The sequence below is a fragment of the Enterobacter sp. MGH119 genome, from assembly GCF_001037675.1.
Classification (GTDB): domain Bacteria; phylum Pseudomonadota; class Gammaproteobacteria; order Enterobacterales; family Enterobacteriaceae; genus Enterobacter; species Enterobacter hormaechei_C.
The window spans coordinates 1-52,969 of the sequence record NZ_KQ089936.1; the positions used below are offsets into that span (position 1 = coordinate 1).

70 protein-coding genes and 4 pseudogenes (1 of these 74 cut by a window edge) are annotated in these 52,969 nt (G+C 53.7%); 63 read left to right on the top strand and 11 right to left on the bottom strand.

All coding sequences use genetic code 11. The annotated features are described in order from the left end of the window. Positions 1-93: 93 nt before the first annotated feature. Positions 94-234, bottom strand: a pseudogene (locus SK53_RS24095) (DUF6710 family protein); the annotation flags it as partial. Between the two features lie 266 nt (positions 235-500). On the opposite strand from SK53_RS24095, the pseudogene SK53_RS21205 reads away from it, so the two are divergent. From SK53_RS21205 to ppl, 6 genes and pseudogenes are all read left to right on the top strand, one after another. Continuing rightward, positions 501-680 (top strand): annotated as a pseudogene (locus tag SK53_RS21205) (ArsR/SmtB family transcription factor); the annotation flags it as partial. 64 nt (positions 681-744) lie between these two features. Beyond that, complete coding sequence (locus tag SK53_RS21210) at positions 745-1,449, top strand: IS6-like element IS26 family transposase (protein ID WP_031995997.1); 705 nt, start codon at positions 745-747, stop codon at positions 1,447-1,449. Positions 1,450-1,495: 46 nt separating this feature from the next. After that, positions 1,496-1,795 (top strand): annotated as a pseudogene (locus SK53_RS23070) (hypothetical protein); the annotation flags it as partial. A gap of 40 nt (positions 1,796-1,835) precedes the next feature. Then, positions 1,836-2,816, top strand: a complete 981-nt coding sequence (locus SK53_RS21220; RefSeq protein WP_048209970.1) for an IS5-like element ISKpn26 family transposase — start codon at positions 1,836-1,838, stop codon at positions 2,814-2,816. Positions 2,817-3,070: 254 nt separating this feature from the next. Next, on the top strand, positions 3,071-3,244 hold the full coding sequence (locus tag SK53_RS23965) for a hypothetical protein (protein ID WP_230683677.1): 174 nt from the start codon (positions 3,071-3,073) through the stop codon (positions 3,242-3,244). Positions 3,245-3,591: 347 nt separating this feature from the next. Next, positions 3,592-6,273 (top strand): anti-phage protein Ppl, encoded by a 2,682-nt coding sequence (gene ppl, locus SK53_RS21225; protein ID WP_032622986.1) that lies wholly within the window; start codon positions 3,592-3,594, stop codon positions 6,271-6,273. Positions 6,274-6,480: 207 nt separating this feature from the next. Here the strand turns inward: ppl and SK53_RS21230 are convergent, their stop codons facing one another. After that, positions 6,481-8,310 (bottom strand): hypothetical protein, encoded by a 1,830-nt coding sequence (locus SK53_RS21230; RefSeq protein WP_008502202.1) that lies wholly within the window; start codon positions 8,308-8,310, stop codon positions 6,481-6,483. Between the two features lie 259 nt (positions 8,311-8,569). Then, positions 8,570-9,556, bottom strand: a complete 987-nt coding sequence (locus SK53_RS23970) for a hypothetical protein (RefSeq protein WP_255349779.1) — start codon at positions 9,554-9,556, stop codon at positions 8,570-8,572. A 540-nt stretch (positions 9,557-10,096) separates the two neighbouring features. Here SK53_RS23970 and SK53_RS21240 point away from each other — a divergent pair. Genes SK53_RS21240 through SK53_RS21255 form a run of 4 tightly spaced genes read left to right on the top strand, consistent with a single transcriptional unit; the run spans position 10,097 to position 12,418 of the window. After that, entirely contained in the window at positions 10,097-10,399 is a 303-nt protein-coding gene (locus tag SK53_RS21240) for a hypothetical protein (RefSeq protein WP_008502204.1), read from the top strand. 49 nt (positions 10,400-10,448) lie between these two features. Next, positions 10,449-10,778, top strand: coding sequence for a hypothetical protein (locus SK53_RS21245; RefSeq protein WP_008502205.1), 330 nt, complete (start codon positions 10,449-10,451; stop codon positions 10,776-10,778). 48 nt (positions 10,779-10,826) lie between these two features. Then, positions 10,827-11,645 (top strand): hypothetical protein, encoded by an 819-nt coding sequence (locus SK53_RS21250; RefSeq protein ID WP_048209971.1) that lies wholly within the window; start codon positions 10,827-10,829, stop codon positions 11,643-11,645. Further along, entirely contained in the window at positions 11,645-12,418 is a 774-nt protein-coding gene (locus SK53_RS21255; RefSeq protein WP_008502207.1) for a site-specific integrase, read from the top strand. The genes SK53_RS21250 and SK53_RS21255 overlap by 1 nt, the downstream gene beginning before the upstream one ends. 60 nt (positions 12,419-12,478) lie before the next feature. Here SK53_RS21255 and SK53_RS23080 read toward each other — a convergent pair whose 3' ends face one another. After that, a complete protein-coding gene (locus SK53_RS23080) occupies positions 12,479-12,784 on the bottom strand; it encodes a hypothetical protein (RefSeq protein WP_071530977.1) in 306 nt (101 codons plus the stop codon). Further along, a complete protein-coding gene (locus SK53_RS21260) occupies positions 12,781-13,407 on the bottom strand; it encodes a ParA family plasmid-partitioning AAA ATPase (RefSeq protein WP_008502208.1) in 627 nt (208 codons plus the stop codon). Before SK53_RS21260 ends, SK53_RS23080 begins: the two co-directional genes overlap by 4 nt. A gap of 232 nt (positions 13,408-13,639) precedes the next feature. Between SK53_RS21260 and SK53_RS21265 the strand changes: the two genes are divergently transcribed. After that, positions 13,640-14,998, top strand: a complete 1,359-nt coding sequence (locus tag SK53_RS21265; protein WP_008502209.1) for a hypothetical protein — start codon at positions 13,640-13,642, stop codon at positions 14,996-14,998. Positions 14,999-15,297: 299 nt separating this feature from the next. Here the strand turns inward: SK53_RS21265 and repE are convergent, their stop codons facing one another. From repE to umuD, 3 genes are all read right to left on the bottom strand, one after another. Then, positions 15,298-16,053, bottom strand: a complete 756-nt coding sequence (gene repE / locus SK53_RS21270) for a replication initiation protein RepE (RefSeq protein WP_008502210.1) — start codon at positions 16,051-16,053, stop codon at positions 15,298-15,300. Between the two features lie 443 nt (positions 16,054-16,496). Then, positions 16,497-17,768 (bottom strand): Y-family DNA polymerase, encoded by a 1,272-nt coding sequence (locus tag SK53_RS21275; RefSeq protein WP_048209972.1) that lies wholly within the window; start codon positions 17,766-17,768, stop codon positions 16,497-16,499. Then, complete coding sequence (gene umuD / locus SK53_RS21280) at positions 17,768-18,199, bottom strand: translesion error-prone DNA polymerase V autoproteolytic subunit (RefSeq protein ID WP_048209973.1); 432 nt, start codon at positions 18,197-18,199, stop codon at positions 17,768-17,770. Before umuD ends, SK53_RS21275 begins: the two co-directional genes overlap by 1 nt. A gap of 232 nt (positions 18,200-18,431) precedes the next feature. Between umuD and parM the strand changes: the two genes are divergently transcribed. From parM to SK53_RS21425, 28 genes and pseudogenes are all read left to right on the top strand, one after another. Further along, positions 18,432-19,403 carry a plasmid segregation protein ParM domain-containing protein gene (gene parM, locus SK53_RS21285; protein ID WP_080336844.1) on the top strand — a complete coding sequence of 324 codons (972 nt, stop codon included), beginning with the start codon at positions 18,432-18,434 and terminating at the stop codon, positions 19,401-19,403. A gap of 2 nt (positions 19,404-19,405) precedes the next feature. Beyond that, entirely contained in the window at positions 19,406-20,068 is a 663-nt protein-coding gene (locus SK53_RS21290; protein WP_048209974.1) for a plasmid partitioning/stability family protein, read from the top strand. A gap of 3 nt (positions 20,069-20,071) precedes the next feature. Next, positions 20,072-20,335, top strand: a complete 264-nt coding sequence (locus SK53_RS21295) for a hypothetical protein (RefSeq protein ID WP_048209975.1) — start codon at positions 20,072-20,074, stop codon at positions 20,333-20,335. 144 nt (positions 20,336-20,479) lie between these two features. Further along, positions 20,480-20,860, top strand: coding sequence for a hypothetical protein (locus SK53_RS21300; protein ID WP_048209976.1), 381 nt, complete (start codon positions 20,480-20,482; stop codon positions 20,858-20,860). 448 nt (positions 20,861-21,308) lie between these two features. Next, positions 21,309-21,776 carry a hypothetical protein gene (locus tag SK53_RS23090; RefSeq protein ID WP_048209977.1) on the top strand — a complete coding sequence of 156 codons (468 nt, stop codon included), beginning with the start codon at positions 21,309-21,311 and terminating at the stop codon, positions 21,774-21,776. Positions 21,777-22,298: 522 nt separating this feature from the next. Continuing rightward, on the top strand, positions 22,299-22,991 hold the full coding sequence (locus SK53_RS21310; protein WP_008502212.1) for a DNA methylase: 693 nt from the start codon (positions 22,299-22,301) through the stop codon (positions 22,989-22,991). After that, the gene (locus SK53_RS21315; RefSeq protein ID WP_008502213.1) at positions 22,988-23,209 is read left to right on the top strand and encodes a hypothetical protein; all 222 of its coding nucleotides are present in this window, start codon (positions 22,988-22,990) and stop codon (positions 23,207-23,209) included. The genes SK53_RS21310 and SK53_RS21315 overlap by 4 nt, the downstream gene beginning before the upstream one ends. A gap of 55 nt (positions 23,210-23,264) precedes the next feature. Then, the gene (locus SK53_RS21320; RefSeq protein WP_008502214.1) at positions 23,265-23,687 is read left to right on the top strand and encodes a DUF1380 family protein; all 423 of its coding nucleotides are present in this window, start codon (positions 23,265-23,267) and stop codon (positions 23,685-23,687) included. Positions 23,688-24,043: 356 nt separating this feature from the next. Next, a complete protein-coding gene (locus SK53_RS21325; RefSeq protein WP_008502215.1) occupies positions 24,044-24,472 on the top strand; it encodes an antirestriction protein in 429 nt (142 codons plus the stop codon). Between the two features lie 42 nt (positions 24,473-24,514). Beyond that, complete coding sequence (locus tag SK53_RS21330) at positions 24,515-24,925, top strand: DUF1380 family protein (RefSeq protein ID WP_048209978.1); 411 nt, start codon at positions 24,515-24,517, stop codon at positions 24,923-24,925. A gap of 49 nt (positions 24,926-24,974) precedes the next feature. Then, the gene (locus tag SK53_RS21335) at positions 24,975-25,172 is read left to right on the top strand and encodes a hypothetical protein (protein WP_048209979.1); all 198 of its coding nucleotides are present in this window, start codon (positions 24,975-24,977) and stop codon (positions 25,170-25,172) included. Between the two features lie 747 nt (positions 25,173-25,919). Continuing rightward, on the top strand, positions 25,920-26,192 hold the full coding sequence (locus SK53_RS23850) for a hypothetical protein (protein ID WP_048209980.1): 273 nt from the start codon (positions 25,920-25,922) through the stop codon (positions 26,190-26,192). Between the two features lie 43 nt (positions 26,193-26,235). Next, entirely contained in the window at positions 26,236-26,601 is a 366-nt protein-coding gene (locus SK53_RS21345; protein ID WP_015572064.1) for a hypothetical protein, read from the top strand. Positions 26,602-26,668: 67 nt separating this feature from the next. Then, positions 26,669-28,681: a ParB N-terminal domain-containing protein gene (locus SK53_RS21350; RefSeq protein WP_048209981.1), complete on the top strand. Its 2,013-nt coding sequence runs from the start codon at positions 26,669-26,671 to the stop codon at positions 28,679-28,681. Positions 28,682-28,718: 37 nt separating this feature from the next. Further along, positions 28,719-29,153: a conjugation system SOS inhibitor PsiB gene (gene psiB, locus SK53_RS21355; RefSeq protein ID WP_048209982.1), complete on the top strand. Its 435-nt coding sequence runs from the start codon at positions 28,719-28,721 to the stop codon at positions 29,151-29,153. Continuing rightward, on the top strand, positions 29,150-29,878 hold the full coding sequence (locus SK53_RS21360; RefSeq protein ID WP_048209983.1) for a plasmid SOS inhibition protein A: 729 nt from the start codon (positions 29,150-29,152) through the stop codon (positions 29,876-29,878). Before psiB ends, SK53_RS21360 begins: the two co-directional genes overlap by 4 nt. Continuing rightward, the gene (locus SK53_RS21365) at positions 29,875-30,201 is read left to right on the top strand and encodes a hypothetical protein (protein ID WP_048209984.1); all 327 of its coding nucleotides are present in this window, start codon (positions 29,875-29,877) and stop codon (positions 30,199-30,201) included. Before SK53_RS21360 ends, SK53_RS21365 begins: the two co-directional genes overlap by 4 nt. 55 nt (positions 30,202-30,256) lie before the next feature. After that, positions 30,257-30,631, top strand: coding sequence for a hypothetical protein (locus tag SK53_RS21370; RefSeq protein WP_023345473.1), 375 nt, complete (start codon positions 30,257-30,259; stop codon positions 30,629-30,631). A gap of 208 nt (positions 30,632-30,839) precedes the next feature. Beyond that, positions 30,840-30,953 (top strand): annotated as a pseudogene (locus SK53_RS23975) (DUF5431 family protein); the annotation flags it as partial. Then, positions 30,898-31,020: a type I toxin-antitoxin system Hok family toxin gene (locus SK53_RS21375; RefSeq protein ID WP_223256846.1), complete on the top strand. Its 123-nt coding sequence runs from the start codon at positions 30,898-30,900 to the stop codon at positions 31,018-31,020. The pseudogene SK53_RS23975 and the gene SK53_RS21375, both read left to right, overlap by 56 nt. An 868-nt stretch (positions 31,021-31,888) precedes the next feature. Then, the gene (locus SK53_RS21385) at positions 31,889-32,203 is read left to right on the top strand and encodes a hypothetical protein (protein ID WP_048209986.1); all 315 of its coding nucleotides are present in this window, start codon (positions 31,889-31,891) and stop codon (positions 32,201-32,203) included. A 60-nt stretch (positions 32,204-32,263) separates the two neighbouring features. Beyond that, a complete protein-coding gene (locus SK53_RS21390) occupies positions 32,264-32,470 on the top strand; it encodes a hypothetical protein (RefSeq protein ID WP_048209987.1) in 207 nt (68 codons plus the stop codon). Between the two features lie 77 nt (positions 32,471-32,547). After that, positions 32,548-33,009 carry a hypothetical protein gene (locus tag SK53_RS21395; RefSeq protein WP_053070171.1) on the top strand — a complete coding sequence of 154 codons (462 nt, stop codon included), beginning with the start codon at positions 32,548-32,550 and terminating at the stop codon, positions 33,007-33,009. Between the two features lie 89 nt (positions 33,010-33,098). Beyond that, positions 33,099-33,299, top strand: a complete 201-nt coding sequence (locus SK53_RS21400) for a hypothetical protein (RefSeq protein WP_013087182.1) — start codon at positions 33,099-33,101, stop codon at positions 33,297-33,299. Positions 33,300-33,339: 40 nt separating this feature from the next. Continuing rightward, on the top strand, positions 33,340-34,131 hold the full coding sequence (locus tag SK53_RS21405; protein WP_048209988.1) for an N-6 DNA methylase: 792 nt from the start codon (positions 33,340-33,342) through the stop codon (positions 34,129-34,131). A gap of 42 nt (positions 34,132-34,173) precedes the next feature. Further along, positions 34,174-34,509 (top strand): hypothetical protein, encoded by a 336-nt coding sequence (locus tag SK53_RS21410; RefSeq protein WP_045354839.1) that lies wholly within the window; start codon positions 34,174-34,176, stop codon positions 34,507-34,509. 689 nt (positions 34,510-35,198) lie between these two features. After that, positions 35,199-35,492: a hypothetical protein gene (locus tag SK53_RS21420; protein ID WP_048209990.1), complete on the top strand. Its 294-nt coding sequence runs from the start codon at positions 35,199-35,201 to the stop codon at positions 35,490-35,492. A gap of 16 nt (positions 35,493-35,508) precedes the next feature. Then, positions 35,509-36,330 (top strand): DUF932 domain-containing protein, encoded by an 822-nt coding sequence (locus SK53_RS21425; protein ID WP_045354836.1) that lies wholly within the window; start codon positions 35,509-35,511, stop codon positions 36,328-36,330. A 28-nt stretch (positions 36,331-36,358) separates the two neighbouring features. Here SK53_RS21425 and SK53_RS21430 read toward each other — a convergent pair whose 3' ends face one another. Then, complete coding sequence (locus SK53_RS21430) at positions 36,359-36,898, bottom strand: lytic transglycosylase domain-containing protein (protein WP_045354834.1); 540 nt, start codon at positions 36,896-36,898, stop codon at positions 36,359-36,361. A gap of 644 nt (positions 36,899-37,542) precedes the next feature. Between SK53_RS21430 and SK53_RS21435 the strand changes: the two genes are divergently transcribed. Next, the gene (locus SK53_RS21435) at positions 37,543-37,929 is read left to right on the top strand and encodes a relaxosome protein TraM (protein WP_045620741.1); all 387 of its coding nucleotides are present in this window, start codon (positions 37,543-37,545) and stop codon (positions 37,927-37,929) included. A 37-nt stretch (positions 37,930-37,966) separates the two neighbouring features. Here SK53_RS21435 and SK53_RS21440 read toward each other — a convergent pair whose 3' ends face one another. Continuing rightward, positions 37,967-38,608, bottom strand: coding sequence for an Arc family DNA-binding protein (locus SK53_RS21440; protein ID WP_048209991.1), 642 nt, complete (start codon positions 38,606-38,608; stop codon positions 37,967-37,969). A gap of 196 nt (positions 38,609-38,804) precedes the next feature. Here SK53_RS21440 and SK53_RS21445 point away from each other — a divergent pair, with 196 nt between their 5' ends. Genes SK53_RS21445 through SK53_RS21515 form a run of 16 tightly spaced genes read left to right on the top strand, consistent with a single transcriptional unit; the run spans position 38,805 to position 48,763 of the window. Continuing rightward, positions 38,805-39,158, top strand: a complete 354-nt coding sequence (locus tag SK53_RS21445; protein WP_048209992.1) for a type IV conjugative transfer system pilin TraA — start codon at positions 38,805-38,807, stop codon at positions 39,156-39,158. Between the two features lie 3 nt (positions 39,159-39,161). Continuing rightward, positions 39,162-39,464, top strand: a complete 303-nt coding sequence (gene traL / locus SK53_RS21450; protein WP_023327727.1) for a type IV conjugative transfer system protein TraL — start codon at positions 39,162-39,164, stop codon at positions 39,462-39,464. Between the two features lie 6 nt (positions 39,465-39,470). Continuing rightward, complete coding sequence (locus SK53_RS21455) at positions 39,471-40,052, top strand: TraE/TraK family type IV conjugative transfer system protein (protein WP_023327726.1); 582 nt, start codon at positions 39,471-39,473, stop codon at positions 40,050-40,052. Between the two features lie 11 nt (positions 40,053-40,063). After that, a complete protein-coding gene (gene traK / locus SK53_RS21460) occupies positions 40,064-40,804 on the top strand; it encodes a type-F conjugative transfer system secretin TraK (RefSeq protein WP_039265197.1) in 741 nt (246 codons plus the stop codon). 2 nt (positions 40,805-40,806) lie between these two features. Beyond that, on the top strand, positions 40,807-42,210 hold the full coding sequence (gene traB / locus SK53_RS21465; protein WP_048210017.1) for an F-type conjugal transfer pilus assembly protein TraB: 1,404 nt from the start codon (positions 40,807-40,809) through the stop codon (positions 42,208-42,210). Between the two features lie 7 nt (positions 42,211-42,217). Then, positions 42,218-42,466 (top strand): hypothetical protein, encoded by a 249-nt coding sequence (locus SK53_RS21470; RefSeq protein ID WP_232764367.1) that lies wholly within the window; start codon positions 42,218-42,220, stop codon positions 42,464-42,466. Next, complete coding sequence (locus SK53_RS21475; protein ID WP_039265196.1) at positions 42,463-42,885, top strand: hypothetical protein; 423 nt, start codon at positions 42,463-42,465, stop codon at positions 42,883-42,885. Before SK53_RS21470 ends, SK53_RS21475 begins: the two co-directional genes overlap by 4 nt. Next, entirely contained in the window at positions 42,878-43,345 is a 468-nt protein-coding gene (locus SK53_RS21480) for a hypothetical protein (RefSeq protein ID WP_126297368.1), read from the top strand. The genes SK53_RS21475 and SK53_RS21480 overlap by 8 nt, the downstream gene beginning before the upstream one ends. Next, entirely contained in the window at positions 43,342-43,488 is a 147-nt protein-coding gene (locus SK53_RS23685; RefSeq protein ID WP_156174859.1) for a hypothetical protein, read from the top strand. The genes SK53_RS21480 and SK53_RS23685 overlap by 4 nt, the downstream gene beginning before the upstream one ends. Positions 43,489-43,508: 20 nt before the next feature. Continuing rightward, complete coding sequence (locus tag SK53_RS21485; RefSeq protein ID WP_048209993.1) at positions 43,509-43,904, top strand: hypothetical protein; 396 nt, start codon at positions 43,509-43,511, stop codon at positions 43,902-43,904. Between the two features lie 58 nt (positions 43,905-43,962). Next, a complete protein-coding gene (traV, locus tag SK53_RS21490; RefSeq protein WP_048209994.1) occupies positions 43,963-44,517 on the top strand; it encodes a type IV conjugative transfer system lipoprotein TraV in 555 nt (184 codons plus the stop codon). Beyond that, entirely contained in the window at positions 44,514-44,768 is a 255-nt protein-coding gene (locus SK53_RS21495) for a hypothetical protein (protein ID WP_039265190.1), read from the top strand. Before traV ends, SK53_RS21495 begins: the two co-directional genes overlap by 4 nt. Beyond that, a complete protein-coding gene (gene traC / locus SK53_RS21500) occupies positions 44,765-47,374 on the top strand; it encodes a type IV secretion system protein TraC (protein ID WP_048209995.1) in 2,610 nt (869 codons plus the stop codon). Before SK53_RS21495 ends, traC begins: the two co-directional genes overlap by 4 nt. After that, a complete protein-coding gene (trbI, locus tag SK53_RS21505; protein ID WP_045354563.1) occupies positions 47,371-47,784 on the top strand; it encodes a type-F conjugative transfer system protein TrbI in 414 nt (137 codons plus the stop codon). The genes traC and trbI overlap by 4 nt, the downstream gene beginning before the upstream one ends. Beyond that, complete coding sequence (gene traW, locus SK53_RS21510; RefSeq protein WP_048209996.1) at positions 47,781-48,416, top strand: type-F conjugative transfer system protein TraW; 636 nt, start codon at positions 47,781-47,783, stop codon at positions 48,414-48,416. The genes trbI and traW overlap by 4 nt, the downstream gene beginning before the upstream one ends. After that, positions 48,413-48,763, top strand: a complete 351-nt coding sequence (locus SK53_RS21515) for a hypothetical protein (protein WP_045354560.1) — start codon at positions 48,413-48,415, stop codon at positions 48,761-48,763. Before traW ends, SK53_RS21515 begins: the two co-directional genes overlap by 4 nt. A 15-nt stretch (positions 48,764-48,778) precedes the next feature. Here the strand turns inward: SK53_RS21515 and SK53_RS21520 are convergent, their stop codons facing one another. Then, positions 48,779-49,123, bottom strand: a complete 345-nt coding sequence (locus SK53_RS21520) for a hypothetical protein (protein WP_232764366.1) — start codon at positions 49,121-49,123, stop codon at positions 48,779-48,781. Between the two features lie 85 nt (positions 49,124-49,208). Here SK53_RS21520 and SK53_RS21525 point away from each other — a divergent pair, with 85 nt between their 5' ends. From SK53_RS21525 to trbC, 7 genes are all read left to right on the top strand, one after another. Further along, positions 49,209-49,601, top strand: coding sequence for a hypothetical protein (locus tag SK53_RS21525; protein WP_048209997.1), 393 nt, complete (start codon positions 49,209-49,211; stop codon positions 49,599-49,601). Continuing rightward, the gene (locus SK53_RS21530; RefSeq protein ID WP_039265183.1) at positions 49,592-49,870 is read left to right on the top strand and encodes a hypothetical protein; all 279 of its coding nucleotides are present in this window, start codon (positions 49,592-49,594) and stop codon (positions 49,868-49,870) included. Before SK53_RS21525 ends, SK53_RS21530 begins: the two co-directional genes overlap by 10 nt. Then, the gene (locus SK53_RS21535) at positions 49,861-50,901 is read left to right on the top strand and encodes a hypothetical protein (protein ID WP_048209998.1); all 1,041 of its coding nucleotides are present in this window, start codon (positions 49,861-49,863) and stop codon (positions 50,899-50,901) included. The genes SK53_RS21530 and SK53_RS21535 overlap by 10 nt, the downstream gene beginning before the upstream one ends. 103 nt (positions 50,902-51,004) lie before the next feature. Continuing rightward, positions 51,005-51,220, top strand: a complete 216-nt coding sequence (locus tag SK53_RS21540; RefSeq protein ID WP_039265180.1) for a hypothetical protein — start codon at positions 51,005-51,007, stop codon at positions 51,218-51,220. A gap of 55 nt (positions 51,221-51,275) precedes the next feature. Continuing rightward, entirely contained in the window at positions 51,276-51,599 is a 324-nt protein-coding gene (locus SK53_RS21545; protein ID WP_023345504.1) for a hypothetical protein, read from the top strand. Then, a complete protein-coding gene (gene traU, locus SK53_RS21550; RefSeq protein ID WP_048209999.1) occupies positions 51,596-52,594 on the top strand; it encodes a conjugal transfer pilus assembly protein TraU in 999 nt (332 codons plus the stop codon). Before SK53_RS21545 ends, traU begins: the two co-directional genes overlap by 4 nt. A gap of 10 nt (positions 52,595-52,604) precedes the next feature. Next, positions 52,605-52,969: the 5' portion of a type-F conjugative transfer system pilin assembly protein TrbC gene (trbC, locus tag SK53_RS21555; RefSeq protein WP_039265177.1), read on the top strand. Its footprint extends 259 nt past the window's final position; 365 of the gene's 624 nt are visible here — the first part of the coding sequence; it begins with the start codon at positions 52,605-52,607; its stop codon lies off the right edge, out of view.

Consider the following 52,969-nt stretch of genomic DNA (forward strand, 5'->3'; position numbering starts at 1 on the left):
GCTGAAAATGCCGGCCTTTGAATGGGTTCATGTGCAGCTCCATCAGCAAAAGGGGATGATAAGTTTATCACCACCGACTATTTGCAACAGTGCCATTACCTCACCCTCACCGGCCAGAACGCCGCTGGCAATAGAATGGTTCCCTCCTCGTACAAAGCCTATCCGCCAGGGCAACCACAAAGTAACGCGGTGGTTAATATCCTGTACCCACGGATTGCCCTTAGCGCTGCCTATATGGGGTCTGAGGTCCAACCATGCGAAAAACCACGTTAAGAAAGCAACCTTCTGAAAAGGCGACGTTTATCAGTTTTTTTTCCGGCCATAAAGGGGGCGGAAATTATTCCCTGCACGGGTATTCGCAAGGATTTCGGTAGTGCTCTGGCTCTGCCCCCCATAACCTGGCGGACAGAGCATGATTGGGAAAGCGGTACCCTCACGGCAGAAACGATTGACGCAGGCTATATTTCTATTATTCTGGAAATATAGATAAAGGAGGTATTATGGATTTAAACACTGCTGCAAACGCACTTCGAGAACTGGGCCACCCGACACGTCTCAGCATATACCGGGAGCTGGTCAGGGCGGGTCATGAAGGCCTGCCGGTTGGCGAACTGCAGAAGCACCTTGAGATTCCTGCCTCCACGCTCAGCCATCATCTTTCAGCGCTGATATCCGCTGGACGGCACTGTTGCAAATAGTCGGTGGTGATAAACTTATCATCCCCTTTTGCTGATGGAGCTGCACATGAACCCATTCAAAGGCCGGCATTTTCAGCGTGACATCATTCTGTGGGCCGTACGCTGGTACTGCAAATACGGCATCAGTTACCGTGAGCTGCAGGAGATGCTGGCTGAACGCGGAGTGAATGTCGATCACTCCACGATTTACCGCTGGGTTCAGCGTTATGCGCCTGAAATGGAAAAACGGCTGCGCTGGTACTGGCGTACCCCTTCCGATCTTTGCCCGTGGCACATGGATGAAACCTACGTGAAGGTCAATGGCCGCTGGGCGTATCTGTACCGGGCCGTCGACAGCCGGGGCCGCACTGTCGATTTTTATCTCTCCTCCCGTCGTAACAGCAAAGCTGCATACCGGTTTCTGGGTAAAATCCTCAACAACGTGAAGAAGTGGCAGATCCCGCGATTCATCAACACGGATAAAGCGCCCGCCTATGGTCGCGCGCTTGCTCTGCTCAAACGCGAAGGCCGGTGCCCGTCTGACGTTGAACACCGACAGATTAAGTACCGGAACAACGTGATTGAATGCGATCATGGCAAACTGAAACGGATAATCGGCGCCACGCTGGGATTTAAATCCATGAAGACGGCTTACGCCACCATCAAAGGTATTGAGGTGATGCGTGCACTACGCAAAGGCCAGGCCTCAGCATTTTATTATGGTGATCCCCTGGGCGAAATGCGCCTGGTAAGCAGAGTTTTTGAAATGTAAGGCCTTTGAATAAGACAAAAGGCTGCCTCATCGCTAACTTTGCAACAGTGCCCATGTTGCGCCACTTCAGATCAAAGACCTACTGGAAGACTTTTTCTTACCTGTTGCACGTGATGGTGCGAGTATGAGGGAGATTCAGATAAGAGTCCTTAAAGGACTGTCTATGCTGAGTAAGGGTTGGCCTGGGATGTTTGCTGAAGCCGCACATATACTGGCATCTGAAACATTAGAGCATGCAACTCGTACTGGTCATATAGCCCATGACGAATATCTTATAAAATCAATTTATTATAATTTATTCAGTGGCGAAAATCCTAAGGAAGGTGCGAACAAGTTCCTGATATGAGATCATCATATTCATCCGGAGCGCATCCCAGAGGGACATCATGAGCCATCAACTCACCTTCGCCGATAGTGAATTCAGCACTAAGCGCCGTCAGACCCGAAAAGAGATTTTCCTCTCCCGCATGGAGCATATTCTGCCATGGCAGAATATGACCGCTGTCATCGAGCCGTTTTATCCCAAGGCGGGCAATGGCCGACGGCCCTATCCGCTGGAGACCATGCTGCGTATTCACTGCATGCAGCATTGGTACAACCTGAGCGACGGTGCCATGGAAGATGCCCTGTACGAAATCGCCTCCATGCGCCTGTTTGCCCGATTATCCCTGGATAGCGCCCTGCCGGATCGCACCACCATCATGAATTTCCGCCACCTGCTCGAGCAGCATCAACTGGCCCGTCAATTGTTCAAGACCATCAATCGCTGGCTGGCCGAAGCAGGCGTCATGATGACCCAAGGCACTTTGGTGGATGCCACCATCATTGAGGCACCCAGCTCTACCAAGAACAAAGAGCAGCAACGCGATCCGGAGATGCATCAGACCAAGAAAGGCAATCAGTGGCACTTTGGCATGAAGGCCCACATTGGTGTCGATGCCAAGAGTGGCCTGACCCACAGCCTGGTCACCACCGCGGCCAACGAGCATGACCTCAATCAGCTGGGTAATCTGCTTCATGGAGAGGAGCAATTTGTCTCAGCCGATGCCGGCTACCAAGGAGCGCCACAGCGCGAGGAGCTGGCCGAGGTGGATGTGGACTGGCTGATCGCCGAGCGTCCCGGCAGGGTAAAAACCTTGAAGCAGCATCCGCGCAAGAACAAAACGGCCATCAACATCGAATACATGAAAGCCAGCATCCATGCCAGGGTGGAGCACCCGTTTCGCATCATCAAGCGGCAGTTCGGCTTCGTGAAAGCCAGATACAAGGGGCTGCTGAAAAACGATAACCAACTGGCGATGTTATTCACCCTGGCCAACCTGTTTCGGGTGGACCAAATGATACGTCAGTGGGAGAGATCTCAGTAAAAACCGGAAATAACGCCAGAAATGGTGGAAAAAATAGCCTAAATAGGCTGATTCGATGTGTTTGCGGGAAAAAAATCGGCCCAGATCCGCGAAATTTTAATCAGCGAGTCAGCTTGGGAAGACATGATCTGCTTATTCGCACCTTCCTTAGCATACATGTTGATGTATCGGCCAGAGGTAGCCGCTCTCTGCCCTTCAGGATCAATAACTGTCTTATTTACCTTGTCCTCAATTCCGAACAGAAATTTTCACTTATGGTCAGTGCTGAATCCTTTGGTGAACTCAGGTTGTTCAGGTATCCGGATGGAACCCTTTTTAACACTTTCTACCGCAGCAACGGTGATCCACTTGAAGGTGTGATGAAAACGCTCTGGGAAATGGAGATGGAAATTACCGATACACCAGTGGTGCGGTTTGAACATCGCTGAGCAAAATTAAGGTGACCCCGGATGGGGTCGCTGTTAAATTGCTTTGTTGTTAATAATTAATTTGAATTGCGATATTTACAGCAATAATCCACTCATCACAACAATTCACTCTTTTTTGTGCTTATCCTGCAATAATCTCTCTCTTCCTCTCCTGAGATCCGAAAAGATGTTAAGTCGGATCCTTGGCCAGCGCTGGCTCATAACTATGAAGTAAAGGAGAGTGATTTATACCGGGACTTTGGTTGATGGGACATAATACCCCTGGAACATATGAGTAAAAATGTCATTCTCTGTGTACAAAATCTCTTATAGTTGGGAGACTTCTAAAGCGCCATGGAAAAGGAACAATGATGGTAGGATCTCGCTGGTATAAATTTGATTTTCATAACCATACTCCGGCTTCACATGATTACAGATTGCCTGATATCACTCCCAGAGAATGGCTTCTTGCTTACATGCGGCAGCAGGTCGATTGCGTTGTTATCAGCGATCATAACAGCGGTGCCTGGATCGACATCCTGAAAGATGAGCTGGATAAAATGTTTCAGGATGCGAGTACCGGCGAGCTGCCTGAATTCCGACCACTGACGCTTTTTCCGGGGGTGGAGCTGACATCAACCGGCAATGTCCACATTTTGGCAGTTCTTCACACGCACAGCACCACTGCCGATGTGGAAAGGCTTCTGGCCCAGTGCAATAACAACTGCCCCATTCCACGTAATGCCCAAAATCACCAGCTGGTTCTCCAGCTGGGACCAGCCGGTATCATTAACAATATTCGCCGTAACCCTGAAGCGGTCTGTATTCTTGCCCACATAGATGCGGTTAAAGGCATTCTTCAAAGCCTGACCAATCAGGGAGAATTGACGGCCGCATTTCAGGAAAAACCCCATGCGGTTGAGATCAGAAATCAGGTGGAAAATATTACTGATGGAACCCATCGACGACTTATTGATGGTTTGCCGTGGCTACGGGGCTCAGACGCGCACCATCCTGAACAGGCCGGTGCACGAACCTGCTGGCTAAAAATGTCGTCCCCTGATTTTGACGGGCTCCGACATGCCCTGCTTGATCCGGATAACTGTGTTCTTTTCGATCAGCTCCCTCCCGAGGAACCTGCTTCGCATTTACGTAGTCTGAAGCTCAGAACCCGTTACTGCCAGCCTGCAAATCAGGACGCAGCGTCGGTAGAATTCAGTCCTTTTTATAACGCCGTAATTGGCTCTAGGGGCAGCGGTAAGTCCACGCTCATCGAAAGTATTCGTCTTGCTATGCGTAAGACCGGGGGACTCACTGCGTCCCAGAACCGGAATCTGAGCCAGTTCAGTGAGTCGGGGATGACAGAAGATTCCTTCATCGAATGTGTGTTTCATAAAGAAGGCACCGATTTCAGGCTCAGCTGGCGACCGGGTGGTAACCATGAATTACACATCTTCAGTGACGGCGAATGGATGCCTGACAACCACTGGTCGGCGGACCGTTTCCCGCTCTCGATCTACAGTCAGAAAATGCTCTACGAGTTGGCTTCGGACACCGGTGCATTCCTGCGCGTCTGTGACGAGAGTCCGATGGTGAATAAACGGGCCTGGAATGAGCGATGGGAAGAGCTGGAGCGAGAATTTCTGAACGAAAAAATCACCCTGCGTGGCCTCCGGGCCAGACAGGTGACAGCTGACTCGCTGCAGGGAGAATTATCTGATGCACAGCGTGCTGTCAGCCAACTGCAGTCAAGCACCTACTATCCCGTTTGCAGCCAGCTGGCTGTGGCCAGGAGTGAGCTTTCTGCTGTGACCTTCCCTCTGGAACTCTACGAGCAGCATATTGCAGCCATTCAGGCTCTGGCAGCAGAACCGCAGCAGATACCCGTCATTCCACCGGCTCCGTCCGACACACTGACGGAATTCATGGCCCGCCTGTCATCTGTACAACAGCATTACGACCAACGACTTAATGTTCTCCTGGCAGAATGTGCTGCTGAGCTCAGCGACATCAGGCAGGAACAGTCTTTTAAGGCTCTGGGTATTGCCGTCAGTGAGCAGGAGGCCGCAGTGGAAGCTGAAGCTGTTGCCCTCAGGGCTCAGGGACTTAATCCCGATGTGCTCAACGAACTGATGACGCGCTGTGAGTCACTGCAAAATGAGCTGAGAAATTACGACGGCCTTGACGGAATGATTACTGCCTCACTGGCGCGGTCTGATCTGTTACTGGCTGATATGCGTGCTCACCGAATGACACTGACACATAACCGGAAAGCGTTTCTGTCTTCCCTGTCTCTTAGCGATCTGGATATCAAGATCCTGCCTCTTTGTGCCCCGCATGAAGAGATCGTGTCTGGTTATCAGGCAGTTACTGGTATCAGTAATTTTGCCGAACGCATCTATGATCACGGTGACGGGAGTGGTTTACTGCATGCATTTGTCAGCCAGCGTCCATTCAGCCCCCAACCTGCTGCAACAGAGCAAAAATACAGGGCGCTGGACGAATTGAAAGCGCTGCACCAGGAAATCCGTCAGGATAACTCCGGGGCAGGGGCCTCGCTTCATGGTACTTTCCGGAATCGCCTCAGAGGTCTGAATGACCAGCAGATGGATGCACTGCAATGCTGGTATCCCGACGACGGCATTCACATCCGGTATCGGACACCCGGAGGACAAATGGAGGATATTTCGTCCGCTTCTCCGGGACAAAAAGGGGCGAGCATGCTTCAGTTCCTTTTATCTTATGGCACTGATCCACTCCTGCTGGACCAACCGGAGGATGACCTGGACTGTCTGATGCTGAGCATGAGCGTAATACCCGCGATTATGTCGAACAAGAAACGCCGGCAGCTTATTATTGTGTCGCATTCTGCCCCTATCGTGGTTAACGGAGATGCAGAATACGTTATCAGTATGCAGCATGATCGTACCGGCCTGTATCCAGGACTTTGCGGCGCGCTTCAGGAAGCCCCGATGAAGGCACTGATATGCAGGCAAATGGAGGGAGGCGAAAAAGCGTTTCGTTCACGATATGAGCGTATTCTGAGCTAAAGAGTGGGTTGCTGCAATGCCTGATGAGCCATTCCAGTAGACCACGGAGATTCTGCAACAGGCCGGAACGTCTTGGTACAGGACGCAAAGATCAGATGAATGGTCTTTGCGCCTTTTCAGAACAGTTGTTCAGGTCGACCGCGCGCTCCGGATGAGGCTGTTAATATCACTTTTTCTTTTACGCCACACCGCCATCAGGGCAGATCATCAGTCATGAGCATTAAGCCACGCAATCAGACGCGCATCGCTGCGGGATATTGTCCCCTCAATCATTTTTTTCTCAATGGCTGCAATCGCTTTCTTTTCAGTGATCTCGTGCAGAGGATTGAGCTCCCTGAATACGGATTCAGCGGTGAACTGACATCGGGTAAATGCTTCCTCAGCGGTACTAACGCTGGGATGTATCACGACAATATTAAACAACGCGCTGATGGTTGCCCTCAGATAATGTTCCAGATTCACCGTCAGTAGGTCAATATGCGGGCTGGTACCCGCATTATGCACAATTGTGTTTCTCAGAAGATAAAGCCGGTGTAGATGTCGGGTGACTTTCTCGGCATGTTGCTCCAGTTTATGTGCCATTTTTTCGGGTGACGCGCAGATCCCGGCAAGCTTACGCACCCGGTACATTACATACGGATACCGCCGCAAATCTTCCTGCAGCTCACGGGCACGGTCAGCATCTTTAAGGAGAGAATATAGTTGACCAAGCGGAAGTAACGCTATGTCTGGTACGCGTAAGGGATGTCCGGGCTCCCGTTGAATGAAGCTGAGTACTTGTCGGAGTGAAAACAGCTGTTTGACGATATAATCCAGTACCATACATGGAACCACTACGCTGATGACATGCTGTTCATGTGAAGGCGTGCCGGATGCAACGCCTAATGTTAATGATTCAAGAGCAGACCAGTAAGCGGTGAATCGACTTTCCTGTACTTGGCTTTCAATTCCGTTTCGGAAAAAACGAAAGGCAGAACTGATTTTTTTTCGGGAAACGACAGGTGTATCCGTAAACAGTCGATCCATCGCAACCATAAAGCGTGCAAATTCCTCGTCTGTTAAACGGTCCGCATTTGCCTCGATTTCATTATCGAATCGCGGCACTTCGATTTCTCCGTCGTCCCTGATAATCGTGAACTGTTTCTGGACCGTGATTTCCCCTTTCCCCGCCATATAGGCAATCACATCCAGGGATTCACGCAGCATCTGACCGGCCATGTTACGGGCCGATGCATCAGACATTGAACAGACTGGAATGTCGACAGAGAGGGTAAAGCGTGATCGGGATTCAGTCAGTGGCCGGAATACGCATCCATTGAACTGCAGCGTGGGTCCCTGCGTGTTAAGTAGATTATGCAGTTTCTCACTGGTAATAAACATTCGGACCGTCACTTTTCTGGTAGGGGTCACCAGTTTCTGCCGGAACGAATGAAAGGCATCACGAAATGCGTCTGGTTCAGCATTCATATTGCGGAAGATATTGTTGTACAACAGATAACATTCTGTCAGTGTCATTCCCCGGGTGAGAAGAACACTCATGATCCCGTTCGTCAGCGCGTAAATATTCTGAGCATTTCGTTCTTCAAAGGCCTGTTCCGTAAACAATTCCTGCTCAAGCATCTCAAGCGCCTCCGTTACATAACTGGCCTCGGTGACTTCAGCCAGTTGCACACAAAGGCTGCTGATGAGGCGTGGACGTCTTTCCACGGTACTTCGTGTGGGATCGGGGAGGATATCCCTGTCCAGAAGTCTCATCAGCTGATCGGGTATGCCACCAAAGGCCTCTCTCTTGAGAACCTGATCATTTTCAAGTAATTCAAGTAATTCAGTTGCAACCCTGAGTCTTTTTTTATCAGCACTGAAACGATCTTCCATTCCGTAAAGAAACAGCAGTTCCCGGATGGTACTGAGGGTGTTGCTGTACCCGACACGATCCGTGTCCGGGCTGTATTTATGGCAGAAATTAGCCCAGCACTCTGTAAAATAGAGCTGACGCTCAGTGAGTGCATCCCTGCTAAGACGTCGGTCGATGCGCATAGGTCTGGAAATCTCTTGTTCTGTGAGTTATGATTCATTCATACCATATTTAAATCATCTGCCGCCATGCGGGGGATGTTACCGAAAAAACCGGCTCTCCCTTCCGTCAGTGGTTTAATCCCGGGGAGGCTCAGAGCCTCATATTCAGAAAGCCACCCCCAGAGGGTGGCTTTTTTCATTTGGTCGACCATCAGCAGGAATATGCCGCCCGGGACCTTTCACTAGCGAAGATAATCCGCCGCTGTGGCCTTCCCCGGGGTCACCGATGATGAACCGGAATTGTAGCGGCATACGGGCGCAGACTGTCATCCACTGTGCTGACAAGCAGACTCGCCACTTCGCTAAGGGTTTCCGCAGGGCCGGTACGTTCGTCCGCCAGGGTATAGCAATGCAGTGAACTGCTTTCATCGTGAAAACGGAAACCCAAACCGAGCGTATTAAAGTGGCCCACCTTCGGTACCCCGTAGCCTGGATCAGGCGTCAGTATATGGCCATTGAGTCCCGGAATCTGGAAAAAATCGAACACACCAGTCGGCAGTGTCCGCGTGTTCTCGGCGCGCAGCGTCAGAAGCACCTGGCTCAGTCCCTGCTGCCCGCTCTCATCTTGAAACACGGATACCCGGCTGTACAGACCCACGGCATGCGCTTCACTGAGCCCATCCGCAGGCTCATAACCCATCACACCGCGAAGCTGGTTAATCTGAGAGTAGTAATCCTGGCGGCGATACCAGGTACCCCAGAAGCGCGCAATGCTGGCCCAGAAGGCTTCAATCGTCGGCTCATCGCGACTGGCGACCTCACAGAACAGGGCAAAATAGAGCGCCGTTCCCCCGTAGAACTGCTGCTCTCTCGCCATCACCTGGCTGGTTCGCATCCGGAGGTACTGCGCATTACGAAGCAAAATACGTGTCAGATCATCTTCCGTGTGGATACCAAGCAGATCGCGGTAGGCCGCCTCAAACTGCGGTGCCGGAGGAGCACAGTTCCAGGCTGGCAGGAGATGACTGGCGTTATACTGGGCAATATCCTGATCCAGGGACGCGACAAGCGGGCTCTTGAGACAGAAGACGTGGATGATACTGCCCATGCTGGCATTGACCATCTCACGCAGCAGTGCAGACTGGTTAATATCACACGCCTTTGCCACTTCTTTCAGTGCGAGGCCCTGGTCGGTCGGAATGCCCTTGAGCGAGACTGACACGGTCCCCTGGGATGCATTTTGCTCAGATGAAGTCTGACTATCCATAATGAACACCTCTTTGACGTTTTAAGCTAAAACAGAAATAATACTCCCATTTGGTAATTTACACCCAAACTGGAGGTGATAATACTATTTCATTTATGTATTACTTTTTCAAGAATTTTATTACCTTTTCGCCTTCTCATCATTCCGGATCCGATTTCTGGTGGTTCCGGATCTTCCGGAACAGCCCCGGCGCGCAGCGGCCTAAAAACACAATATGTGCTACGCCATAGGCTGATTTTTCTTCTATATATAGTGTTTACCCCCTTCCCTGCGACCCTTCGTGCAGGGGCAGATATTGCCGCTTTGTTTATTCCCTCACCGTGTTACACTTCCGGAAAGTTGTTATATGACGGAAAGTCGGATCTGCCGGAAACGGGTATCCGGTAATTTAATGGCGTGGTTATATGGCTGCTTATTATCTTTCTGGTGATATTCATGGCAGGAAAAATAAGCAGGGGAATATTCAGGTGGGTGACTGATGCAGTCCTGTGCGCAGTCAGTTGTGCTGCACATAATAATTACTCTGAGTGACTATTGCGTATGAATACATCATCACATGAAAGCGAGCGCGTCCCGGTTTCACTTGAAACCGTCTGGCGGGCGCTGACCGCCCTCGGTCATCAGCGGCTCTGGCTCCGCCCTCCGGATGAGCGGAGCGTGAACACTTGGCTGATCGTCACCTGGGACGGCCTGACGGTGGCTGAGCGAATCAGAAATTCCGGAACGTGGTGGCTGGCCGGGGATGCGAATGCCATCTACACCAATCCGGAACGGATCGTCCCGGACGGGCTGGAAGAGCTCACCTTGCTCTCTGTGCAGCGGCGAATGAAGGACGGATTCTGAGAACGTCATGAGATAACTGGTGGCGGGATTTCTCAGTAGAGGAAGGGTTATGTGTGATTTATGCAGGGCGGACGGAAATTACTTTCACTCGGCTGAATGCGTATATGACCAGCTGGTCAGTGAGTACCCCGTTATGTGGCTGCGGGACTCGACCCGGATTGGCGCCTGCTACACGCTCCGTGAGCTGCTGTCGCCGGAAGGGATGGTGCTGGCCATACAGAACGCGCCTCCCGTGACGGGATGGCGGCTGCGTATGTGGTATAACGAGGCCACAGATGAAGAGATCGACCCGCTGCGCGGGGACTGTACCGAGCTGCCCTCCAGGACGTACGCCCTGTTGGCCTTTGAGCCGTTCCGTGAAGGCGCTACGTCAGTATGACCGACGGGATTTTTCATTTACAGAACCATACAGAAGGGTACTGGCATTATGGGAAGCATGAAAGACCAGATGATTGATATTGAATCTGAACGATTTGATAAATGGCTTGCGGAAAATTCTCCGGATGTTGTACCCGGCTCAGAAGAATGGGAACAGGCCGCTAACCTTTATTACTGGGAACAGGAGTATCTCGCCGATCAGGCTCAGTGGGATCATGAACACGGGCTGTTTGTGGCTTCCCTGAACAATGTTCATCAGCGTTACCTTCACGCCAGGCAGGAGTTGAAGGGGCTGTATACCCTGCTCGATACAGAGCAGCCTGAACTGGTGTACAGGATGTCTTTCGTCCATGCCGTGACGGTCATGGAGGCGTACCTGATGTACTGCGCCAGGGCTCTGCTGGAAGAGGATTTTCCGCTTACACGGTTCAGGGATGAGTTTTATATGAAGTCCGATAAAATCAAAAATCCGGTAAAACATGCTGCCCGTGAAATGGCTCTTTCTATGTTCCGGCCTGCGGCGCAGAATTTTGTTTCCCGGATGACGTTTCATAACGTAAAAACCATTGAGCGCTATTTCGGGACTGTGCTTCATATACCGCCCGTCTGGCCAACTGAGCCGCTGGGTATCATCGCAGACTGGCGAAACGATCTGGTACACCGCAACGGTGTGGATGTGCATGATGTGCAACGAGTGATATCAGCGCCGCAGCTGCAAAGCGCCCTGCAGAAAGTGTCGGATCTGATAGAGGCTGCAGATCATTCCCTGCGTCTGGAAGTGGACTATTTTGGTAACTCGCGTACCGAAGAAAACCGGGAAATCATTGCGGAAGCACTGCGCATATCCCCGGGCGGAGAATCATCCTGATGACCGGACTCGTTACCCTGGGAGGGTATTCGACCACAGGGGCTCAGTTACCTGTTTCTATCGACTATCCGGCGGCGCTGGCCCTGCGTCAGATGGCTCTGGTTCAGGACGAACTGCCGAAATACCTGCTGGCCCCGGAAGTGAGTGCCCTGCTCCACTATGTGCCCGACCTTCACCGCAAGATGCTTCTTGCTACCCTGTGGAACACCGGCGCCCGTATTAACGAAGCACTGGCCCTGACCCGGAGTGATTTTTCCCTGGCACCGCCCTATCCGTTCGTGCAGCTGGCCACACTCAAACAAAGGGCTGAAAAAGCCGCCAGAACGGCTGGCCGTGCGCCCGTCGGCAGTCAGACTCACCGGCTGGTACCGCTTTCTGATGCGAATTATGTCGGTCAACTGGAGATGATGGTGGCCACGCTGAAAATTCCTCTTGAACGACGTAATAAGCGAAGCGGCAGAACCGAGAAGGCACGCATCTGGGAGATCACCGACCGGACGGTCCGCACCTGGCTCAGCGAAGCAGTTGAAGCCGCAGCGGCCGACGGGGTGACGTTCTCCGTGCCGGTGACCCCGCACACGTTCCGTCATTCCTACGCGATGCACATGCTGTATGCCGGTATACCACTGAAGGTGCTGCAGAGTTTGATGGGGCATAAGAGCATCAGTTCGACTGAGGTGTATACGAAGGTGTTTGCGCTCGATGTCGCGGCACGGCACCGGGTGCAGTTCCAGATGCCGGGCGATGAGGCGGTAGCGTTGCTAAAAAAATAGATGATTAAGATAGCAAGATAGTAATTTATTATCTTGCCATCTTATTAAGTTATTAAATTATTATTTTAATCTAGATTTTTCAATGAGTTGAGATATTTCTTCTCGCGATAAATTTTCTAACGCCATCACTGCAGCTCTAACTACATCTGATCTATTGACTCTCCTGTTCCCTGATAACATCTCTTCCCTTATGACATTATCAATTGAGCTAAGATTCTCTTCAGCAAGAGAGATGCTGACTGGTTTTGCTTTACTAGTCGCAGGTTTATTACTTGGTTCGTCAAGATTTTTTGCAGTAAGGCCAGCTGAACCTCCATTTATAAACGAAGCTTCATCCTTTGGCGGCGTATGTGCTCTATTTCTCACAGAATGATCTCCTTAACCAGAGCTTCAATTTCTTCTTGGGCTTTGATGTTCTGTGTTTCAAAAATAGTCATTGATTCGGCCCAGGCATCCCTGTGAGCTTTTCTGTCACATACGCGAGCATTAGACAGATTCATTTCCGGAAAGTCTTTGAGAACATCCGCCGCCTGATTAGCTTCATTAACGAACATGTTAGTTGGTGTCATATTCAACACTAAATACCCACGTACAGACTCGTTGAAATCTTTAGCAGCAGTAAAAACAGAGCATGTATGAGGTACAACATCCAAATCCATTTGGGACGGTCGTAAAGGGGAAATAAACACATCTGCAGCCATTAATCCACTTCGCATCTCTGCACTGTCACGGCCAGCACAATCGGCGATTACAAAGTCATAAGATTTTTCATGCTCTTTAAGCATGGCTTTGATGTTGCCGGACGCTCCAGTCACAGGCATATGAGGCAAGTTCTCTGGTCGATTGTTATACCAGGTCAGCACTGATTTTTGATCGTCGGCATCTACAATGAGAACTCGCTTTCCTAATGCCATAAGATATGCAGCGATGGAAACTGCGAGCGTACTTTTACCTACTCCACCTTTTTGACTACCAAGAACAATGATCATATTCCGCACACCTTGTTTGTTATCTTATTAAGATAATAGGATAGCAAACATTAATTTTCAATATGCGCTGGAGTTGATATTTTGTTATCATGCTAACTTAATATGTTAACAACTAAATTAAATTCAATTGATTAGAATGTAACACTACCATCTTGCGATATTAATAAGATATTACGATAACAAGATGCTATCTTGTTATCGTAATCGCACTTTTGAGTGAAGGAGTAAAGCAATGGACCTGGTGTGGAAAAAAAATCCAAGGGGAAGGCTTGAAAGGAAACTGAATCTGGCAGAGAGAGAGGCATTGCTGCATGTGTTCAGCAACGGTCGAAAACCCGCTCAGGCTGATTTACGTATAGCAAATTCTGTGCTTGAAGAAATGGACCGCCGTAAGTTGTGGTTAAAATGCGATTGCGTCGAACATGACCCGAACATTGAAGGTCCTTTTAACTGCGAGGTTAACGTTGCCAGGTTACGCCACGTCAAGACGACAAGACAGCATGATGAACAGTGCCCTTTGTTCAGGCTAAAGAAAAGTAAGGACGCTGATAACACTATCACTGAAGGAAAAACCAGCCCACTAAATCCGGTTGGCGGTAATGACTGGCTACCTGACAAGAAGAAAGACACCAAAATCACCGCTGTGGAAGGGCCGGTAGTGCCCCGTAAGCGTCGACGCAAAACTCTTAAACCCATTCCGGCTCTAGGCCGAAAATTGCTGACTCTCATTCAGGCAGCTGGCCTGAACCAACTTGAACTAGTACCTGAATATAAAAGTCCGGGGTTAGTCGGTTCGGTCAAAAGAATAAAAGAAGTTCTGGATGAACATACAATGGGCAATGGAACACAGCTTAATATGCTGTTCAGTTGCGCGCCCTGGCTGTCCCTCGAACGGATTAACGACATGCTGACTCAGCTGGAAGTCTCACTGCAGACTGATAGCAGTGATAAGGAGTCATGCGTGTATATCATTGGTATTGCGACCGATGCCAGTCGGGAAGAAGTAACCTTTAGCGTTCGGAGTAATACTTTTATCCATAGGCCTGAAGCCCGAGTCAGTATCAATGGCGAAAGCACCTACAACACTGGCAGTCGGGCCCCATACTGGGCAATTCTGGAATACCGCAGAGGTAGGGATGGCAAGGTTTACTGCCATGAGGGCTATGCGCATGCTGCGTATACGCTTGATAATCCTGTGCCTGTGGATAGCAACAAAGAACGCGACACACTGAAGGTAATAATAAACGCCAGCAGCTATGCTGGCCGTCAGGAAAATCATCCGGATGCTATCAGCCTCAGCAAGCCACTTTTCACGTCTAAAAGCACTAAAAATGGGGTGGAGGAGGTCATTCATCCTGACTTCATACTGAATGTAGTTCCGAGCAAAGAAAACATCGTTACCACTTTGATCATCGAAACAATGGGCTCTGAATCCGAGGAGTATGTCGAGCGTAAACTGCAAACACATAGCTGGATGGAGCAGGAAGGTGTGCTCTTAACTGATCCTCCGGGTTGGCCAGAACCTTCAGACAGGACATTTAACAGCTTCCTGCTCAAACACATTTTTAGTGCAGGGAAAATGCACAATTAGTTCAGGCAGCGGTTTTGAATTCAAATAGTGACAATGCACCCTCAGCCAGAAGTGGAAAGGACGCACTTAAGTGTGACAAACGACACTCAGGGCTGAGGGGATATGTGACAAGCTGCACTGAACTAAATGTGACAAATTGCCCTCATTAAGTGTATTTAAAGCACAAAATCGGAACCATGTAGTTCCAGAAAACCAGTCAGGGCAAAGGAAGACAAACTATTCTGTGACAAATCACCCTGAGAGCTTTAACTCTAGTGTGACAAACCACCCTGCTAATTGTGACAAATCACCCTCAAAACTCACTCAGGTGTAATCGACATTATGTCGCTGAAAGAAAAGACTATATGAGTCGTCTGGCGTCCTTTCTTTTTCTCTATATAAGACAGGCGCATTGGCGTTCTGCTGTTAATCTCATCGACACTCGCCTGCAGGAACCTACGGCGAAAGTCCGGCATACGCTGATAACTTTGCGGAAGCTGATAGCGCTCCATGATCCAGTCTATTTTCAGGGATACCACGCCAGAGCCATCCGGCTTACGGTACTGGCATAATGACTCGTACAGGCGCATGGCATAGGGATTGGTGATCTCTTTCGTTTCACTTAGTCGGAACTGTGTGAAACGGTTCTGAAGGCCAATAAAGAAAGGAATGAGGTACGGGTTAATATGAACGCTGTAGAGCCCTCTGGAGGGACTATGGGCACGTTTGATGAACCAGGGAAAGGACTCATAACCTTTTTCTTCCCCGGCATCCTCTTCAGGCCGATAAAAGACCACTTCTTTACCCGCGAATCCCTTGAGAGCCTGACGGATATCTTTGCTTGCCTCGGCGGAGGTCAACCCGAAGGTTTCCGCATATTTGGCGACCTGAATTTCACAGATCCCATCATGCTCCTGCAGCGTACCGTCAGATTTTCTGATCTGGTCCACAAAGAGATATAGCATACGCTTTTGATCGCGGGACAGACTGTATGCCGCCTCAGTAAGTTCGTTTGACTGAACAATACGCGGGCTATTCTTACGTTTTTTATGGTTGATAACCGCAACTTCCGTCATGACAGATCCGTGTAAAGTGTGACAGATTTTAAGATTGTCACACTAAATGAAAAAGAGTCAACAGGTAGGGATAACTTTGTGAAATACTGCAGCTTTTGAGGGCAATTTGTCACAGGGTAAAGGGCAATCTGTCACAGATAAACCGGGGTTTTGAGGGTGATTTGTCACACTGAAAGGGCAAATTGTCACAAAGATCCTTCTCAAACCCGCATGAATAAAGGGCTGAGAGACGTTCTAAAAAGGTAAACCTAACAACATATTAAAAAGATCTTATAAAAATATGTCCGTGGATAAGTGGATAAACCTGAAGGAGCTAACCATTAGACTCCGAGCGTAAGCAGAATTTATCCGTGCAGTTCCCTGGTGCTTCCTCGCTCACTCGCGGGCTTCGCCCTGTCGTTCGGCTGCGGCGAGCACTACTGGCTCTCTCTGAAAAGCGAAATTTAACCGATCCTCGCTATGGGGATATCTTTCCAGCGTGTGGTATACGCAGGGGAGAGCATATCGCGTTTCATCTGCCATGCAGGCGCAATCCCTCGTCCTGCAAACCAGATCTGTCCCAGTCCGGAATGATTAATGCCATCAAGAACCTTCATCAGCTCAGCGCTGTGAGGACGTGGCGGACGTTCGTCGAACAGCTGCAGCTGCGAAACGCCGGAGCCGGTGAAGTCATTCAGCATCACACCGGCTTTGGCATACCGGTGGCCATCCTTCCAGATACGCTCCAGAGCCGTTGTGGCGGCCGCAATAATGTCCCGGGTGTCCTGGGTGGGGGTAAGCAGTTTCTCCGTGGCCACGTTGCCATAGTAAGGCTCTTTAACGGCGAACGGAGACGTTTTGATGAAAACGGAAATATGCCGGCAATACTGGTGTTCTTTACGCAGCTTTTCTGAGGCCCGCTCTGCGTACTGACAGACAGCCTGGCGGAGCGAATCGTACTCCGTGATTTTCTCTCCAAAACTGCGGCTGCAGACAATCTGCTGTTTCACTGGCGGGGCTTCCTCAAGTGACATACAGCTTTCCCCGTTCAGCTCCCGGACCGTTCGCTCAAGGACCACGGAGAAATTTTTGCGGATAAAGGCCGGGTTCGTCAGGGCAAGATCGAGAGCGGTCCTGATGCCCAGTACATTGAGCTTGCGTGCAATGCGGTTTCCCACGCCCCAGATCTCTTCGACCGGCTGCAGTGAAAGCAGTTTCCGCGTTCGCTGAGGATTCCCCCGGGTCAGGGCGAGCACGCCGCGAAACTGTTTCCACTCCTTTGAGGCCCACTGGGCTGATTTCGCCAGCGTTTTCGTTGGTCCGGCGCCCACACCGATGGTCAGACGGGTACAGTCATACACGTGCTGGCGCAGCTGCCGGCCGAAATCCTCAAGATCCATGCAGTGCTCCACGCCTGTCAGGTCAAGGAACATCTCGTCGATCGAATACTGTTCCACCCTGGGGGCCAGCTCCTCCAGGCAGTTCATCACGCGCGCCGACATCGAGGCGTAAAGCTCATAATTGCTTGAAAAACAGTATATTTGTTCCGGGTAAAGCTCGTTCTTTATCTGGAACCACGGGGTGCCCATTTTGATCCAGGGCTTCGCCTCGGCGCTGCGTGCGATCACATTTCCGTCGTTGTTGCTCAGGACGACGATCGGCTTTCCTTTCAAATCCGGGCGGAAAACGCGTTCGCAGCTGGCATAAAAGCTGTTCACATCGGCCAGGGCAAACATCAGTACATCTCCCTCGGGCGGTGGATGATGTGCGTGACGACGCCAAAGATATCCAGATCGTCCGGGTCGGGATAAATCGGCGACCAGGCGGCGTTCATTGGCTGCAGCGTCAGTCGTGGCGTCAGCAGAAGCCGTTTAACCGTAAACTCCCCCTGCACGCTGGCCACAACAATATCGCCGTGCCGGGGCTTCTCTGCACTGTCCACAACCAGCAGATCGCCATTGTAAAGGCTGCCGTCGGACATGCTGTCACCGCTGGCACGGAGATAGTAAGTCGCGCTCGGGTGCCGTATGCAGTAATCATGGAGATCCAGGTCGGACTCGACATAGTCAGCGGCAGGGCTGGGAAAACCGCAGCTGGCCAGGTCTGCAAACAACGGATGGGCCTGTGGCGGGAGTGCTTTCCCGGTGCTGAAAAACTGCAGTTTCATCTTTCCTCCTGACGTCTAAATATACTGGTTATGCATACAGTATATTTAACAGCGCGAGGATAATCCAGATCACCTGCTTCATGAACAGGGTGAGTAACCTAAGTTACTCAAAATGCTATTTACCCTCATTGTGAGATTTTTAAATTACTCACAATGAGAAAATAAGGCTTTTGTTTTGCCATTTTGCTCTTATAATATGTATCAAATTGAGTTTAATTAACGGAGCATAATGATGAATATTTACTGCGATGATGGTTCAACTAATGTTAAGCTGGCATGGTTTGAAGGAAACGAGCTGCAGACCCGGGTTTCAGCTAACTCCTTCCGGCATGGCTGGAAAGTGGCGGAATTCAGTGCCGCAACGTTCAACTATCAGGTGGGCACGCTGAAATACACCTGGGACAGCGTCAGCCGGGATGCCATCCCGACGACAAACGTGGAATACCAGTACGGTGATCTCAACCTGCTGGCCGTGCATCATGCCCTGCTGAACAGCGGACTTGAGCCGCAGCCGGTGAGCCTGACCGTGACGCTGCCCCTGAGCGAGTATTATGACGGGGACTGCCAGCGGAACGAGGAGAACATCCGACGCAAACGGGAAAACCTGATGCGTGAGCTGGTTCTGAATAAGGGCAGGGCATTTACCGTAACGGACGTGAAGGTAATGCCGGAATCACTGCCGGCGGCGTTCTCCCGTCTCGCCGAGCTGAAGCCCGGACCCGCTGAGACCACACTGATTATCGATCTCGGCGGAACCACGCTCGATGCCGGCGTGATTGTCGGACAGTTTGATGATATCAGTGCGGTACACGGCAATCCGTCTGTCGGCGTGTCACAGGTCACCCGCGCAGCTGCAGGCGCGCTGCGGGCTGCAGACAGCGAAACCAGCGCGCTTATTGCTGACACGGTCATCCGCAACCGCAATGATCGTCAGTATCTGCAGCGAGTGATCAACGATGCCGGAAAAATTGACGATGTTCTGAACAAAATTACAGAGGCAATCACTTCCCTGGGCGCGCGCGTCACCAGTGAGCTGACGGCCTTCAGGAACGTTAACCGGGTATTCCTGGTCGGGGGAGGGGCATCCCTCATTGAAGAGGCTATCCGTCAGGCCTGGCCTCTGGCTCCTGACCGTATCGAGGTTATCGGCGATCCGCAGCTGGCGCTGGCCAGAGAGATTGCCCTTTACAATAAAGAGGACTAAACGTGCCGGACGGCCAGTATTCTTTCTATCTGCACAGCGACGATCGCACCGACATCGCGGCGATGGCGACCATCAGCACCATCTCACAGCCCCTGCGTGGTGACTTCATCCGGACCGCCGTCACCGCTGGGGCGGTGATGTACCAGACGGATGCACGTTTACCGGCGCTGATCCCGGTGTTCTTTGACGGGTATCTGAGCGCCATCCGGCTTTGTGCCGTGATGGCGCTGGTATCCGGCACCTGGTCTTCACTCTCAGGACTTCCTGATGAGCCTGATGGTGGCGTGGCGGCTCTGGCCATGTCACCGGAGACGGAATACCAGCGCCGGCGTTACACCCTGACGCTTCAGGATGACCGGAGCAGTGAACGGGTTGAGCGTGTGCTGACGGGCGTGTCATCCCGCCTGCGCGGAGAGCTGCTGAGAAACCTGATTATCACCGGTCTGGCCCTGCATACGACCGCACCGGAGCTGCCGCGTCTGCTGGCCAGTATGCCGGTACCGCCCGGCACGGTCAGCGAGCTGCAGGTTCTGGTTCAGCAGATGGCTGGTACGGCTGACGTGAGTATGGCTGCAGTGCCGGAGAAACCAGCGGAGCCTGCCGCACCGGTATCCGCTGAAGCGACCAGGATAAAGAAAAATATGCGCCGGGCATTCGGAGACTAGAGCATGCCAGTGATTAAACAAAAAGCAGAGCAGTGCATTCATAACTTTCTGCGCGCCCGGAACGTGCCTGAATCTCAGTGGCCGGAGCGGGTAAAAAAGACCGGCAGGGGAATGATACTGGCAGGCGTGGCCGTCGTGGTTCCCGGTGTTCTGGTTGATAATATCTCCCTGCCGGTGACAATTGCGATGCAGGTCTGCTACGCCTCGCTGATCGGCCTCGGTGTTCTCCTGGCGTTTGACGATAAAAAGCCGAAGAACCGATCCTGAGCAGGAACATCATTCAGAATGGTAACCAGACAGCCCGGGAGGGACTGATGCAAAAGGTTAAGAGAACGGGGCTGACGCTGGCGGAGGCCAGCGAGCTGTTGAACTGTCAGGACATAAGGGAGATGAACACAATGAGGAAGACAAATGAAGTGTAATACTGCAATTTTGTTTGTGGCGCTCACACTGGCAATGCCTGGTGCTGTGAATGCCGCAGCCACAGTGGCGGTTCTTGACCAGATGGCCACGAAAAAGCAAAAGGAACGTGAAGACCAGCTCGAAGCCGTGGAACGTGATGCTTTGGCACAGCCAGATGCATGGAAAGCGTATCTACAGGTGTCTGACGCAGTGCCTGCTGATGCTCCCATCATGCTGCAAAACCGCTACCGCAGCCTCGCCATTTCACTGGCACTGAAGGCTGCAATGGCCTGTTCGTCAGACGCTCTCAAGCTTCTCGAGCGTAACGACGTAATTGAGTTTCGCGTACTCCGATCATCGTTAGTCTCAGCCTGCAAAACAGCTAAATAAGTTTCGTGCCAGCTGCCCACTTCCAGATTCCAATGTTCGGCTGGCATTCTCTCAATCCTGTAACCCTCTGTCCTGCATTGTCCTCTTCAGGACAAAAAAAAACGGCAGGGTGACATCTTATCCCTGCCGTCAAAACTAATCGCTTAATTTTTCGGCGATTATAATGTATTGTTTTGTGAAGTAAATCACATTTTTATTTAATGTGAAATTTTCCCTCCGCTTTATATCTCCCGTAAGAAATTACCCGCCGTGCCTTCACGCTAACCCGGCCGCTGCGGTCGCAAGGGTTCACGTTGTCTCCGTCCTCACCCGTTCGCGCCCTGCACGGTGCATTCAGCCCGTGAAGGGCTTGCGCTGCGGCTTCGGCGTCGCCCTGGCGTCCTCCGCTTTACGCCGTGTTTTTGTGGCGGCACGGCGCAAGAGGGTGCCGGATGCTGAGGACACAACCATGTTCAGACTGACCTGTATTGAACTCGATAACGGCGAGTTTGCCGTCTATATCAATCACCATTACCTGGGGAGTGAAGATGCCAGCGGAGAGCGACTTTCTCTGGGGGAGGTTCTGGAGCAGCTCTCCCTGCTGCCGGGCGTGGAATTACAGACCCTGCTGGAACCCGTACCGGAGTGCGATGACTGGTGCTGGAACGACATCGCCGATCGCGTCCTGCCGTCGCGTCCTGCATGTCGTGATGATGTGACGGTGGCAGGGCTCATCGCCAGGCTGAAGCAGTACCCACCGGATGCACTGTGTATGGGGACGTTCTGGCTGGAAGATGATTTTCTGTCGCTTGATGACAGTCTGTCGGAGGAAGAAATTGCAGAAGCCATGCGTATCTGCGACCACAGCCACGATGCAGGCATCGGTTTTAACTGGGATACGCTGCAGTTCGCTATCGACCACGTGAAGGGGCGCTGAAAAAAAGGACACCATCCGGGGAGGGGGTGTCCTGAAGCCATGCAATTCGTTACAGGTGAAAACCCATCAGATGTTTTCGGCACAGATAATTGCACAATCGCTGCCTTTTTTCACCTGCCATATATCCGACTCAAAAAAAAGACGTCTCCGGTCGGGGACGTCCTGAAATCAAAGGCACACATGTAAGATAACGGCGCGAATCCATTATCAGTGTGCATTCTGCCATACACTCACGGACTCATCAGCTAGCAGAACCGGTACCGAAGGATGTCGGTTCCCTCCGCCTTATTGCCGCCAGCCGGCGGCGTGTTCAACGCCGTGCCTTCACGCTAACCCGGCCGCTGCGGTCGCAAGGGTTCACGTTGTCTCCGTCCTCACCCGTTCGCACCTTTCACGGTGCATTCAGCCCGTGAAAGGCTTGCGCTGCGGCTTGCGGCGTCGCCCCTGCGCCCTCCGCTTTTCGCCGGGTTTTTGTGGCGGCACGGCGCAAGAGGGTGCCGCATATCAGAGAGGAGTGTGTCTATGTCCCGTTTTATTCTGGGTGACTGCGTGCAGGTGATGTCCCGTTTTCCGGCGCGTGCCGTCGATTTTATTCTTACCGACCCACCGTACCTGGTTGGCTATAAGGACCGTACCGGCCGCACCCTGGCCGGGGACAACTCTTCCGAATGGCTCCAGCCCGCCTGTCATGAAATGTACCGCGTGCTGAAAAATGACAGCCTCATGGTGAGTTTCTATGCCTGGAACCGCGCGGATCTGTTTCTGAATGCGTGGAAAACGGCCGGTTTCAGGGTGGTTGGCCATATCGTCTTTGCCAAGAGCTACGCCTCAAAATCGACGTTCGTGGGTTACACCCATGAGAGTGCCTACCTGCTGGCAAAGGGAAGGCCGCAAACCCCGGACCGTCCCATCCCGGACGTGATCCCCTGGAAATACACGGGCAACCGACACCATCCGACGGAGAAGCCGGTGCAGAGCCTGCGGCCGCTGATTGAATCGCTCACGCGTCCGGGGGCTATTGTCCTTGACCCGTTCGCCGGAAGCGGCTCCACCTGCGTGGCCGCCGCCGAAGCCAGCCGCCGCTATATCGGGATCGAGATGCTTGAGCAGTACCACGCCGCCGGCGTTCGACGTCTGGCACAGGTTGAACGGGCAAGAAGGATGCCGGCGGCCAATGACGGCGCGTTTTACCCCGACTATCCGGAGGCGGCATGAACTACCCGGGCCTTGAAAACCTGCGCGCGGACGTGGCCGCGCTCAGCAATGCCATGTGTGACGTGCGGATGCTGCTGAACCGCCTCGAATCGCAGCACCGGCACGACGCGGCAACGCTTACCGAACGTATGGCTGCGCAGACTCTGCGCCGGATCAACACCCTGCTTCTTGAAGCCTACCGCGAAGCCCTGGTGCTGGACGAAACCTTTCAGGACTGACTGACCCTGCCGGGCTGATGCCCGGTCTGTAACCCCTTACAAGAGAGAACAAACGATGTACGGAACCCGCGAAGAACTTTGTGTACAGCTTGAAAACATGTTCACGTCTGACGAACCCCTGGTCCTGCTGGTCTGGACGGAAGAGGGGATTAGCGTGGCCTGCCGTGAAGCCCAGCCAGAACCGGACGGGACTGAAATCCGGAATCTGATGAAGGCGATCGGCGAAATGAAAATGACGCAATACCGCCAGGAGGGGGTAAATAATCTGACTGTCAGCGATCTCCTGGCCCGTCAGCGGGAAGTGGCAAACCGTCAGGTGAGTGTTCCGGCGGTACTCCTGTCCCGCGTCCTGCGTAACTATGAATGCGAGCTGGAAAACCGGATCGGTATGGCCTGGGAAGCCGGGCGGCAGGAGCCTGAATCCGTCAGGAATGAGCTGAAGGACGTTCACGCATTACAGGAGACGCTGGCCGCGTAAGGGAGAGAGCCGGGGTAACGCCCCGGCAACCGGTGGCCATCCACTGCGAAAAGGATGTCAGTGCCTTCCGCTTTTATCCGCCGCTGCCCTCCGGGCCACGTCGGGACAATGAAACTCCCCTGAAGCTCCGTGCGGTGACGGCATGCGCCGTGACTTCACTGTAGCCCGGCCGCATCGGCCACAAGGGTTCGCTTACGCCTCCGTCCTCACCCGTTCGCACCCTTCACGGTGCATTCAGCCCGTGAAGGCTTTGCGCTGCGGCTTGCGGCGTCGCCCCTGTGTCCTCCGCTTTTCGCCGGTCTGTCGTGTCGTCACGGCGATGCCGGAACCGAGAATATGTTAACCGTGGAGGATCTATGAACCAGACCGTGACCTGTGATGCTGTTCGTCTTGAGGGTGCGCAGCGCCTGACTTTCCTGCCTGATTTGTTTGGCGGCGATTTTATGACGTCCGAGGCATCCGTGTACGCCTATGCCCAGCGTTACTGCCCTGAGTATCAGGGGGGATTCTGGCAGTTTTACCGGCTGCCGGAAGGTGGCGGATATATGGCGCCTGACGTGGAGAGCCTGACCCTGTGCAATCCGGACAACTGGTTTGAGCAGACTGTCAGCGGGGAAGTGGCGGGGATCATTCTCACGGCGCTGGTACTGAATCACCGGAGCTGGCACCACAGCAACCATGACCATGAAGAGCTGTGCCGCCACTTCTGCCGCCGTTATGAGCAGCTTATGGCATTTGCTGATACCCATCCGGAAAGCGCCACGATCTGGCGTGCCCTTGACTGACTGACCACGGGCGGCGATGCCGCCCGACTAAAGGAGAAAAACATGATTGGTACAGCAAAAGAGATCGCCATCGAAATGCTGCGTGATGACGATAATGACGGCGAGAAATTTGTATTCGCCAGCTGGAGCCGGAACGATATTCGCGGTCTCTGCATTGACTGGGATCTCAGTGATGAAGAGATCGACGTGGTGATGGAAAGACTGGAGGCAGAGCTGTATCCCTCCGGATGTGTCCCTCTCATCTACAACATTGTTGAGATGATGGTGGAAGAAAAACGGAAACACCGTAATGTCACCATTCCGGCTGCGGCGCTTGCGGTGGTGATGCAGCTTGCAGGGAAGGAAATGGAGCGTATCGCTGTATGCGCGGAGGATGGAGGCGGATCAGCGGCAGAAACCCTGAAAGAAGAAAATGACGTCATGTTGAGCCTGCGCGCGGCGCTCGATGCCTGACTGAGAAACCGGAGGCATTGCCTCCGGAAACTGAAAAAAGGAGAACACCATGCAACTGTCACCGGAAACCCGTAACATCCTGCGCCAGTATAAAACGCTCATCAACGAACGACGTCGCGAATCCGGACTCAGCCCCGTAACCACAGCGAAAGTGCTGGATGAGATCTGCGAATCGGCTACCCGCCAGTGCGCCGTCTATCTTTGCGGCCACTTCATTCTCCAGGGCGGACAGGGGGATGGAAAGTAAATAATCCGGGCGGGGCATAGGCGCCGCCTGTTCGCGCGCGAAAACCCTGTCATCCCTTCGGGCTGACGGACGGTAAGGCCAGCGCCTGCGGCGCCGCCCCCTCCCGCCCGGATGTAAGCCCGGAGAGATGCAGATGAAAGGCATTGTGAGGGCAAATTGTCACGGATACGGTCCTGCGTGGCGTGGCGTGGCGTGGCGTGGCGTGGCGTGGCGTGGCGTGGCGGCTCTGAAACCCGATCAGCAAATCCTCTGAAAACTCCTGAATCCCACTTCTGGCCCCCTTCGGCTCCCGGCCCGCGTGGCGGTCCGGTCGTCGAGCCCCACTCCGCCAGGTCGGCTGCTGACGCACCCGCCGGGCTCCGCCGAACCCGCAAGCGGTTTCGGGCTGACGCTAGGGTCTGATGGCTGAGGTCAACCCCCTGGCTTGCACCGGCCGGAGGCCGGGCCGCCCTGACCGCGCCGGCGGAGCCGTCGCTTTAAGGCCGCCACGCCGTTCCGACGTGTCGGGTGCGTGCATCCTGTTCATCCGGTGAGGCCATCCCCCGTGCGTCCTCACGCGGAGGGCTGCTTGTAGCACCGTCGTGTCGTCATCCGAAGGGTGAAATGCACGCCGCCAAAACTTTTTGCGTGCCGCAAAAAGTTTTGTCTGCGCCCTTCTCCTGCCGCCCCGCCGTTGCTCCTTTTGCCCTTTGCCGCGAGAGAACTCACCAGGGAGATGGCCAGCCATCACCACAGGAGAAAACCAGGATGCACACACGAAACGTCAACGTCAAAACCGCCGCTCAAGAATCTTCCAGGAAGATGGGGGAAGAACAAAACCCTGTTTCTGTCGCACGGGAGTGGGTGGCTCAGGCCACTTCGCTGAAGGCGGGGGTCACCGTCACCCTGTCCGATGCGTCCCGATACGGCGACGTGCAGGTGGAGATCCGCACCAACGGAACGCTTAACTGGCGCGCCTGGTCGTTTGAACCGGATTTTCTTTTTGAACTGAAACGCAATCTGCAATACGTGCAGCTTTAACCGGAGGCCGGATGTCCGGCCTTAACCCAGAGAAGGAGGAAACATGCAGAACCTTAACACCCGTCCGGCGACCCGTAAGGTCGGGCAGAGCACCGAAATCGTGAAGCTGCTGCGCATTCAGGCCAGCGACACCCACGTGGTCGAGTTTGACAACGTGGACACCCGATTTAATGACTGCAACAACTGGCAGGTGATGGCAGGAGGCAAACGCGTCCTGTTCAGCAACCGCATGTATGAGCGTTTTTCAGATGTGAAATCGGGGATCGTGGCAACGATCAACGTTTGTGAAAACAGCGGCAGCGTAACGGATAAAGCGATGCTCGAAGGGGCAAAAGTCATGATGCAGCTTCTTGATGGCTATCCGTCCTTTGGAGCACTGGCAGCACACCCGAAACGCATTACCGGTTAACCGGGTGCCGTGACCGGATCGCACTCCGGCCACGGCTAACCACAACTATTACTGAGAGGTAAAAATCATGGTCGCCACCAATACTACGGCAAAAAAACCAGCCAGGACCACCCGTCAGACAAAATCTGCGGAAAAAATCGCGCAGTCTACCGAGCAGAAGCTCGTCCGGCTGCTCGCTGATACGCCCGTGCAAACCTTCCCGTACTCCCGCCTGTCACACACTGGCTTAAACACGCGCATCATTCCGCATACCGATCAGGAAGTGGAAGAGATGGCAGACAGCATTCAGGCAATGGGCATCCTGCAGAACCTGATCGGTGCAGAACTGCCGGACGGTACGATCGGCATTGTCGGCGGGGAAGGTCGCCGCAGAGGCACAGGCATTCTGGTGATGCGCGGTGTGCTCGATGCGGACACGCCGTTTGTTCCGGTGAAAGTCCTGCCCGTGGAGATGGCTGTGGCGGCCTCGATGATCGAGAACGGTCGACGTAAAAACATGCATCCCGCCGAGCAGATTATCGGTTTTCGTACCCTTCAGCAGGAAGGTAAAACGGCCTCTCAGATCGGCGCACTGATGGGCTACCACCCGCGCCACGTTCAGCGCTGCCTGAAGCTGGCGAATCTTGCCCCCTCCCTGCTGGATGCGCTGGCGCGGGATGCAATCTCCCTTGAACAGTGTGAAGTCCTGACACTTGCTGATACCCATGAGCGTCAGGAGCAGGTCTGGAAAGAGGCTGTTGAACAGTGGCGCGATCCAGCCGTACAGACTCTGCGCAGAATGGTGACCGACGACAAGATGGCCATCAGTCACCCGATGTTTGAGTATGTGGGCGAGGAAGCCTATACAGCCGCTGGCGGTACGCTGACCGCCGACCTGTTCAGCGACAAGGACAGCACCTTTGCCGATGCGGCGCTGGTGAAATCTCTGCTGGCTGGCAAGCTCACCGTGCTCGCCGCTCGCGTTAAGCAGGAGCAGGGCTGGGGCTGGGCTGAGTTCCGTATGACGGAACTGCGTGCCAGCGGTGAGGACGGTGAACAGTACCGTTTTGCGATGCCGAAAGCTGTCCTGACGGAAGAAGAACAGAAGCGCGTCAGTGAGCTGGAAGAACAAATGGAAGCGACTGAAAGCTACGATGACGAATACGCGATTCAGGAGCAGATTGATGATATCTACTGCGAGGCGACTTACCGCGAAGCCACGCCGGAATTTCGCGCCGCCCACGGTATCTGGGTGTCATGGGATGGTGACAATTTTCGGGTTCAGCCCGGTATCCGCAGGCTGACCGACGAAGACCGGGTAGCTGAAGAACAGGCGCGTGAGGAACGTGAAAGCAATGTGATCAGACACACCACGCCTGACATTCCCGCCGACGCTTATCCGGCAACGCTGGTAAAAGCTATGTCAGCCGAACGGACTCTCGCCGTTCAGGCCGAACTGGCGGGTCGTCCCGACGTATCGGTGGCGCTCCTGACGTGGACACTGTGCCTCAGTATGTTTGACCGCAGCTACGGTAAACGCAGCGAACCGCTGAAAGCCTCCGTGTCCTCGAATCAGTATCACCTTGCATCACTGGCTCCATCCGGTGAAGAAGGGAAGGCGCTGACGGCGCTCAAAGCGCAGAAAGAGGCGCTTCAGGCAACGCTGCCCGAAAACTGGCATCTCGATTTCACGTGGCTGCTTTCATGGTCAGCGGAGCAGGTGAACACCCTGCTGGGATTCTGTGCCGCGCACGGTATCAACGGTATTCAGGAACGTATGTACAACCATACGCAGAAAAGCGAACTGGACGGGCTGGAAGCGGCGCTGGACTTTGACCTGCGCAAATGGTGGCAGCCGGATGCTGAGAGCTACTTCGGCAAGCTCACCATCGCCCAGATTGGCAAAGCCTACGAAGAAGCCGGACTCAGTGCCCGCGCCGGAGAGATTGTGAAGCTCAAGCGCCGCGATGCGGCGAAGGCCGCCGAGCAGGATCTGAATGCTCAGGGCTGGCTGCCTGACTGGATGGTGCGCACATCACCAACCGCTGAGGCTGAAGAAGCCACCGAAACCGACGCTCACACCACTGACCACGCTGCTTAATACCGGAGGCCGCCGCCTTCGGGCGGCGGGAACAGACATGACTATGCAATATGACCTGAACCAAATCAACAAACTGACCGCCTCCGACCTGGAGTTTATCCGTCAGCAGGGCGAGGACGCGCGCCGCGCCCTCAGCGATACCGTGACCGGCCTCCTGTCGACACCAGAAGGATGGCACGTCTGCGCCGAATACCGCAGCGAGTTCGGCGGCTTCTTCCCCGTCCAGTGCCGCTTCAGCGCGGACGGCAGCGATGACTGGCATCTGTGCGTGTGCAGCCCCGGCGAAGTCTCGCCGTACTGGCTTCTGGTACTGCTCTCCTCCGGCGGGGAAGTGGTGCGTACCCTTTACCAGAGTGACACGCTACAGCCTGACCGGATAAGCCAGCTGATCGCGCAGCTGGCAGGTATGCGCCGCTTTAACTGCACTGCCCGCACCGTGGCGAACCTGATGAGCGGGGAGGTGACAGCATGATCCCATCCTCACACGCGCTCGTTTCCCTGAAGCCCGCCCGTCAGGCTGCAATACAGGCTATCAGCCATGTTGAGTCTGCCCGCGAACGCGGCGCACGACTGCCCGCCATGCCGTATGTGCGTACCTTTCTGCGTCTTCTCACGGGCAGCGGACGCCTCAACGCCACGGTGGCCAGTAAAATACCTGGCCTGCACTGGGTGCCAAATAACCGTCATTCGAACCTGAAACAGGTCGAGGAGGCGCTTAACACGATGATCGCCACCAGTGGCGAAGCCTGCCCGCTGCCGCTCACGATTGACGTACAGGCCGAACTGTTTCCTGAGGTCATGCACACCCGCACGGGTCGACGGCTGCACCGGTCCGGCATTAAGACCACGCGCCAGCTGCGCCGCCAGTCCCGTGAGTACGAACAGCGCTGGAAACTGCGCCAGAACCTGCTGGAGCAGGCGAAAATTGACCTGAATTTTCAGTCTCCGGAAACCGTCTGCACCTGGTACACCCGGTGGAGCGACGAGTTTGACGCGGCAGAGCTTGCCGGACCGTTCTGGCGCTGGCAGTCGCGGTTCGCGTCGCTGAAGGAACTTGACTGGCTTCGCATCAGCGGTGAGCCGCTGTATACAGTGATGTATGAAATCCCGTTTATTGTCCGGGAAACACCTGAGCATGTTCGTGTCGCTGAACGCTGGCAGGTGCCAAATAAGCTGGCTGACCGGAGCGGTGTATGAAGTGGCGCTATTCCCTGCGCTGGAAATTGCCGCACAAGCCCTGCCCAGGTCTACTGGAGCTGGTTTCAGTTGTCGTGGAGGCAGGGCAGGCGGCACCTGAGGAGGTGATGGCACGCTGGGTTGCTGGCTCAGGTTACGCTGTTTGCGTGGATTTTCTCGGTCAGAAACAGATCCAGCGCTGGAGCGATGAACGGAAAGCCGCAGTGAGAAGGCGCAATATGCAGGCACGGATTAATCGTGTTGCCCCTTTGTTTGCCGATGAGTTAATCGAGCGTGAGCTGGCTGCACGTCAGGCATATTTCAATGGCAAGTCCGCCCGATGAATCAGATACAATGTTGTCTGACTGCTCAGACAAAACATATAAGGAAAGCAGAATTATGAGGTACTGGTTGCTCGTTATCTTCCTGAACGTGCTGTTCTATTTAATCGTTAAGCATGCTGCGCCAGAATGGCATGGTACGCCTGGTTATTATGCAGGCCAGATCATCTGCACACTAATAGCTCTGGTCATCACATGGCGTGATCCGCCTGGCTGGTTAGATGAAATCCTGCTCGGCGTAATGAAATACGGAGTTCTGAGTGCCGGGATCATCTTCTTTGTCTGGGGCGTCGGGTACAAGCTGGCATTCTGGGGGCAGGGTAATTCTGATGCCGAATTTGTAAGTGCATTTGACGTCATTTTGCCCAATCTTGCGCTGGTCACGGGCGTAGTGATCGCGGGATGGGGATACCTGAGATATTTCAGGCGATAAGCAGCATAAAGCGTGGATATACCTGGTAAGAAAGAGCACCTGCCCGGTATAATCGACGTGGCGCTTGAGGCTTTTTGCCTCATGACGTGAAGGTGGTTTGTTGCCGTGTTGTGTGGCAGAAAGCAGAAAGCCCCGTAGTTAATTTTCATTAACCCACGAGGCCCCCTGTATGTCTCAACAACAACAGTATGGCCTCTTACCGTGCTTAATGCAAGGAGGAGTAAACCATGAAACTGCCGCGAAACGCCCTTATCTGGTGCGTATTAATCGTGTGTATAACGCTCTTAATATTCACATGCCTGACCCGGAACCGCTTATGCGAACTCCGGCTAAAGGACGGGGACAGGGAGGTCGCGGCAAGCCTGGCTTACGAATCCAACGGTAAGTAGCAACCTGGAGGCGGGGGAAACCCCGCCTTTTCAGGGCTGAGTTGCTCGGACATGCCTGAAGCGCCTTTATGAAGGGGTTGCCGGTTCGCCGGTAGCCCCTTTTTCCATCCCGAAGGGTGCAGTCGCATGCATGAACAACCCGGAAGGTCTGTTCCCCTGCGGGGAACGGGGGAAGGGGGACGCGCCTTCGGCGCTGCCCCTCTGCTCCCTCCGCCTTGCCCTCTCTCCTGCCTGATTTTGCTGAAGTCAGCGCGCCATGAGTTACCTGCCTGTCTCTGGCTTCGGCCTGGTTTTCCCTGTGCTCTTCATCCCGGGCGTTATATCCGGCGTCCTGCTGGTTAACTTTCTCAGCTGCAGCTCAGTGGCCATAACCCAAAAAACGGGCAGGGCGATGGCCCCCTTCGGCTCCCGGCCAGCGCTGCTGTCCGGTCGTCGAGCCCCACTCCGCCAGGGCGGCCGCTGCGCACCCGCCGGGCTCCGCCGAACCCGCAAGCGGTTTCGGGCTGACGCTAGGGTCTGATGGCGAAGGTCAGGGGCTGCGGCTTCTCCGGCCGTGCCGTCCGGAACGCCTTCACCGCGCCGGCTGATGCCGTCGCTTTAATGGCGCCACGCCGTTCCGACGTGTCGGGTGTGTGCATCCTGTTCCCCCGGTGAAGCCATCCCCCGTGCGTCCTCACGCGGAGGGCTGCTTGTAGCACCGTCGTGTCGTCATCCGAAGGGTGAAATGCACTCCGCCAAAACTTTTTGCGTGCCGCAAAAACTTTCGTCTGCGCCCTTCTTCTGCCGCCCCGCCGTTGCTCCTTTTGCCCTTTGCCGCGAGAGAACTCACCAGGGAGATGGACAACCATCACCACAGGAGAAAACCAGGATGTACACACAAAACGTCAACGTCAAAACCGCCGCTCAGGAATCTTCCAGGAAGATAGGGGGAAAAACCGTGTCGTACACGTTCCTCGTCGCTGAGCAGAAAAAAAACTCAGCGGAGGAACCGGACGTTCTGGAGTTCAGCAGCCTGGCTGAGCTGAAGAAACTGCGCAGAAACTGCCCCGAAACGATGCGCTGCACCTATTTCTACGCCCTCAGCAGCGGCGTCGATAAACAGTTCCGCCATATCCATGTGGCTGAAGCAGACCACTTCAAACAGTTTGTGCGCCTGATCGAGCGCGCAGGTATCGACATTTAAATCCGGTTCACCCCGTGCGGCACCCGCCGCACGGAACCTCATCAGACAGGAGCCAGAAACATGAGCGTTAACACCCCGACCGCAAAGGCCTGTTCCGGAAATGGGCATATGTCAGGCCCGGAGCCTAAAACAGCCACTCTCATTGCGATTTATGGCAATGAGGCGAGCTATTCATGGAACGTTCTGGAGGATCTGAAAGCTGCAGGTGCTTCTTATACCCGCAGAAACATTATCGCCGATATGTTCCGCCGTCTGGGCGTTCAGTAACCCGGATTTTCCTTCGACCCGATGCGGTGCTGTATAGCAGTTACCGCCCGGAACTAAATCAAACAGGAGCCTGAAAGATGAACGTTAATCCTCCGACCGCTGCACCAATGGCCTTTTTCGTTCCGTCTCATAACGCCGTTTATGACCGCGCAACACAGCTGGACGGGCAGTGGGTGACTCAGCGTGAAGCGAAAACGCTGGAATCCCTTCGCCGTCTCTATCCGGATGCTGAGCTGATCTCCGCGACTCTGGTACAGGAAAAGCTGAATGACGGCTATCGCCGTCCCTGGGTGGAAATCACCGAGGCCCGGTATATCGACCAGCTGGAAACGTTGCCGCCAGTGGACTGGTGCAGGGGGTATGGCGGGGAGTCGTTCAAATCGATGGAGTTTACGGGCGGGGATGTGACAGCGATTTTTGTCCGGTATGGCGCGCGTTTCTTTGAGTGCCATGACCTGCACACCCGCCATCACCGTGAGCTGATTGGCGACGTGATCGCACGTTTCTGTCTCGATGCGTCGCTGAATTCCGCGCATTAAAAAAGCAGGGTTGCCCCTGCTTTCTCAACGCCGTATCTGGCCGACCAAAACGAGATACGGCAATCACAACCAAAGTAAGGAGATTGATCGTGAAATTTGACCCGCAAACTGTCGCACAGGCGAAGGCATTTGTAAATGCCCTCCGCGCCGGAAAACGCGCTCGCGTACCCGCGCTGCGCTTCTCACAGTGGCAGCCGTTCCTGTCCGTGGTAAATGCCGAAACGGGCTACGCCACCGATGCTGACTGTGGTCTGGCTGTCAGCGTCTACCCGGCGCTTGGACTGGCTTAACAGGAGACGGCCGCCTGCGGGCGGCCGGTAAGGAGAAACCATGTCACAACTGAGTTTTGAATCCCTGTTCCTGGCCGACCAGGCTGATCCGCAGCCGCGGGCTTCCGCACCGGCCCGGATGCTGTCGCCAGCTGAGGCGCGTAAAGAATTCGCCAGTGTCTTCCGTCAGATGGCGAAAAATATGCGCCGTTCCGAAGTGTTCCGCGACTTCATCACCCTCGCAGCCAGCGAGCTGGATATGGCCCGTATTCGCTCGCCGGAGAACATCGAAAACAGCCGTCGCATCTGCGAACGGTATAAGCCGGACGATCTGGACGCCATGAAGCAGCTGTTCTGCCTGTTGGTGGAGGGGCTGGCGGGTGAAATTCATGATTTCCTCGGCGCTCTGTATATGGAGCAGGAGCTGGGCGCGGACGAAATGGGGCAGTATTTCTCCCCGTCCTGCATCTCCCGCATGATGGCCGGACTACTCATGCCCGGCGCTCAGGAGACGATAAAGCGTGAGGGGTGGATGACGCTCGATGAGCCTGCCTGTGGTAGCGCCGGAATGGTCATTGCCTTTGCATACTGGATGGCTGAAGCGGGATATAACCCTTCACAACAGCTGTATGCCACCTGCACTGACATCGATCCAATGGTGGCAGATATGGCCTTTATCCAGCTGGCACTGCTGGGTATACCCGCGAAAGTCGTGACCGGTAATACGCTGACCCTGAAAGCGAACCGAGTGCGTTACACCCCTGTTTATTACTTCAATGACTGGCAGGGCCGTCTGGCATTTCGCAGTCGTCTGGATGCAATGAAAAAATTTCTGGCCACCGTGGCCGCCTGACTGACAGAGCGGCAGGGCAGACCTGCCGCAGGGAGAGAGAAAATGACAAGCAACACACTGAACGCTGTTCCGGCCACCGTGCTGGAGACGATGGCAGAACGCCTGCAAGGCCAGGCTGAACCGATAAAAATCCGCAGCAACGACGATCACGCCGCGCTGGCTGCAGATGTGCTCTGGAAATTTGCCCGTAAAACCGGGCTGAACAGGGAAAGCGAAAGCGTGCAAACTGTCATCACGGATTTTCTGGCCAATCTGCTGCACCTGTGCGAACAGTGCGAGCCGGACGGGGCTGGCATCGAGGGATTTAATGCCCTGCTGAACATGGCCATGATGCACTATGAGCAGGAAAACGGAGGGGACAGCGAAGAACCTGTTTGATCGGGAGTCTGTGCCCTGATGGATACCATCAGGGCAACCGCAAAAAAACGCATCCCCTTCGGGGAAACGGGGAGGGCGAAAGCGCCTCCGGCGCTCCTGCCGTTCCCCGTTGCTGTGCTTCACTCCTTACCTGCGAGCATAGCCAGCATCCTGCTGGTTAACTTTCTCTGCTGCAGCTCAGTGGCCATAACCTGAAAACAGGGCAGGGTGATGGCCCCCTTCGGCTCCCGGCCAGCGCTGCTGCCCGGTCGTCGAGCCCCACTCCGCCAGGGCGGCCGCTGCGCACCCGCCAGGCTCCGCCGAACCCCTTCGGGTTTCGGGCCATACGGCTAGGGTCTGATGGCGAAGGTCAAAGGCTGCGGCTTCTCCGGCCGTGCCGTCCGGAACGCCTTCACCGCGCCGGCTGATGCCGTCGCTTTAAGGCCGCCACGCCGTTCCGACGTGTCGGGTGCGTGCATCCTGTTCCCCCAGTGAAGCCATCCCCCGTGTGTCCTCACGCGGAGGGCTGCTTGTAGCACCGTCGGGTCGTCATCCAAGGGGTGAAATGCACTCCGCCAAAACTTTTTGCGTGCCGCAAAAACTTTCGTCTCCGCCCCTTTCCTTCCGCCCTTCGCCGTTGCTCCTTTGCCCTTTGCCGCGAGAGAACTCACCAGGGAGATGGACTGCCATCACCACAGGAGAAAACCAGGATGCACACACGAAACGTCAACGTCAAAACCGCCGCTCAAGAATCTACCGGAAGATGTGATTCAAACCTCACCACGTCCCAGTTTACGGATCTGTTTTGCTGGGTCCTGGCCGCATCGGAAGGGGAGCCACAACCGGTAATTTTTACGCCGCCAGAGAATGCCACTGAGCTGACGTTAATAAATGACGAATGCCCGGATTATATCTCTGTCTGGGTTGTAGATGGTCGCCCTGTGGCAGCTGCAATGCCGCTGGATAATTTTTACCGCGTTATTTCTTCATCTTTAACTAAATAATCAGGAGTAAATAAAAATGGTCAGTTTCGCAAGCCGCTATCGTATGCCTACCTCGATCCGCAAAGACCGTCCGCTGACGAATGATGAATTACAGCTCATCGTTCCGAGCGCGTTCTCATCGGATAAACACGATTCACGCTCTGAACGTTATACGTATATCCCGACCATTAACATTCTTGATCGCTTACGTGATGAAGGTTTTCAGCCATATTATGCAACTCAGTCACGTACACGTGACCAGGATAAACGCGACTTCACAAAGCATATGCTTCGCCTGCGCCGTCATGACCAGATTAACGGAAAAGAAGTACCGGAAATTATTCTGCTGAATAGCCATGATGGTTCAAGCAGCTATAAAATGATCCCCGGTATGTTCCGTCAGGTTTGCAGTAATGGTCTGGTTGCATGGAAGGATTTTGGTGAAATCCGTGTGCCCCACAAAGGGGATATTGTCGGGCAGGTTATTGAAGGCGCTTACACGGTGCTGAAAACATTTGACGCGGTTGATGAAAATATTGACCTCATGAAAAGCATTCAGCTCACTTTGCCTGAGCAGCGCCTTTTTGGTGCGACCGCCCTGGAACTTAAATACGATGGAAAACCAGCGCCGATTACACCGGAGCAAATTATTAACCCTCGCCGTGTGCTCGACAGAGGCCAGGATTTATGGACCACGTTTAACGTGGTGCAGGAAAATGTGATCCGTGGGGGAATTCGTGGCAGAACGGAAAAAGGGAAGATGACCAGAACGCGGGAAGTCACCGGAATAGATGGTGACATCAAATTAAATCAGGTGCTCTGGAAAATGGCTGAGGAGTTTGCAAAACTGAAGGCCTGAAAATTAAGCCGCTCAACAGAGCGGCTTTTTACTGCCCGCCGTTAAGCGATGCTGTTTCTGTAGTTTTTATCTCATGCTCCTTACCCGCAGCAGGCGCGAGACGTTCAGAAAGTAACTTTTTTCTGGCCAGTAATACGCGATATATATTTTTGATATCCTGTGCATAGGCCTTGCGCTGCGTAATGAGCTTTTTGCTCGGCCCCGTATTATACATCCCCACGCTGTCCCAGTTTTTTCCGTATGACCTGAAGTTGTGCGCCAGTATCCATGCACCCGTATAAACGCAGATACATGGATCATTTAACAGGCGCTCACGGGTAATATTGAAGTTTTTAAGTTTACCGTAATGAGAGCTGTTCACCTGCATCCCACAGACATCTTCTGTCCCATTCCTGTTTGATCCATTTATCGCATCTGGTACCAGATGGCTCTCTTTAATCGAAATTGACATAAGCAGAAGCGGATCAATTTGATAATCTTTCCCGGCCTGATCAAAGCACATCTGCGGAGCTGCGCCAGCAGATAGTGAAAGAGTCAGCAAAGCAGCAGGCAGTAACGATATTTTCATGGTTTGGCCTTTTAGCGAAATAAACGGGCCCTGGAGAGGCGCTTTAAAAAATACCCCGGCGGATCGTCGTAATCAAGTAAATTCACTACAAACGCGCGTGAGCGCTTTCCTGCGGGGATTTAACACCTGCCCGAAATAAACATGTCAGAGCAGTAGCCGGTATTAACATGCCGCTCTTTACTAACCCTTTAAAACATCACACCCCACGCAAGACTTCGTCTTGCAGATTTTTTCTTTTAATTCAGATGTATACCTGTTCTTATTATGCGGAATTATGCTGTGTGAACGATAAAGGTGTGTGCATCAGCACACATTGCAGTGCCTGAACCCCACACACTACAGTGCCTAATCAAGCACTGTAGTGTGTGCTAATCCAGCACTGCTGAGTGTGGGGATTGTGTGTATTCAATAAATAGAGTAACTTAAAAATGGGGAGTGCCTGATGAACACACATCACAGTGCCTGATGCACACACATGGTGGTGCCTGATGCACACACATGACAGTGCCGGATTAGCACACATCCAAAAGCCAGATTCACGCAAATCCTCAGTAAGTTACAGAACAACGTAACTCCGGGAACTGACATATAAGTAGCATTGCAGTGCCGCATCAGGCACTGCATGAAATTTTTGAGAAAATATCATGCCAAGAAAGAACATCTACTTTAAAGATAAAATTGACAGAGAAATAAATGATATTCTTGAGATTGAGTTACAAAAGGGCGCAACAACGTCTGACATGAACTATTCTTCAATAGTCAACGAATTAGTTCGACTCGGACTGATGGTATACAAATCAAAGGAAGAGGGCTCAACTTTCGATCTCGATGGTTTCCGACGCGACCTCATTAAGAAAGTCTCTGGCTCACGTGAAGGTATTATGATTCTCACCGCACTTGTCTCTGATATCTTTGTCACGATGAAGGGGCCAGACTCTGGAGTGAAGCTTGAAGAACTGATAAATGCCAACATCAGCTCGATTAACGATGCAGAAGATAAGGCTGAAAAAGACCACTTCCTGACGGATTAATTATTGGTTTCAGGCCGGACTTTTCCGGCCCTGTCGATCACTGAGGCTCACCCTCATCCCACGGAAGGTCTTCCTTTTCCACCTCCGTGATTTTTTCTTTTAAAAAAACTTCAAATTCCATACACAACACTTTCAGCGCCTGCGCATCCTCATTCTGGTCAAGCAATCTCTCAGTAAAATATCCAAGCGTATTCATTAACCTGGTGAGCATTTCGTCATTCAGACTACGGTTATGCACCTTCGCCATTGCCCTGATTTCATCTGCAAGGTTTTCAGGAATTCGCATGCTATATCCGGTTGTTTTCCCCGGAAGCAAAACTCTTTCACCCTCACGCCACATCCACAATTGCTCCTGCTTGGGCGAGGATTTAATTTCTCCAGCATCATCAAGAGATTCACCATCAAGTAATTGGCCTAGCCACTCTTCAAATCTCACCGCCAGAGCAATGAGCCGTTCACCCTCCGCAGTTTTAATGACAGGCTTGCCGGGCTGATAATTCAGCGACAACAAAAGCCTGGCAATAATTTCCTCATTCACACTTCTGTTGCCAGCTCTGGCACATATTCTCAGCTCCATAAGCAGATTATCCGGTGCACGCAATCGCCACTCCACCGCCTCACCTGGCTGGAACTTGCGTGGACGGCCGCGACCATCCCACATTTTTTCTTTAACTTTCATAGCTATAGATCCTGTAAGCCATTTCAGAACTTTCCGGTCTACAAAGCCTACTCACTTACATATTCGGATAAATCTGAATGGCTCCAAAAAGTGTGACATGTGTCACGGTTTTTTTTTTTTAGGGTCATGGGACAATTGCGCCCGCGTAAACAAGCACTTACGCGATTCACTTTTGTTTACTTCGGAGAAAACAAACATGTTAACCAAAGGCAGTGCCCTTAACGTCGGTAAGGGATGGGCGGTAGCGTCTTTATTCCGCAAAGCACGCGAAAATCGCCAGGCTAAATTTTACTTAAAGTCAGCAGGCGCTTTTTTAATTGCACTTATGGCCACTCACCCGGCATTCGCATCTGGTACCGACCTTCTTTCCTCGCAGAACGCCACGGTTAATTCCACCTTCGGCTCCGGCTCATCACTGGTTAAATGGTTCTACATCGCCGAAATCATCATGGGCCTGTTTATTTACATTAAGGCCCGCTCACCACTGGTATTCGTCGGTATCGTTATGGCAATCATCTTTACCCGTGTCGCCTTCGGCATCGCGAGCTAAATGATGAACGGGGAAGGAGATAAATATAACTTCCCGGAAACAATGAACCAGCAGAACCGCTATTTAGGCTTACCGATTGACGAATTGATTGTTACCGCACCCCTTTTAGTTTTGGGGGTGCTTAACAACCTGTCACTCGAACTTGGTGTAATCGCGGGAATCCTCTGGTTCATCGTCAGATATCTGAAAAAAGGGCAGGGGTCGTACTGGTTGCTTAATTTCTGCTACTGGCACCTGCCATCACTTTTATTCAAAGTAACCTTTCGCCAGATACCTGACTCAAGTTTCCGGCACTGGAGGGCATAGTTTTTCATGAAACTGAATATTAAAGGAGAGCGCGATAAACAACTCCGCTATGCGTTTATTGGTCTTTCAGCTTTAACTTTACTCATGAGCGCAGGGAATGTACTGACAGGGTCACTGGCATGGTATTTCGCCACAACCCAGAAAACCATCACCACGCCGTTAACGTTTAACCGCCCATTTGCATCAGATTCTAAAAGTGTCGATGCGACCGGTCTGACACAGTTCGCCGCTTCCTTTATTTACTGGCGACTCAACGTTACCCCGGAAAACATCGAACATAACCAGAAAATGATTCTTGGATTTGTCCCCTCCGCCGAACGGGACGTACTCAAGAAAGCCCTGGACATAGAAACTGAGCGCATCCAGAAAGCGGGCATCACCACCCAGTTCGACACGAAAGAAATTCGCGTCATGGATGATGGCTCCGTGCAGTACAGCGGGGTACTGAAATCCTCCACCACAAACGGCGCAATCATCACGCCACTGAAAGACCAGGAAAAAACCTACCGACTGAAACTGAGTTATGACAACGGTGTGATTAACCTCCACAGCTTTGAAGAACTCAAGCCGGTATCTTCCACTAACTGACAGGACTGCCCATGAAATTTCGCATTTCACCGGCAGCTGCTGCTGTGTTTCTGGCAGCGGGATTATTTACCAGCGGCCTCCGGGCCGCTTCCTCACCCGCAGCCATTCCGTTTGAGAACGACGCCGCCTTTAACGTCACTCTCAGCAACACCAACCCGAGCAAGGTTGTTGTAGACGGAGAACTCATTACCAGCATCAGCGGACCAACCGGTGCGTATGACCAGAGCCAGACCGAGGACGGAGCGCTTATTTTGTCTCCGCTTGTTGGCCAGAACTTCACCCTGTTTATCCAGACTGACCACGGTTCATCGCTGAGCCTGAACGTCAGGCCGCAGCCGGGTAACGGCAAAACACTGCGCTTCACCCCGATGTCACCACCACTTCGCAAGAACGACGATGCGAAGGCATGGGAAGAAGGGCAGACCTATGAAAAAACGCTGGTTGCGCTATCCCGCGCCGCAGTCAATGGCCAGGTGCCGGACGACTACCGGGAATACCCGGTCAGCCGCATGCCGGCTTACACACCCGCCAGTGATGTACGCCTGACGCCTGAACGCCAGTTTGTGGGCAACCACCTGCGGGTTGTTCGCTTCCGGATGAGCAACCCGGGCAGCATCACCCGCAGCCTCCGCGAGCGCGATTTCTGGCGCAAGGGCGTCCGGGCCGTAATGCTGTCGCAGAATCAGCTCTACGCTGGCGGTGAGGGCTATGCCTGGATTGTGTTTTCAGATGACGGAGACGCCCGCTCATGACCATCAGCCTGAATGAAAACCTGAAAACCCGCCGCAAGCAACTGGCCATCCTGGCCGCCGTCATCATTGGCGGCGCAGCTGCAGCAGGCGGCGTAATGTGGTACGGGCAATACCAGCAAAAACAAAAGCAACCCGCACCGGTTGCAACACCAAACCTGACCGGCGTTGTGACCGCGACGTTTAACGAACAGGTCAACGATGCCGCGCTGACACAGCAGCAGGCAAAGACCTCCGCTCTTGAGCAAAACCTTGCCACGCTTGCTCAGCAGTTCGCGCAGAACAAGCTCACAACCGAGCAGAAGCTGGCCGAGAAGGACGCTGAAATACAGCGCTTGAATGACCAGCTAACGAAAGCCCCCGGCAGCAACCAGACCACTGGCCAGCAGACACCACCTGTTGGCCAGAACGGAACACCACTCCCCGGTCCCGTTGCTGGCGGTCAGGCCCGGCCACCCGAATACACCGTAACCCCTTCAGGCACACCGGCCGCCACTGGTGTGAATATGGGGCAGGGCGCAGCGTTCTACCCGGGCGGCTCTGGCCAGAGAATGACAGGTGGCCTGTCGACAACAAAGTTCAGCTACGACAGCCTGAAGAAAAAGCCAACTAAATTACCCTGGATTCCTTCCGGCTCATTCTCTGATGCTGTTCTGATTGAGGGGGCTGACGCGAACGCCAGCGTCACCGGTCAGCAGAATACCAGTCCTGTAACCATCCGCCTGCAGGGCAACATTCAGATGCCCAACAACAAGGAGTTCAACGCTGACGGCTGCTTTATTGTGGGTGAGATGTGGGGCGATATCTCCAGCGAACGCGGAAACGTCCGCACCCAGTCCATCAGCTGCATCCTGAAAAACGGCAAGCACGTGGACATGGAGTTTCAGGGGCACGTCAGCTTCCAGGGTAAAGGAGGCATTCGCGGCAAGCCCGTTATGCGAAACGGCATGATTGTCGGCTACGCCGGCGCTTCCGGCCTCCTGTCAGGCTTTGGGGAAGGCATCAAATCTGCCGCCACACCATCCGTCGGCCTCGGTGCCACTGCAAGTGTTGGCGCAGGTGATGTGTTTAAGCAGGGCTTCGGAGGCGGAGCCAGTAAGGCGGCCGACACGCTGAGCCAGTACTGGATTAAGCGCGCCGAGCAGTACCATCCGGTAATTGATATCGGTGCCGGCAACCAGGTGACCGTTGTATTCCAGAAGGGCTTCCGTCTTGAAACCATCGAGGACGCCGAGGACGCGAAAGCGAAAGAGGAACTGCAGAAAGCCGGCAACGCCGCTCAGAACGCCGTGACTCCACAACCTGCGAGCCAGACCACGGCATCCAGTACCACCTCAGTCGGCAACATCAACCCGGATGACGTTCTCCGCCAGGCCAGCCAACTGCGCCTCGGTGACACCATCAACTGATGAGAGAATGAAGATGAAAGCACGGAAAATAATGTTTCGGGCGGCAACCGGATTGATCCCAATACTGTTATTCACAGTAACAGTATTCATTTTATGGTTCGCGCTGCACTTCAGTATATGGGTAAAGCTCACAGGACTTCTCATCTGCTTTGCAGGTGGTTACTTCCTGATTGAAACCATGCCGGGTGGCTGGATATGGCGTGAGCTGCACTCATCACCTTCAGACGTAACACCTGAAGAAAAGGAGAGCAAATGAAGGGAGCACGCATAGATGACCGCATTAGCTTTCTGAGGGGTATTGAACGGGACTGGGAAGACTGGTCCGCAGGAAAAAACACAAAACCCCACTGGCTATTTTTGGTAGGGGGATTAACCGCTACAGGGATGTTGATTTTTAGCTTCTGGTCACACAATCAGAGGCTTACCGTGGCTTCCATTGCTGTTGGAATAGCTTTTCTTCTCGCCGGATTGTTACAGGCATGTGAAACATGGGAAGAAAAAATACAGCGGAAAATTCGGGCATATGAGCCGCTTGATATTGATGCCATGCGCACCCTGGCCGTTTCTGTTTTTCACAAGGATAAGCTGACACGGGAAGAACTCAGACAGTGGCTGGACGCGGAGTTCAGCGCCATTTCTGATGCTGCTCTTCGTGGGGGAAGCCGTAATGCGTGATGAAGAGCGTAATAACTCACTGCTCAGGAAAATGCGGATGCATATTGCTGAATGGGAGGCTGGCCGGCCCACTCCGCAAGGAAATAAGTACATTTTCCTTTGGCTTGCAACCTTCATCGTTGTACTGGTAGCTACGGTTTCAGTGTTCCGCCCGTCATTGTTTGCACTGTGTTTCCTGATTGCCTGGTTTTTTCTGAGTCAGAAGATATTTAAGCGAATTATCCCGCGTTACAACGAAAGCTGGGATGAGGTATTCGACAGGTTACTTTCTGATTATGAACCCCTGAACCTTTCTGCCTGGGAACACCTGAAGCACCAGGCTGAAACAGAAGGGCTGACGGCCAGAATTGTCAGCAACTGGCATCGTGAGGAAGCCAGGTCCGTCTGGCCAGAAAAGAAACCTGACCTGAAGTTCCTCCATAAAGCCACTGACAGTAACAAGGAAAGCGGAGAGAAATGAAGCGTAATACATCAATTGCACTGCTGGTAATAATTGTTGGAGCTACCGGTGCTTCTGTTTACTACGATGCCGGCGCACTCATTTGGGTTGCAACCCTGATGACCATCGGAGTTCTGTATCGTGTCATCACCTTCTTCCTGTAATTCATTTCACTGGAGTGTTTATGTCTGCCAGCATGGCAAGCTACCCATTACTCAAAATCCTGCACAACTATCGCTATATCCTGATTCCAGCACTGGTATTCACTACCGAACTGACAGTGTGGGCAGCGCTCAATCTTAAAGGCGTGGGTGATATGGGCTGGGTCTCCTGGCGAGTGTGCCTGCTCTTTAGCGTGTTCCTCGTATGCTTTAGCGACTCAGCCTTTAACAAACTCGATGGTGGGTTTCTTATGTATGGTTCAGTCGTTCCGTGGGGCGGAATGCTGTTAGGGACCATTGCTTATGGCTTTATCCAGATGAACCTGAACTTTCTGACGCTGGATTTATTTTATGCCGGCGTGTTTTGCAGCCTTGCTGTGCAGCTGGTTTTCACTTTGATTCAGTGCAACTGCAAATAATCGAAATTAAGTATTACCCCTCCCTGAATACCGCTTAAATTAAAACCGGAGTTACCCCATGAAAAAACTACTGGGTGCTGCACTGCTGTGCAGCGCACTGACCGGCTGCGCCGGTCTCAATTCTGATTTCGACTGCAACAAGACCGCGACCGACCAGTGCCTGACTACCGGTGAGGCCAACAAGCTGGCCGCTCAGGGTAAAAGTCTGGATGACCTGACGGCAGAGAAAACCGCAAAAAAGCCTGCGGGTGAAACCCTGCCGGCACTGCGCAATTCAGCACCGGCCGTGAATCCCTTCCGTCCTGTCTCCGCCGCAGCAACCGGAACCACCGCCACTAAGCCTTCTGCACCGCGCCCTCTGACCACAGCGCCGGCGAAATCGTCTGGCTCGCTGGTCACGCCGCTGGCCACATCCAGCCATGCGCCCCCTGTGCCGGTTAACTCTGCGGGCCGCGTTCCGGTTCAGCGTATTCCTGACGCCACGCAGCGCCTGTGGATTGCCCCCTGGGTGGACACGGACGACAACTTTCATCAGCCGGCTGTGGTCGAGTTCGTGAAAAACAAATCCCACTGGGATGAGAGCTACCGCGTTATCGGGGAGGGCGGGGAATGAGCAGCCATTACGTTACCGGCAAGAACGGCATCGATCATCTGGCGAAATCGTTAGTCCATTCACGGAAAGGGACGGCGCAAATCACCGCCACACAGTCAGTCGATACCGATGATGAAACGCTGGCCGTTCTGAGCGTGAGCTGTAACTGGCAGATTAAGACCACCGGTGATGCACCGCACACCGGCCAGATGAACGAAGAAAAGCTGCGTCGCCTGGAGTTAATCCGGGCCGCTGCGGAGGGCCGAAAATGAGTTTTGTCGACAGCCTGATGGATATGCTGAAAAACGGGAAAGAGGAAGACGGTGCAGCAACGGCCCGCAACAACCTTTCCCAGACCTGGGACTATCCGTCCCTGGTCGCTGCGCTGCCGTACCGGTATTACGACGACAGGAATGAAATTTTCGTCAACGCCGGCTCTGCGGGTTTCATTATGGAAGCCGCCCCGCTTCCTGGTGCGAACGAGCAGGTGATGGCCGCGCTCGATGACATGCTGCGTAAGAAGCTTCCCCGCCAGACCCCTGTGACCGTGATTATGCTTGCCAGCAAGTGTGTCGGGGAACGCATCGATCGCGGCGTGAGTAACGACATGTGGAAAGGGGGGATGGCCGAACATCTCAATAAAATTACCCGCGCGTTCTGGCAGCGTTCCGCGCTGCACGGCCTGGCCAACGAACGGGAATACCCGCTCTACCTGCGTAACTACCGTATCTTTATTGTCTATGGTCAGCCCATTAAGCGCGCTTCCCAGGTGCAGCGGGTGATGGATGACCTGATTCAGATACGTAACACTATCCGCGTCTCACTGGGAGCCGCGCGCATCGACAGCATGAACACCGATGTGCACGCATTCCTGTCTGCGGTACGCGAGCAGATGAACTACCGTCAGGAACAGGTGCTGACGTCCTCCGGGGACTACAACGAGGATGAGAAGCTCAACCGCCAGGTGGTTGATCCCGGGATTGACCTGAAGGTGCATCCATCGCATATCCGGATGGAGCTGCCTGAAACCATTGACGCGCGCGGGACACGCCTGCCGGCATCGGCATGTCGCATCATCAACATGCAGCTTGCTAAAAATCCGCGTCGATTCGCGCTCTGGCAGGGGGCTGACAATCTGCAGAACCTGCGTTTTCCCGACCTCGGGATACCCTGCCCCTTTATGCTGACCTGGACGACGGCGCTGGAAGAACAGACCAAAAGTCAGAGCGAGGCTTTCCGTAAAGACCAGGACCTGTCTAAAAAGGCCAACTCAGCCTACGCTGCACTGTTCCCCAACACCAAAAAGGCTGCAGAGGAATGGCGGCGTACCCGGGAGCAGCTTCACAGCAATGAAATCGCGCTCTGCAATACCTACTTCAACCTGACCCTGTTCGCCCCGGATAACAATACCGAGGCACAGAAGTGTGAACTGGCCGCCGTCAACGTGTTCCGTAAGAACGAGCTGGAAATGGTGACGATACAGTACCAGCAGATGCGCAACTGGCTGGCCAGCTTCCCGTTCGTCATGCAGGAAGGGATGTGGGAAGACCTGAAGATGACGGGGGCAACGCTACGCTCCAAGTCATGGAACGCGGTGAGCCTGATGCCGGTCGTCGCCGAACGCCAGCTGTCCAACGTGGGTATGCCACTGCCGACCTACCGCAACCAGGTGGCATTCTACGACATGTTTGGTGAAGAGAACGGCAGTACCAACTTTAACATCGCCGTCACCGGCACGTCCGGGGCCGGTAAATCCTTCCTGACGCAGGGCATTCTTCGTGACGTACTGAATGCCGGGGGATACGCCTGGGTTATCGACATGGGGGACAGCTACAAGAACTACTGTCACCAGGCCGGCGGGGTTTATCTCGATGGCTCTAAACTGCGCTTTAACCCGTTCGCCAACGTTAAGGACATTAATCATTCTGCGGAAGGGATTGTGCGCCTGCTGACGGTACTCGCCAGTCCGACGCAGCCGCTGGATGGCGTCTGTGAAGCAATCCTGCAGAAAGCGGTAATGGATGCGTGGGAGAAGAAGGCAAACAAAGCCCGTATCGACGACGTTCATAATTACCTGACCAATGAGGACGTGAATCAGGCGTCCGCAGATAAGCCGACCATCATCGCGCGCCTTGCTGAGCTGGCCATGCTGCTTGAGACCTACTGCACCTGGGGACCCGACGGAGAATACTTCAACGCCGACACCCCGACGCTCGATGGTGAAACCCGCTTCGCGGTGCTGGAGCTGCTGAGCCTGGAAGACAAGCCGAAGCTGCTCTCGTCCATCCTGTTCTCGCTCATTCTGGCGATACAGGAAAAGATGTACCACAGCCCGCGCGACCTCAAAAAAGTCTGCATCATCGACGAGGCCTGGCGCCTGCTGGGTGGCTCCAACCCACACGCGGCAAGGTTCATCGAAACCGGCTACCGTACTGTGCGTCGTCACCGTGGCGCGTTTATCACCATCACCCAGGGCATTAAGGACTTCAGCGCCAGTAAGGAAGCGGAAGCCGCCTGGAACAACAGCTCCACCAAAATCACCCTCCTGCAGGATGCGAAGGCGTTTAAACAGTACCTTGCCGATAACCCGGATCAGTTCTCGGACATGGAAAAAGAAGTTATCCGTGGCTTCCAGCCAGCCCTGCAGACCGGCTACAGCTCCCTGCTGATAAACGCCGGTGAATACAGCTCCTTCCATCGACTGTTCGTCGATCCCGTGACGCGTGCCATGTTCAGCTCGCGCGGCGAGGACTTTGCTTTCATGCAGAAAGCGCAGAAAGAAGGGGGGGCAACTGCGGAAGAAGCGGCGTATATGCTGGCGGAGAAAAAATACGGCAGTGAACTTCGTGAACTTGAAGAGTGGGTGAAAGCAGCATGAGTGAACAACAGGACAAGCCGTATGACGGCGACACCGTCCGCGACGGTGTAACGATCGCCAGCAAAACATCCCGCTGGGTTAAAGCCGGCATGCAGGGGCTGGCGGGACTTCTGGTTATGACAGGCGTGGCATATGTGACGGCGAAAGCCGTCACCCCGGAGGTGGTGGTCTTCGACATGAAGGGAACGGTGGACCTCTTTAAGCAGCAGTCCGCGCAGCTGCCGCTCGATGAAGGTCGGGCAAAAGCGATGACAGTGCAGTTCAACGCAGCGCTGACGGATAGTCTCACAGAGTGGCAGGCCTCACACAACGCCATCATTCTGGTGAAACCGGCGGTGATAAGCCCGCAGCGCGATATCACGAATGAAATCCGTGTTGATATCGCACGACGCACCCAGGGGGGCCAGTGAAAAAACGACTGCAGCTGACGGCCATGATGCTGCTGATGCTCTCCGCCGGCAGCGGGGCGAAAGATCTCGGTACCTGGGGCAACGTCTTCGAGCCTGCAGAGCAGGACATGCTGGCGTTTATCCAGAATCGCCTGAAGGGAATGGAGCAGACGGGCGAGCTGGACCGCCTTCGCAAAGAGGCAACGGAAAGAGTGAAGGAGCATGCGGTACGTCCGACGCCGGTGGAAGGGCTCACAAAAGCGAAGGAATACCGCAGCTTTGCCTGGGACCCGACATTTACCGTGAAGGAAACGATCACAGACATGCAGGGCAACGTGATCGCCCGCAAGGGTGACACGGTCAATCCTCTGGATAAGGTGCCCTTCAGCCAGGTGCTCTTTTTTATCGACGGCGATGACAAGGAGCAGGTGAACTGGGCACGACAGCAGCTCGCCGACCAGACCAGCGTGAAGGTCATCCTGGTGAACGGCAACATCAAAGAAACCAGTGATGCGCTGAATGAACGTATCTACTTCGACCAGTCTGGCGTACTGACCCGTAAATTCGGTTTTGAACACATCCCCGCGCGGATATCGCGCGACGGCCGCGTGATGAAAGTGGAAGAAATACCTGTTAAGGGAGACGGTAAATGATATTTCTGCTTGTTCTGTCCGTTATAACGGGTATCGCAGGTTGTGCGATTACAACAGCATGGTTACCGGCGAACCTGCGCTGGCAGGGAGTCCAGTGCGCGGTATTTACCCTGATTATTCAGGGCTGCATTCTTAAGGTCATACCACTCGACACGGACGGTAGCGGACTTTTGATTGCTGCCGGACTGATGCTTTCCCAGTGGTTCGCCCCCCTTATCGCTAAAGAGACAAGGAAATTGAGAGTGCATTTCAGGATACCTTCAGTGCCCGGTTATCTGCTGATGTACATCCTGTGCCTGGTGCTGATCGGTGCCAGCTGGTTTCCCATCTGGATGGTTTTGAGATGAGATAATACCAGCTGCTTACCAGAAGCTTTTGAGAAGTAAAAAAGTCAGTCCAAAAAATACGACAGTGAAACATATCGCCAGAATGAAATACGGCACGCGGTAATTCGAGGCATCGCTACCTGTTATCTGCCGCAGGTTTAAATCAGCAATTAAGGATGACCAGGTCAGAACAAACATGAAGCAGATAAAAAATAAAGTCAGAAAGACATAATCAGCAAAAGATGTCGCTGGAATGCACGACCTCGCTCCAGTACTGAGAAGAGCAAATAAGGTGCCGGAGGCAATTAAATCCCTCACCAGATTTCGGGTTGCTTCAAGTTGATTATCAGTTGGCTGTATACGCCTGAGTCTGTACATCATTTTCCCCATTCTTTCCGTTCCCGTGTTTTAGCCAGTCCGCAAGAATTCTGATGATGCACGGTAAAATACATTAAAGGTACTCAAAATGACTGCAACAACGTTAGGTGACCTGTTTCCCGAAATGCGTCAGGCGGTTACATCCCCTCGACGTTACGCCAGAAAACCGCGCAAACCCGCTGAGATAACGCCGCGCATGGGAACAGCAGAACGACTGAAGACGCTGTACCCCGAAATTGACTCCTGGCATCCGGTACTGGTGACCAAAGCCTGGCTCCACTGGTGTGAGCAGAACCAGCAGGACAGCCGGGAGCCGTCCAGGCGTGATGAACGTTTCCCGGACTACATCATTCACCTCTTACTGGAGAACATGCGGGCCGAGGACAGCGCGAAACGTAAAAAGGGCACGACGCTGTCACTTTCCGAGCGTCTCGACAGGTTGTTTGCAGGCGAAGGGCAGGAGAACGCTGAATGTCACTGATACACAATAACACTGTGCCCCCTGCGTCTCAGCACATGACAGGCCACAATGCTGATACCAAAGGCGGCGACGAAACCGTGAATCAACTCTGTCAGCTGTACCCTGAGATCGCTTCATGGCAACCGGCGCTGATCGCCGGTGCCTGGCATCAGTGGTGCGCGAATAACCAGCGTCAGCCTATAGCGCCGGAGGAACGGGATGAGGCGTTTCCCCTGTACCTCGTCAGGCTTATCCGCAACAGAATGGAGGAGATGAACGCATGGCGTTAATCGGCTGCTTCACCGGCCCTCAGGGGCAGCAGGGGCTGCAGGGAGTGCTCACCTGTTTGCGCGATACCGAGGGCATGACCGGTATTCTGGTCGTCGTTGCGCTGCTCGCTGCCTGGATTGTTGTTCAGTACGTGGCATGTGCACGGCGTGAACGCCGGATGTGGGAGAGCAGACCGGGAAAACCCCTCCCTCTCCCACAATTTGGTAATGCCTGTCATGCAACTGCTGTGCATGACTTTGCAAACCGGAATTATTACCAGGCGATGCTGGCCGAGATGGAAAAAGCGCTGTTTTCGGCAGGCTATGAATTGACGCGGGATGCATCGCGCAGCACACGGCTGGCAAATACAGACAGACGTGACATCAGCCGGAAAGTGACTCGTGTGCGCCACCGCTATATGACCCCGCTCATCTCAGAACAGATGCTGAATGACAGCATTGATGATGCCATGAAAAATGGTTCCGCAGATGAATGGCTGAATCTGCTTATCCAGGGCAGTGAGCGGGAAGGGTGGTATATCACCCGGAGCGCAGAGGCGGCAGGAGCGGTACTGAGCGACAGGCAAAAATGTCTCTGGCCGCTCAGGCAGGTGATGATCACCCTGAAGTCAGACAGCCTCGTCATTACCCGTGATTTCGTTCAGGGGCTGAACGCAGCGGCCGACGCTGTAAGCAACATGGCGTTCCCCGACATGGCTGATGAACCCGACCTCAGCGCTGTGCCTGTGAACATCTGTGGATTTCAGGTGACACTGATGCGCCAGCTCTGCAACACCCCGCCGGGATTTTTCCCGGATGAAAGCGGCAGCAGTGTACCGGATGAATTGTTCAGTCAGATGCCTGAGCTAAAGTACGGTGAGAAGCGTATTGTCGTCTTTGCGCAGATAACGTCAGCACCTGCGAAAGACGTCCTGGCCCGATTCATCAGAACCGTCGGCGACCGTATTGCGGCAGGAGAGGAATATGCGGCTGATTACGATGATAACAACGGGTATGCCTTTATCGTCCTGCGGACCAGAAGACCCAACTGATTCAACCGCGCTGCCCTTCAGGATGTTCGGTGCTCACTGCGTTGCGCTCCGCCTCAGCCTGAATGGCCTCACGGTTTCCGATTAACCCCGACCAGGTAATGCCATGAAAAAAGACCCTGATACTGAAAAGGGCCAGAATGTTACAGCCGTTCGTCATGATGAAAAATCAGCTTTACGGCTTAAGGCCATTCTTGCAGAAAATCCCCTTTATTATCCCTCAATAGTGTTAAGAGCTGGCTTACTGGCTCTTGAGGACATGTCCAAAGACCAGCGGCTGGCATTCATCATGAAGGCGGCCGACAAAACCAAAAACCATTAATCCTGTTTTAAGCCCTCCCGCCGTCCGGTGGCTGCGGCACTTCCGGAGATACCCCATGACTCACCCTGAATCTGTCAGGCCGGTGACGGTTACCCGTGACCGCAACGGCTTCTGGACGCACCCTCATTATTTTGCACCTGCCAGTGATGAGGCCACACAGACTGAGTTTGGCGACTGGATGCGCCAGCACAATCTGATCTGTGCCACCCGCTGGATGGAAAACGACGCGCCTCCCCAGGTGATCGCCGACTGGGAAAAGGGAAAACAAAACATCAGTGACTGGCTTCCTTCCGCGCCAGAGGGGGAGGGCTGGTTCATTGGCTCCATTCATGACACTGAGGACGGCCCGGTCTGTGTATGGCTGCGGGAGGTGAAATGAAGCGTTTTTCATGGCTTGCCGGCGTGATGCTGGTCCTGCTGTCCTGGATGCCAGCTCAGGCAACGGCCGCAGCCAGCAACGCGGGTGATGGCCGCTGGGTTAACCCGATAAGCGATGTCTGCTGGAAGTGTCTGTTTCCGATGACGCTCGGGAATATTCAGCTGGCCGCCGGTCCACAAAAGGATACCAACAACCCGGCTTCGCCGATCCAGATTTGCTCATATGGTGTGTTTTATCGTATCGGTCTGGCCATCGGATTCTGGGAGCCAATGGCGATGGTGGACGTAACCCGTGAGCCTGGCGTCATGGTCAACATGGGCGGCTTTAAAATCGATCTCGGACGAACGGGAACGGGAACCGCCGGGCAGAGTGACCGGCCCGCTGCCGGCACGTTCTACCATGTTCACTGGTACAAATATCCGCTGATTTTCTGGCTGAACATCATCACCAGCCTGGGGTGTCTGCAAACCGGCGACATGGATATTGCCTATCTCTCCGAAGTTGATCCTCTCTGGAATGACAGCACGCTTTCGATGCTGATTAACCCCGAGGCTGCGCTTTTCGGCAACCTGATAGCTCAGGGGGCCTGTGCTGCTGACGCAGTTGCATCATCTGCGGGTCTTCCTCTGTCGCCGCTGTTCTGGTGCGCGGGAAGTCAGGGGTCTATCTATCCGCTAACAGGCTTTACCAGCGGTGAGTTTTCTCCGCTCGAGGCCTCTCTGCTGGTCGGAGAGCGAATGGCCTTCAAGATGCATCGTGAGGGGCTGGTCTGGAACTCTGTGGGCGCGGACGTCGCCGTATGTAACCAGTATCCATCCCCGATCATCCCGAAAGAGCGATGGCGATACCAGATGGTGAACATGTACCCCGAACCGGGCAACTGCCATCCCTTCGGGGCCAGCACGCAGCTCTGGGGCACGACGCATAACTCGCCATCCTCCAAAAAGAACTTCGGCTACCTCTTCTGGCGCAAACGTAACTGCGTATTCCTTTAAGGACATGACAATGAAAAACGCTTATCTCCGGGCGCTGACGATCAGCGTCATGATTGCTTTCTCGCCGCTGGCACTGGCGAGCGCCCAGACCGATATCTCCGTCTCCGACCATAGCTGGATAAAAGGTCAGCAGGATGCGCTGACAGCGATGAAGGAAGACCTGCAGGGGCATCCGGCGGCCGCACCCGTCTTACCGCAGCAGCAACTGGACCTGATTAACCGCCTGCAGGGCGATATCGCAGCCCGGACCAACACGATGGGGGAAAAAGGCACGTTCCCGGCTATTTACTTTGTGAGCCTCGGTATTCCACGTGAAGGCCTGCTGCCCATGCTGAAGGATGCCCGCCGTTACAACATTCCGCCGACGCTGCGCGG

Excerpts from the sequence above, each read along its gene's own strand:
- SK53_RS21245 (WP_008502205.1), top strand. The coding sequence starts at position 10,449 with ATGTGTGATTTATGCAGGGCGGACGGAAATTACTTTCACTCGGCTGAA.
- SK53_RS21325 (WP_008502215.1), top strand. The coding sequence starts at position 24,044 with ATGAACCAGACCGTGACCTGTGATGCTGTTCGTCTTGAGGGTGCGCAG.
- SK53_RS21420 (WP_048209990.1), top strand. The coding sequence starts at position 35,199 with ATGCACACACGAAACGTCAACGTCAAAACCGCCGCTCAAGAATCTACC.
- SK53_RS21315 (WP_008502213.1), top strand. The coding sequence starts at position 22,988 with ATGAACTACCCGGGCCTTGAAAACCTGCGCGCGGACGTGGCCGCGCTC.
- traU (WP_048209999.1), top strand. The coding sequence starts at position 51,596 with ATGAAGCGTTTTTCATGGCTTGCCGGCGTGATGCTGGTCCTGCTGTCC.
- SK53_RS21430 (WP_045354834.1), bottom strand. The coding sequence starts at position 36,898 with ATGAAAATATCGTTACTGCCTGCTGCTTTGCTGACTCTTTCACTATCT.
- SK53_RS21455 (WP_023327726.1), top strand. The coding sequence starts at position 39,471 with ATGAAACTGAATATTAAAGGAGAGCGCGATAAACAACTCCGCTATGCG.
- traL (WP_023327727.1), top strand. The coding sequence starts at position 39,162 with ATGAACGGGGAAGGAGATAAATATAACTTCCCGGAAACAATGAACCAG.
- SK53_RS23970 (WP_255349779.1), bottom strand. The coding sequence starts at position 9,556 with ATGGATAGTCAGACTTCATCTGAGCAAAATGCATCCCAGGGGACCGTG.
- SK53_RS21210 (WP_031995997.1), top strand. The coding sequence starts at position 745 with ATGAACCCATTCAAAGGCCGGCATTTTCAGCGTGACATCATTCTGTGG.
- SK53_RS21335 (WP_048209979.1), top strand. The coding sequence starts at position 24,975 with ATGCAACTGTCACCGGAAACCCGTAACATCCTGCGCCAGTATAAAACG.
- SK53_RS21265 (WP_008502209.1), top strand. The coding sequence starts at position 13,640 with ATGGACCTGGTGTGGAAAAAAAATCCAAGGGGAAGGCTTGAAAGGAAA.
- SK53_RS21485 (WP_048209993.1), top strand. The coding sequence starts at position 43,509 with ATGTCTGCCAGCATGGCAAGCTACCCATTACTCAAAATCCTGCACAAC.
- SK53_RS21345 (WP_015572064.1), top strand. The coding sequence starts at position 26,236 with ATGCAGAACCTTAACACCCGTCCGGCGACCCGTAAGGTCGGGCAGAGC.
- SK53_RS21475 (WP_039265196.1), top strand. The coding sequence starts at position 42,463 with ATGAAGGGAGCACGCATAGATGACCGCATTAGCTTTCTGAGGGGTATT.
- SK53_RS23685 (WP_156174859.1), top strand. The coding sequence starts at position 43,342 with ATGAAGCGTAATACATCAATTGCACTGCTGGTAATAATTGTTGGAGCT.
- SK53_RS21365 (WP_048209984.1), top strand. The coding sequence starts at position 29,875 with ATGAAGTGGCGCTATTCCCTGCGCTGGAAATTGCCGCACAAGCCCTGC.
- SK53_RS21255 (WP_008502207.1), top strand. The coding sequence starts at position 11,645 with ATGACCGGACTCGTTACCCTGGGAGGGTATTCGACCACAGGGGCTCAG.
- SK53_RS21425 (WP_045354836.1), top strand. The coding sequence starts at position 35,509 with ATGGTCAGTTTCGCAAGCCGCTATCGTATGCCTACCTCGATCCGCAAA.
- SK53_RS21260 (WP_008502208.1), bottom strand. The coding sequence starts at position 13,407 with ATGATCATTGTTCTTGGTAGTCAAAAAGGTGGAGTAGGTAAAAGTACG.
- SK53_RS21350 (WP_048209981.1), top strand. The coding sequence starts at position 26,669 with ATGGTCGCCACCAATACTACGGCAAAAAAACCAGCCAGGACCACCCGT.
- psiB (WP_048209982.1), top strand. The coding sequence starts at position 28,719 with ATGACTATGCAATATGACCTGAACCAAATCAACAAACTGACCGCCTCC.
- SK53_RS21520 (WP_232764366.1), bottom strand. The coding sequence starts at position 49,123 with ATGATGTACAGACTCAGGCGTATACAGCCAACTGATAATCAACTTGAA.
- SK53_RS21495 (WP_039265190.1), top strand. The coding sequence starts at position 44,514 with ATGAGCAGCCATTACGTTACCGGCAAGAACGGCATCGATCATCTGGCG.
- SK53_RS23090 (WP_048209977.1), top strand. The coding sequence starts at position 21,309 with ATGTTCAGACTGACCTGTATTGAACTCGATAACGGCGAGTTTGCCGTC.
- SK53_RS21250 (WP_048209971.1), top strand. The coding sequence starts at position 10,827 with ATGGGAAGCATGAAAGACCAGATGATTGATATTGAATCTGAACGATTT.
- SK53_RS21230 (WP_008502202.1), bottom strand. The coding sequence starts at position 8,310 with ATGCGCATCGACCGACGTCTTAGCAGGGATGCACTCACTGAGCGTCAG.
- SK53_RS21395 (WP_053070171.1), top strand. The coding sequence starts at position 32,548 with ATGAACGTTAATCCTCCGACCGCTGCACCAATGGCCTTTTTCGTTCCG.
- SK53_RS21435 (WP_045620741.1), top strand. The coding sequence starts at position 37,543 with ATGCCAAGAAAGAACATCTACTTTAAAGATAAAATTGACAGAGAAATA.
- SK53_RS21530 (WP_039265183.1), top strand. The coding sequence starts at position 49,592 with ATGTCACTGATACACAATAACACTGTGCCCCCTGCGTCTCAGCACATG.
- SK53_RS21320 (WP_008502214.1), top strand. The coding sequence starts at position 23,265 with ATGTACGGAACCCGCGAAGAACTTTGTGTACAGCTTGAAAACATGTTC.
- SK53_RS21535 (WP_048209998.1), top strand. The coding sequence starts at position 49,861 with ATGGCGTTAATCGGCTGCTTCACCGGCCCTCAGGGGCAGCAGGGGCTG.
- SK53_RS21405 (WP_048209988.1), top strand. The coding sequence starts at position 33,340 with ATGTCACAACTGAGTTTTGAATCCCTGTTCCTGGCCGACCAGGCTGAT.
- ppl (WP_032622986.1), top strand. The coding sequence starts at position 3,592 with ATGATGGTAGGATCTCGCTGGTATAAATTTGATTTTCATAACCATACT.
- SK53_RS21240 (WP_008502204.1), top strand. The coding sequence starts at position 10,097 with ATGAATACATCATCACATGAAAGCGAGCGCGTCCCGGTTTCACTTGAA.
- repE (WP_008502210.1), bottom strand. The coding sequence starts at position 16,053 with ATGACGGAAGTTGCGGTTATCAACCATAAAAAACGTAAGAATAGCCCG.
- SK53_RS21440 (WP_048209991.1), bottom strand. The coding sequence starts at position 38,608 with ATGAAAGTTAAAGAAAAAATGTGGGATGGTCGCGGCCGTCCACGCAAG.
- SK53_RS21360 (WP_048209983.1), top strand. The coding sequence starts at position 29,150 with ATGATCCCATCCTCACACGCGCTCGTTTCCCTGAAGCCCGCCCGTCAG.
- SK53_RS21470 (WP_232764367.1), top strand. The coding sequence starts at position 42,218 with ATGAAGATGAAAGCACGGAAAATAATGTTTCGGGCGGCAACCGGATTG.
- SK53_RS21515 (WP_045354560.1), top strand. The coding sequence starts at position 48,413 with ATGATATTTCTGCTTGTTCTGTCCGTTATAACGGGTATCGCAGGTTGT.
- SK53_RS21310 (WP_008502212.1), top strand. The coding sequence starts at position 22,299 with ATGTCCCGTTTTATTCTGGGTGACTGCGTGCAGGTGATGTCCCGTTTT.
- SK53_RS21525 (WP_048209997.1), top strand. The coding sequence starts at position 49,209 with ATGACTGCAACAACGTTAGGTGACCTGTTTCCCGAAATGCGTCAGGCG.
- umuD (WP_048209973.1), bottom strand. The coding sequence starts at position 18,199 with ATGAAACTGCAGTTTTTCAGCACCGGGAAAGCACTCCCGCCACAGGCC.
- SK53_RS23965 (WP_230683677.1), top strand. The coding sequence starts at position 3,071 with ATGGTCAGTGCTGAATCCTTTGGTGAACTCAGGTTGTTCAGGTATCCG.
- SK53_RS21410 (WP_045354839.1), top strand. The coding sequence starts at position 34,174 with ATGACAAGCAACACACTGAACGCTGTTCCGGCCACCGTGCTGGAGACG.
- trbI (WP_045354563.1), top strand. The coding sequence starts at position 47,371 with ATGAGTGAACAACAGGACAAGCCGTATGACGGCGACACCGTCCGCGAC.
- parM (WP_080336844.1), top strand. The coding sequence starts at position 18,432 with ATGAATATTTACTGCGATGATGGTTCAACTAATGTTAAGCTGGCATGG.
- SK53_RS23850 (WP_048209980.1), top strand. The coding sequence starts at position 25,920 with ATGCACACACGAAACGTCAACGTCAAAACCGCCGCTCAAGAATCTTCC.
- SK53_RS21275 (WP_048209972.1), bottom strand. The coding sequence starts at position 17,768 with ATGTTTGCCCTGGCCGATGTGAACAGCTTTTATGCCAGCTGCGAACGC.
- traV (WP_048209994.1), top strand. The coding sequence starts at position 43,963 with ATGAAAAAACTACTGGGTGCTGCACTGCTGTGCAGCGCACTGACCGGC.
- SK53_RS21300 (WP_048209976.1), top strand. The coding sequence starts at position 20,480 with ATGAAGTGTAATACTGCAATTTTGTTTGTGGCGCTCACACTGGCAATG.
- traC (WP_048209995.1), top strand. The coding sequence starts at position 44,765 with ATGAGTTTTGTCGACAGCCTGATGGATATGCTGAAAAACGGGAAAGAG.
- SK53_RS21220 (WP_048209970.1), top strand. The coding sequence starts at position 1,836 with ATGAGCCATCAACTCACCTTCGCCGATAGTGAATTCAGCACTAAGCGC.
- SK53_RS21545 (WP_023345504.1), top strand. The coding sequence starts at position 51,276 with ATGACTCACCCTGAATCTGTCAGGCCGGTGACGGTTACCCGTGACCGC.
- SK53_RS21385 (WP_048209986.1), top strand. The coding sequence starts at position 31,889 with ATGTACACACAAAACGTCAACGTCAAAACCGCCGCTCAGGAATCTTCC.
- SK53_RS21390 (WP_048209987.1), top strand. The coding sequence starts at position 32,264 with ATGAGCGTTAACACCCCGACCGCAAAGGCCTGTTCCGGAAATGGGCAT.
- SK53_RS21370 (WP_023345473.1), top strand. The coding sequence starts at position 30,257 with ATGAGGTACTGGTTGCTCGTTATCTTCCTGAACGTGCTGTTCTATTTA.
- SK53_RS21330 (WP_048209978.1), top strand. The coding sequence starts at position 24,515 with ATGATTGGTACAGCAAAAGAGATCGCCATCGAAATGCTGCGTGATGAC.
- SK53_RS21480 (WP_126297368.1), top strand. The coding sequence starts at position 42,878 with ATGCGTGATGAAGAGCGTAATAACTCACTGCTCAGGAAAATGCGGATG.
- SK53_RS21295 (WP_048209975.1), top strand. The coding sequence starts at position 20,072 with ATGCCAGTGATTAAACAAAAAGCAGAGCAGTGCATTCATAACTTTCTG.
- SK53_RS21540 (WP_039265180.1), top strand. The coding sequence starts at position 51,005 with ATGAAAAAAGACCCTGATACTGAAAAGGGCCAGAATGTTACAGCCGTT.
- SK53_RS21445 (WP_048209992.1), top strand. The coding sequence starts at position 38,805 with ATGTTAACCAAAGGCAGTGCCCTTAACGTCGGTAAGGGATGGGCGGTA.
- traK (WP_039265197.1), top strand. The coding sequence starts at position 40,064 with ATGAAATTTCGCATTTCACCGGCAGCTGCTGCTGTGTTTCTGGCAGCG.